At 59.5% G+C, this 49242-nt stretch carries 43 protein-coding genes (1 of these 43 only partly in view); 16 read left to right on the top strand and 27 right to left on the bottom strand.

Annotated elements, in window-relative coordinates; all coding sequences use genetic code 11:
* Nucleotides 1-434: 434 nt before the first annotated feature.
* On the top strand, nucleotides 435-1856 hold the full coding sequence (locus Q7W83_RS22720) for an amino acid permease (RefSeq protein WP_150631229.1): 1422 nt from the start codon (nucleotides 435-437) through the stop codon (nucleotides 1854-1856).
* 121 nt (nucleotides 1857-1977) lie between these two features.
* On the opposite strand, the gene Q7W83_RS22715 is transcribed toward Q7W83_RS22720, so the two are convergent.
* From Q7W83_RS22715 to Q7W83_RS22700, 4 genes are all read right to left on the bottom strand, one after another.
* Complete coding sequence (locus Q7W83_RS22715) at nucleotides 1978-3102, bottom strand: OpgC family protein (RefSeq protein WP_473657087.1); 1125 nt, start codon at nucleotides 3100-3102, stop codon at nucleotides 1978-1980.
* A 217-nt stretch (nucleotides 3103-3319) separates the two neighbouring features.
* A complete protein-coding gene (locus tag Q7W83_RS22710) occupies nucleotides 3320-3604 on the bottom strand; it encodes a putative quinol monooxygenase (RefSeq protein ID WP_150631227.1) in 285 nt (94 codons plus the stop codon).
* 57 nt (nucleotides 3605-3661) lie between these two features.
* Entirely contained in the window at nucleotides 3662-5281 is a 1620-nt protein-coding gene (locus Q7W83_RS22705) for an FMN-binding glutamate synthase family protein (protein ID WP_473657085.1), read from the bottom strand.
* Nucleotides 5282-5456: 175 nt separating this feature from the next.
* A complete protein-coding gene (locus Q7W83_RS22700; RefSeq protein WP_008032237.1) occupies nucleotides 5457-6257 on the bottom strand; it encodes a helix-turn-helix transcriptional regulator in 801 nt (266 codons plus the stop codon).
* Between the two features lie 126 nt (nucleotides 6258-6383).
* On the opposite strand from Q7W83_RS22700, the gene Q7W83_RS22695 reads away from it, so the two are divergent.
* Together Q7W83_RS22695 and Q7W83_RS22690 are read left to right on the top strand one after the other, a co-directional pair.
* The gene (locus tag Q7W83_RS22695; RefSeq protein WP_473657082.1) at nucleotides 6384-7208 is read left to right on the top strand and encodes a carbon-nitrogen hydrolase family protein; all 825 of its coding nucleotides are present in this window, start codon (nucleotides 6384-6386) and stop codon (nucleotides 7206-7208) included.
* Between the two features lie 238 nt (nucleotides 7209-7446).
* Nucleotides 7447-8772, top strand: coding sequence for an APC family permease (locus Q7W83_RS22690; protein WP_150654068.1), 1326 nt, complete (start codon nucleotides 7447-7449; stop codon nucleotides 8770-8772).
* Nucleotides 8773-8895: 123 nt separating this feature from the next.
* Here Q7W83_RS22690 and Q7W83_RS22685 read toward each other — a convergent pair whose 3' ends face one another.
* Genes Q7W83_RS22685 through Q7W83_RS22665 form a run of 5 tightly spaced genes read right to left on the bottom strand, consistent with a single transcriptional unit; the run spans nucleotide 8896 to nucleotide 17285 of the window.
* Nucleotides 8896-10302, bottom strand: coding sequence for an ATP-binding protein (locus Q7W83_RS22685; protein ID WP_150631223.1), 1407 nt, complete (start codon nucleotides 10300-10302; stop codon nucleotides 8896-8898).
* Entirely contained in the window at nucleotides 10299-12110 is a 1812-nt protein-coding gene (locus Q7W83_RS22680; protein ID WP_150631222.1) for a DAHL domain-containing protein, read from the bottom strand. The genes Q7W83_RS22685 and Q7W83_RS22680 overlap by 4 nt, the downstream gene beginning before the upstream one ends.
* Nucleotides 12107-13063, bottom strand: a complete 957-nt coding sequence (locus Q7W83_RS22675) for a cytochrome-c peroxidase (RefSeq protein ID WP_150631221.1) — start codon at nucleotides 13061-13063, stop codon at nucleotides 12107-12109. Before Q7W83_RS22675 ends, Q7W83_RS22680 begins: the two co-directional genes overlap by 4 nt.
* A gap of 44 nt (nucleotides 13064-13107) precedes the next feature.
* Nucleotides 13108-14982: a putative bifunctional diguanylate cyclase/phosphodiesterase gene (locus Q7W83_RS22670; RefSeq protein ID WP_150639682.1), complete on the bottom strand. Its 1875-nt coding sequence runs from the start codon at nucleotides 14980-14982 to the stop codon at nucleotides 13108-13110.
* Complete coding sequence (locus tag Q7W83_RS22665) at nucleotides 14979-17285, bottom strand: EAL domain-containing protein (RefSeq protein WP_473657074.1); 2307 nt, start codon at nucleotides 17283-17285, stop codon at nucleotides 14979-14981. The genes Q7W83_RS22670 and Q7W83_RS22665 overlap by 4 nt, the downstream gene beginning before the upstream one ends.
* A 258-nt stretch (nucleotides 17286-17543) precedes the next feature.
* On the opposite strand from Q7W83_RS22665, the gene nosR reads away from it, so the two are divergent.
* From nosR to Q7W83_RS22645, 4 genes are all read left to right on the top strand, one after another.
* On the top strand, nucleotides 17544-18923 hold the full coding sequence (gene nosR, locus Q7W83_RS22660; protein WP_150639684.1) for a response regulator c-di-GMP phosphodiesterase, NosR family: 1380 nt from the start codon (nucleotides 17544-17546) through the stop codon (nucleotides 18921-18923).
* A 183-nt stretch (nucleotides 18924-19106) separates the two neighbouring features.
* Nucleotides 19107-19541 (top strand): NUDIX hydrolase, encoded by a 435-nt coding sequence (locus tag Q7W83_RS22655; protein ID WP_150639689.1) that lies wholly within the window; start codon nucleotides 19107-19109, stop codon nucleotides 19539-19541.
* Between the two features lie 22 nt (nucleotides 19542-19563).
* Nucleotides 19564-20202: a LysE family translocator gene (locus tag Q7W83_RS22650; RefSeq protein WP_150631217.1), complete on the top strand. Its 639-nt coding sequence runs from the start codon at nucleotides 19564-19566 to the stop codon at nucleotides 20200-20202.
* Nucleotides 20203-20204: 2 nt separating this feature from the next.
* On the top strand, nucleotides 20205-20702 hold the full coding sequence (locus tag Q7W83_RS22645; protein WP_150631260.1) for a GNAT family N-acetyltransferase: 498 nt from the start codon (nucleotides 20205-20207) through the stop codon (nucleotides 20700-20702).
* 121 nt (nucleotides 20703-20823) lie between these two features.
* On the opposite strand, the gene metR is transcribed toward Q7W83_RS22645, so the two are convergent.
* Nucleotides 20824-21741: a transcriptional regulator MetR gene (gene metR / locus Q7W83_RS22640; protein ID WP_010457725.1), complete on the bottom strand. Its 918-nt coding sequence runs from the start codon at nucleotides 21739-21741 to the stop codon at nucleotides 20824-20826.
* A 108-nt stretch (nucleotides 21742-21849) separates the two neighbouring features.
* Here metR and metE point away from each other — a divergent pair, with 108 nt between their 5' ends.
* From metE to Q7W83_RS22625, 3 genes are all read left to right on the top strand, one after another.
* Nucleotides 21850-24162, top strand: a complete 2313-nt coding sequence (gene metE, locus Q7W83_RS22635) for a 5-methyltetrahydropteroyltriglutamate--homocysteine S-methyltransferase (RefSeq protein WP_473657069.1) — start codon at nucleotides 21850-21852, stop codon at nucleotides 24160-24162.
* A 253-nt stretch (nucleotides 24163-24415) separates the two neighbouring features.
* On the top strand, nucleotides 24416-25450 hold the full coding sequence (locus tag Q7W83_RS22630; RefSeq protein ID WP_150631215.1) for an alpha/beta fold hydrolase: 1035 nt from the start codon (nucleotides 24416-24418) through the stop codon (nucleotides 25448-25450).
* 91 nt (nucleotides 25451-25541) lie between these two features.
* On the top strand, nucleotides 25542-26207 hold the full coding sequence (locus tag Q7W83_RS22625; RefSeq protein ID WP_473657066.1) for a DsbA family oxidoreductase: 666 nt from the start codon (nucleotides 25542-25544) through the stop codon (nucleotides 26205-26207).
* Nucleotides 26208-26250: 43 nt separating this feature from the next.
* Here Q7W83_RS22625 and Q7W83_RS22620 read toward each other — a convergent pair whose 3' ends face one another.
* The 11 genes from Q7W83_RS22620 to Q7W83_RS22570 form a co-directional block, all read right to left on the bottom strand.
* Nucleotides 26251-26580 (bottom strand): GlpM family protein, encoded by a 330-nt coding sequence (locus Q7W83_RS22620; RefSeq protein ID WP_191623669.1) that lies wholly within the window; start codon nucleotides 26578-26580, stop codon nucleotides 26251-26253.
* A gap of 8 nt (nucleotides 26581-26588) precedes the next feature.
* Nucleotides 26589-27917 carry a two-component response regulator AauR gene (aauR, locus tag Q7W83_RS22615; protein ID WP_150640072.1) on the bottom strand — a complete coding sequence of 443 codons (1329 nt, stop codon included), beginning with the start codon at nucleotides 27915-27917 and terminating at the stop codon, nucleotides 26589-26591.
* Nucleotides 27914-29815: a two-component sensor histidine kinase AauS gene (gene aauS, locus Q7W83_RS22610; protein ID WP_150631211.1), complete on the bottom strand. Its 1902-nt coding sequence runs from the start codon at nucleotides 29813-29815 to the stop codon at nucleotides 27914-27916. The genes aauR and aauS overlap by 4 nt, the downstream gene beginning before the upstream one ends.
* A 178-nt stretch (nucleotides 29816-29993) precedes the next feature.
* On the bottom strand, nucleotides 29994-30728 hold the full coding sequence (locus Q7W83_RS22605; RefSeq protein ID WP_008032183.1) for an amino acid ABC transporter ATP-binding protein: 735 nt from the start codon (nucleotides 30726-30728) through the stop codon (nucleotides 29994-29996).
* Nucleotides 30725-31396, bottom strand: a complete 672-nt coding sequence (locus tag Q7W83_RS22600) for an amino acid ABC transporter permease (RefSeq protein ID WP_150631210.1) — start codon at nucleotides 31394-31396, stop codon at nucleotides 30725-30727. Before Q7W83_RS22600 ends, Q7W83_RS22605 begins: the two co-directional genes overlap by 4 nt.
* A complete protein-coding gene (locus tag Q7W83_RS22595) occupies nucleotides 31396-32142 on the bottom strand; it encodes an amino acid ABC transporter permease (RefSeq protein ID WP_150640070.1) in 747 nt (248 codons plus the stop codon). Before Q7W83_RS22595 ends, Q7W83_RS22600 begins: the two co-directional genes overlap by 1 nt.
* Before the next feature lie 192 nt (nucleotides 32143-32334).
* Nucleotides 32335-33249 carry a glutamate/aspartate ABC transporter substrate-binding protein gene (locus tag Q7W83_RS22590; protein WP_031319096.1) on the bottom strand — a complete coding sequence of 305 codons (915 nt, stop codon included), beginning with the start codon at nucleotides 33247-33249 and terminating at the stop codon, nucleotides 32335-32337.
* A gap of 347 nt (nucleotides 33250-33596) precedes the next feature.
* The gene (gene glpD, locus Q7W83_RS22585) at nucleotides 33597-35135 is read right to left on the bottom strand and encodes a glycerol-3-phosphate dehydrogenase (protein WP_150640068.1); all 1539 of its coding nucleotides are present in this window, start codon (nucleotides 35133-35135) and stop codon (nucleotides 33597-33599) included.
* A gap of 283 nt (nucleotides 35136-35418) precedes the next feature.
* Nucleotides 35419-36174 (bottom strand): DeoR/GlpR family transcriptional regulator, encoded by a 756-nt coding sequence (locus Q7W83_RS22580; protein ID WP_150631207.1) that lies wholly within the window; start codon nucleotides 36172-36174, stop codon nucleotides 35419-35421.
* A 95-nt stretch (nucleotides 36175-36269) separates the two neighbouring features.
* Nucleotides 36270-37775, bottom strand: coding sequence for a glycerol kinase GlpK (gene glpK / locus Q7W83_RS22575; RefSeq protein WP_150654075.1), 1506 nt, complete (start codon nucleotides 37773-37775; stop codon nucleotides 36270-36272).
* A gap of 75 nt (nucleotides 37776-37850) precedes the next feature.
* A complete protein-coding gene (locus Q7W83_RS22570; RefSeq protein ID WP_150631205.1) occupies nucleotides 37851-38702 on the bottom strand; it encodes an MIP/aquaporin family protein in 852 nt (283 codons plus the stop codon).
* A gap of 369 nt (nucleotides 38703-39071) precedes the next feature.
* On the opposite strand from Q7W83_RS22570, the gene ybaK reads away from it, so the two are divergent.
* Entirely contained in the window at nucleotides 39072-39542 is a 471-nt protein-coding gene (gene ybaK / locus Q7W83_RS22565; RefSeq protein WP_007971306.1) for a Cys-tRNA(Pro) deacylase, read from the top strand.
* Nucleotides 39543-39557: 15 nt separating this feature from the next.
* Entirely contained in the window at nucleotides 39558-40340 is a 783-nt protein-coding gene (locus Q7W83_RS22560) for a PhzF family phenazine biosynthesis protein (protein ID WP_150631204.1), read from the top strand.
* A 51-nt stretch (nucleotides 40341-40391) separates the two neighbouring features.
* Here Q7W83_RS22560 and Q7W83_RS22555 read toward each other — a convergent pair whose 3' ends face one another.
* Nucleotides 40392-41501, bottom strand: coding sequence for an ABC transporter ATP-binding protein (locus Q7W83_RS22555; RefSeq protein WP_150631203.1), 1110 nt, complete (start codon nucleotides 41499-41501; stop codon nucleotides 40392-40394).
* Nucleotides 41498-42418 carry an ornithine carbamoyltransferase gene (gene argF, locus Q7W83_RS22550; RefSeq protein WP_150639465.1) on the bottom strand — a complete coding sequence of 307 codons (921 nt, stop codon included), beginning with the start codon at nucleotides 42416-42418 and terminating at the stop codon, nucleotides 41498-41500. The genes Q7W83_RS22555 and argF overlap by 4 nt, the downstream gene beginning before the upstream one ends.
* Nucleotides 42419-42827: 409 nt before the next feature.
* Between argF and Q7W83_RS22545 the strand changes: the two genes are divergently transcribed.
* The 3 genes from Q7W83_RS22545 to grxD all read left to right on the top strand — a co-directional run bounded on the left by Q7W83_RS22545 (nucleotide 42828) and on the right by grxD (nucleotide 45797).
* A complete protein-coding gene (locus Q7W83_RS22545) occupies nucleotides 42828-43118 on the top strand; it encodes a hypothetical protein (RefSeq protein ID WP_150631201.1) in 291 nt (96 codons plus the stop codon).
* Between the two features lie 134 nt (nucleotides 43119-43252).
* Nucleotides 43253-45358, top strand: a complete 2106-nt coding sequence (locus tag Q7W83_RS22540; RefSeq protein ID WP_473657058.1) for a molybdopterin oxidoreductase family protein — start codon at nucleotides 43253-43255, stop codon at nucleotides 45356-45358.
* 97 nt (nucleotides 45359-45455) lie between these two features.
* Nucleotides 45456-45797, top strand: coding sequence for a Grx4 family monothiol glutaredoxin (grxD, locus tag Q7W83_RS22535; RefSeq protein WP_150639462.1), 342 nt, complete (start codon nucleotides 45456-45458; stop codon nucleotides 45795-45797).
* A gap of 98 nt (nucleotides 45798-45895) precedes the next feature.
* On the opposite strand, the gene bfr is transcribed toward grxD, so the two are convergent.
* Together bfr and Q7W83_RS22525 are read right to left on the bottom strand one after the other, a co-directional pair.
* Nucleotides 45896-46369, bottom strand: a complete 474-nt coding sequence (gene bfr, locus Q7W83_RS22530) for a bacterioferritin (RefSeq protein ID WP_150631198.1) — start codon at nucleotides 46367-46369, stop codon at nucleotides 45896-45898.
* 199 nt (nucleotides 46370-46568) lie between these two features.
* Nucleotides 46569-46787 carry a bacterioferritin-associated ferredoxin gene (locus tag Q7W83_RS22525; protein ID WP_008032160.1) on the bottom strand — a complete coding sequence of 73 codons (219 nt, stop codon included), beginning with the start codon at nucleotides 46785-46787 and terminating at the stop codon, nucleotides 46569-46571.
* A 314-nt stretch (nucleotides 46788-47101) separates the two neighbouring features.
* Between Q7W83_RS22525 and Q7W83_RS22520 the strand changes: the two genes are divergently transcribed.
* The gene (locus tag Q7W83_RS22520) at nucleotides 47102-47704 is read left to right on the top strand and encodes a peroxiredoxin (protein ID WP_064679479.1); all 603 of its coding nucleotides are present in this window, start codon (nucleotides 47102-47104) and stop codon (nucleotides 47702-47704) included.
* A gap of 167 nt (nucleotides 47705-47871) precedes the next feature.
* On the opposite strand, the gene rnt is transcribed toward Q7W83_RS22520, so the two are convergent.
* Both rnt and pyrC read right to left on the bottom strand, forming a co-directional pair.
* Nucleotides 47872-48549 (bottom strand): ribonuclease T, encoded by a 678-nt coding sequence (rnt, locus tag Q7W83_RS22515; RefSeq protein ID WP_007938919.1) that lies wholly within the window; start codon nucleotides 48547-48549, stop codon nucleotides 47872-47874.
* A protein-coding gene (gene pyrC / locus Q7W83_RS22510) for a dihydroorotase (RefSeq protein ID WP_150631197.1) crosses the window boundary here: on the bottom strand, nucleotides 48546-49242 show its 3' portion. Its footprint extends 350 nt past the window's final position; the window shows 697 of its 1047 coding nt (coding positions 351-1047); its start codon lies off the right edge, out of view; the stop codon is at nucleotides 48546-48548. Before pyrC ends, rnt begins: the two co-directional genes overlap by 4 nt.

Genomic DNA, 49242 nt, shown 5'->3' with positions numbered 1-49242 from the left:
CCCCCCCCGACCCGTAGGAGCTGGCTTGTCGGCGATGGCGATTTCATGGATGCCATCGCTGGCAAGCCAACGCCTGCAGGATGGCCGTACTAGAGCCTTCGCTACGTAAATGCTACCTAGGTGGGGGCATGACGATGCACCAATGCTGTGCAATACTTCGCGCCGTTTTAACGGTGGAAATTCCTGAAAAAGTCAGGTAATGCACCTCCGTAAACCGCGCTATAACCGAGATTTCTCGCTTAATTTTGTGGTTTATAGAGTGAAAACACCTGTTGGAAGCTTTTTATACTGCACGCCCCGCTGATCTTGCAGGTTTTGTCCTACAAGACGGTTCTGTCCACGAAGCAGGCCCGGTGTCAGGCAAGCAATGGCTTATCGGTCAGCGCTTCGACACTCGGTGGTCATATCCAATAACAAGACGAGGTTGTACCCCTATGCCAGTCGGCAATCACCTGCCCCACGGCGAGACCGCTCAGGGCGGCCCGCTTAAACGCGAACTCGGCGAACGGCATATTCGCTTGATGGCGCTCGGTGCCTGTATCGGCGTCGGTCTGTTTCTCGGTTCGGCCAAGGCCATTGAAATGGCCGGCCCGGCTATCATGCTGTCCTACATCATCGGCGGTCTGGCGATCCTGGTGATCATGCGCGCCCTCGGCGAAATGGCGGTGCACAACCCGGTCGCCGGCTCCTTCAGCCGCTACGCCCAAGACTACCTTGGCCCGTTGGCGGGGTTCCTGACAGGCTGGAATTACTGGTTCTTGTGGCTGGTGACCTGCGTCGCGGAAATCACCGCCGTGGCGGTGTACATGGGCGTCTGGTTTCCTGAGGTGCCGCGCTGGATCTGGGCACTCGCCGCGTTGATCAGCATGGGCTCGATCAACCTGATCGCCGTAAAAGCCTTCGGTGAATTCGAATTCTGGTTCGCCCTGATCAAGATCGTCACCATCATTGCGATGGTGATCGGCGGCGTCGGCGTGATCGCGTTCGGTTTCGGCAACGACGGCGTGGCGTTGGGGGTTTCCAATCTCTGGGCTCACGGCGGCTTCATGCCCAACGGCGTGCAAGGCGTGTTGATGTCCCTGCAAATGGTGATGTTCGCCTACCTCGGTGTCGAGATGATCGGCCTGACCGCCGGTGAAGCGAAGAACCCGCAGAAGACCATTCCCAATGCGATCGGCTCGGTGTTCTGGCGGATTCTGCTGTTTTACGTCGGCGCGTTGTTCGTGATTTTGTCGATCTACCCGTGGAATGAAATCGGCACCCAGGGCAGTCCATTCGTGATGACCTTCGAGCGTCTGGGCATCAAGACCGCCGCCGGCATCATCAACTTCGTGGTGATCACCGCCGCACTGTCGTCCTGCAACGGCGGCATCTTCAGCACCGGGCGCATGCTCTACAGCCTGGCGCAGAACGGTCAGGCGCCGGCTGGTTTTGCCAAAACGTCGAACAACGGGGTGCCGCGTCGGGCGCTGCTGCTGTCGATTTTCGCCTTGTTGCTGGGCGTGCTGCTCAACTACCTGGTGCCTGAAAAAGTCTTCGTCTGGGTGACGGCCATCGCTACGTTCGGCGCGATCTGGACCTGGGTGATGATCCTGCTGGCCCAGCTCAAGTTCCGCCAAGGCCTGAGCGCCAGCGAACGTGCCGGGCTGAAATACAAGATGTGGTTGTACCCGGTCAGCTCGTACCTGGCACTGGCGTTTCTGGTGTTGGTGGTCGGCTTGATGGCGTACTTTCCGGACACTCGCGTGGCACTTTATGTCGGCCCGGCGTTCCTGGTGCTGCTGACCGTGTTGTTCTACGTGTTCAAGCTGCAACCGACCAATGTGTCGCAAGGTGCGGTGCAATCGGCTTCGTAAGTCGTAACGCTTGAAATGAAAAAGCCCCGGTCAATTGGCCGGGGCTTTTTAATGGCTGATGAGATCTGCTGTGGTGAGGGGATTTAGCGAGTCGTCGCCACAAGGTTTTACACAGTCAATATCAGGCGGCGGCGACCTGTGCCGGCCGGGTCAATCGCTTATTGAAATCCAGCCAAGCCCCCAGCAACGCCATCAACCCCGCACCCACCAGGGCTGTGAATATCTGCATGGCAAACGCATCGTCGGTCATGGCATTGACCATGTCCGCCAGCGGCGCCAACAGAACGCCGAGGCAGAAGATCTCCAGCGAATAACGGCCCATGCGACAGCTTTGCTGCGCCAGCCAGTTTTGCGTCCAGCCTGTATCCGGCAACAGTTTCGCCGTGACATACGCCAGCGCCAGGAAGTGCAGCAACCGCACCGGCGACAGGTCGGTCTTGCTGATCGGGTACAACAGGTTGCTCAGCCACGCGGGCATCAGCGCGTCATGAATTTCGGGCCATCGCCACGAGACGGTCAGCACACCGGTAACCACCACATACACCGCGGCACTGACAAACAACGGCCGGCGCAGCAACGGGCGCGTGTCGGGTAATCGAGGTCTTAGTCCGTGAGTTGCTGCCGCGCCGCCTAGGACGAACAGCAGTTGCCAGACCACGGGGTTGAAGTACCACACGCCATCCTTGATGGCCGCCAGGTTCCAGCCGAACCACGGCGCCAACAAGTACACGGTCAACGACACGGCCACCACCGCCCATGGCTTGTGCACCAGCATCGGCAGCACCAGCGGCAAGCCGGCCAGCAGCACGATGTACAGCGGCAGCGGGTCCATGAGGTTCGGTTTGAAGCGCAGCAGCAGCTCATCCACCAACGCTTGCTGCGGGTTGGTGATGAAATGGTGCATGCCCATTTCTTCCACCAGATCCCTCGTTTCCACATGACTGTTGGCGAAGAAGACAATGCCCATCAGCATCGCCAGCAGGAAAATATGCACCACGTAGAGCACCCAGGCGCGGCGCAGAATCTTCACGCAGGCAATCAGATAACCATCGCGTCGGAAGATTTTCCCGTAAGCCAGAACGGCTGCATAACCGGCAAGAAACACGAAAATTTCCGCGGCGTCACTGAAACCGAAGTTACGCGGGGTGATTTGACCGAGGGGGTTGTGAGGCACGTGATCCCAGAAGATGAAGATCAGCGCCAGGCCTCGAAAAAAGTCGATCCGGTGATCGCGTTCAAACGTCATGACAGCAGGCTCGTGAACGGGTGTTGAATAAGGAGTGGCCAGCGCTGCAAAAGGTTGCGCGCCGCACATCGGCGGCGCGCAGGGTGGCGCGATTCGACGGCAATTGCAAAACACTCGCTATTACTGAATGTCTCAAATGTCCTGGCTGAATGAATACGCCCGCTGGGTCATCAAAGAGCCGGCCCCGATCAAGGCGCTTCGCGGGTGACGACGGGCGTCAGAACGCATCCATCAGCACGACAATGCAATCCCGGGCCTGGAAACGGTTGATCTGCGGCACCAACCGCCGAAAGTGTTCAGACTGGCAATGAGCATCCAGCGCCGCCTGGTTCGGCCATTGTTCGATGAAGATAAAGTGGCCGGGGTCTTTTTGATCGATGAACAGGTCGTAAGCGATGCAATCGGGCTCCAGTCGAGTCTTCTCGACCAGTTCGGCGTACCACGGGCGAACGGTTTCAATGTGTTCGGGTTTGATGAAATCCCGAGCGATGACTTTCAGCACGAAGTTCTTCCTTGGTGTAAAGCCAGCCTCCCTATGAGACTGGCGTTCAAACAGTGTTTATGCAGCCGCCAACTCATTGGGCTCAAAACTGTCCGCCCGCGCCATCTGCCACATCCGCGAATAAAACTCGCCGTTGACCTCGCCGGTGAGCAATTCCCCCGGTTTCAAGAACACATGTAACTGTGAGAACAATTTGATCTCGGTCGCCGACATGCGCCGCACCAGGTGCTTGGCCGACAACTGCGACGGATGATCGAGGCCGGCGGCGGCGAGCATTTCCGCCAGGGCCTTGAGGGTGTTGCGGTGGAAGTTGAACACCCGCTGGGCCTTGTCCGGGACGACGAGGGCACGCTGGCGCAGGGTGTCCTGCGTGGCGACGCCGGTCGGGCATTTGTTGGTGTGGCACGACTGCGACTGGATGCAGCCGATGGCGAACATGAAGCCGCGCGCCGAGTTGGCCCAGTCGGCGCCGATGGCCAGTACGCTGGCGATGTCGAAGGCGCTGACGATCTTGCCGCTGGCACCGAGCTTGATCTTGTCCCGCAGGTTCAGGCCCACCAGCGTGTTGTGCACGAACAGCAAACCTTCGCGCATCGGTACGCCGATGTGGTCGGTGAATTCCACAGGCGCCGCACCGGTGCCGCCTTCCTTGCCATCGACGACGATGAAGTCCGGGAGGATGCCGGTTTCCAGCATGGCCTTGGCGATGCCCATGAATTCCCACGGATGGCCGAGGCAGAACTTGAAGCCCACCGGTTTGCCGCCGGACAGTTCACGCAGTTGCTGGATGAAGTGCATCAGTTCGATCGGCGTGGAAAACGCACTGTGCCGCGACGGCGAGATGCAGTCTTCGCCCATCAGGATGCCGCGGGTTTCGGCGATTTCCTGGGTGACTTTGTGCTTGGGCAGAATCCCGCCGTGGCCAGGTTTGGCGCCCTGGGACATCTTGATTTCGATCATCCGCACTTGCGGGGTTTGCGCTTGGGCGGCGAAGCGTTCCGGGTCGAAGCGACCGTCTGCGGTGCGGCAACCGAAATAACCGCTGCCCAGCTCCCAGGTCAGGTCACCACCGTTTTCCCGGTGATAGGCGCTGATGCTGCCTTCGCCGGTGTCGTGAGCGAAGTTGCCGAGCTTGGCGCCCTGGTTCAAGGCGCGGATGGCGTTGGCGCTGAGCGAGCCGAAACTCATGGCCGAGATGTTGAACACTGACGCCGAATACGGCTGCGTGCACTGCGGGCCGCCGACGATCACTCGAAAACTGCCCGGATCACTCAACAGTGCCGGGCGCATGGAGTGGCCGATGAACTCGAAACCCGATTGGTACACGTCGATCAACGTGCCGAAGGGTTTGTCGGCGCTTTCGTTCTTGGCGCGCGAGTAGACCAGCGAACGCTGGGCCCGGGAGAAGGGCAGGGCGTCGCTGTCGGACTCGAGCAGGTATTGGCGGATTTCCGGGCGAATGCCCTCCACCAGATAGCGGATGTTGCCGAGGATCGGGTAGTTGCGGCGCACGGCGTGGGGGCTTTGCAGCAAATCGAACAGGCCCACGAGGCTCAGGACGCCGGTGACTGCGGTGATCGGCCAGAGCCAGTCGTGTTCCAGGAACGGCAGACTGGCGAGGGTAAAAATCACGCAAGCGGCAAAGAAGGCGTAGCGGCTCAGGAGTGACAGGCTCATACGGTTTCCTTGGGTTCGGACTCGGTTGTTATCAGGCCTGGGATTAACACTAAACCCTGTGGGAGCGGGCCTGCCCGCGATTGCGTCATGTCAGCTAACTGATATTTTTCTGAAAGGTCGCTATCGCGGGCAAGCCCGCTCCCACAGTGAAAGCGTCAAGCCCACCACCGGACAGTCAGGCATTTTGCGCCTGGAGAAAAATCGAAAACAGCTCGGACTGGGACTTGATCCCCAGCTTGCTGTACATGTGTTTCTTATGGACTTTCACGGTTTCGACAGAGATTTCCAGCTTACGGGCGATTTCTTTACTGGAGCAACCGCTGAGCATCAAACGCCCGACATCCAGCTCGCGAGCGGTCAGTTGCGCGCCTTTGAGTTGCTGCACCGAAGCTTCCAGTTGAACACGCCAGTCACCCTGGACAGGCGCCGGCGCGAGGGCCACGACTTCATTTATTTCGTACGGCAGGCGCTGGCGCAAAAGGCCAAGCACCCACGGCTGGATCAACGACAGCAAGGCAATCTGCTGACCGCTGAAGCGCTGTTTGCTGCCCAGTGACAGGCACAACGTGCGGTCGCCTTCGAGCTGACAATTGAACTGGATTTCATCGGCCACCACATTCAGACGAAAGTAGCGCTGGTAATACTCGGTCAGCTCGAAATGCTCCGGCGCCACTTCCGACAGGCGATACAGCCCGGTGCGCGATTGCTCGCGGCAGGCAATGTAGAACGGGTCGAGCAAGTACAAACCGCGCAGGTAATCCTGGAACAACTGATCGGGGCTGCCGTCTTCACCGGGACATTCGGCGAACACTTGCGGGTGCTGATCGGCGCTGAAAAGCAGCGCCACCCAGCTGTCGAAGGTCACGTATTGATCCAGTAACCGGACAAGCTGCGTCCAGAAATTGGGCTTGTCGAGGGCGTCGATCAGTTGCCCGACCGAACGGTGCCAGGCGATGTCGTCTAACGAGAGTGTCATGGGTCTACCCCTATCGGGTTACCCCGGCCGCGTGATTCCCTGGCCGGTTGCTTGCTGCGCATACTGGCGCACAGACAACGACCGGGCAATCTTTCTGCCGCCCGGCCACCAGAACAAGGACTACCCATGAAGGTCGAACTCGCCCAACTGGCGGGCCGTGACAACGACACGGCTTACAACCTCGAACGCGCGCTGGCGGCGATTGCTGCCTGTGCGGCCGACACGCAGTTGATCATGTTTCCGGAAAGCCACTTGATGGGCTTCCCGTCGGCCGAGACCGTCGCTGCGGTGGCCGAACCGCTGAACGGCCCGACCGTCAGCGCGATTGTCGCCGCTGCCCGCGAACGCAACATCGCCGTGGTGATTGGTACGGCCGAGAACGACAACGGTCGTTTTTTCAACACCACGCTGCTGATCACCCCTGAAGGCATCGCGCTGAAATATCGCAAAACGCACCTGTGGGCGTCGGACCGCGGCGTGTACAAACCGGGCGACCGCTACGCCACGTGCCTGTGGAACGGCGTGCGGGTGGGCCTGCTGATTTGCTACGACATCGAATTTCCGGAAACCGCCCGCGCCCTCGCACAACTGGGCGCCGAACTGCTGATCGTCACCAACGGCAATATGGACCCGTACGGCCCGACGCATCGCACCGCGATCATGGCCCGTGCCCAGGAAAACCAGGCGTTTGCGCTGATGGTCAACCGCGTGGAAGCGGGCGATGGCGGGTTGTTGTTGTTCGCCGGCGGCAGTGCGCTGGTGAATCCGCTGGGCACGCTGTTGTTCGAGGCCGGGCGGGAGCAGGGGCAGTTTTCGGTGGAGCTGGATCTGAATCAACTGACGGCGGCGCGGCAGGACTATCGGTATCTGGATGATCAGCGGCTGAAGTTGCCGGGGGAGCGAGTTGAGCATGCTTCGGGGTTGCGGGAGCTGCTGATTCCCAAGGGCTAATCCGGATTCTGTGTCGCTCGGGTTGGCCCCATCGCGGGCAAGCCCGCTCCCACAGGAATCTTCTGTGGATATCGATTTTATGTACAACGCAAATCCTGTGGGAGCTGGCTTGCCAGCGATGAGGCCCTGACGCTCAACACATCTATTTGATTTGAACAAAGAACAACAAACGCAACACCCGTAACTTGCGCCGAACTCGGCTCTGCCATAAATCCAATAAAATCCGGAGTAGTCGCTCATGGCTCGTTTGCAACGCACCCTCTCATTAGGGTCGGTGGTGCTGTTTGGCATCGCCTACATGACGCCGATCATTGTGCTCGGCACGTTCGGCATCCTCGCTCAATCCACCGCCGGCATGGTGCCGGCCGCGTACCTCGTGGCACTGGTGGCGATGTTTTTCACCGCCATGAGCTATGGTCGGATGGCCTCGGCATTTCCCGTGGCCGGCTCGGCTTACAGTTATGTGCGCAAGGCCATCAGCCCGAAACTCGGCTTCATCGCCGGTTGGGCGGTGCTGCTCGATTACCTGTTCCTGCCGATGGCGATCTGGCTGATCGGCGCGGCGTACCTCAACTCCGCGTTTCCGGCGGTGCCGCAATGGGTCTGGGTGCTGGCGTTCATCGGCATCACCAGCGCGATTAACATCGTCGGCCTGAAACTGGCCAATGGTATCAACGCCTTGCTGATGCTGGTGCAGTTTCTGGTGCTGATCGCCTTTGTGGCGCTGTGCGTGCATTACGTCGGCGGCGATGCGAGCACGCCGTTGTGGTCGGTGAAACCGTTCTTCAATGGTGATATGCAGATGCCATTGATCATGAGCGGTGCCGCCATCGCCTGTTACTCGTTCCTCGGTTTTGACGCGGTCAGCACCCTGACCGAAGAAACCCGCGACCCGCGCCGCACCATCCCGCGGGCGATCATGTTGATCACCCTGATCGGCGGGCTGATCTTCGTTGGCGTATCGTACTTCGTGCAGATCGCGCACCCGTCGTTCCAGTTCGACAGCGTCGATTCGGCGGCCTATGAAATTGCCCGCAACATCGGTGGCGACCTGTTCGTGTCGATCTTCCTGATCGGCTTGATCGTCGGCCAATTCGCCTCGGGGCTGTCGGCTCAGGCCAGCGGTTCGCGCCTGCTCTATGCCATGGGCCGGGACGGCGTGCTGCCGAAATCCTTCTTCGGTACGTTGCATGAACGTTTCGGGACGCCGATCAACAGCATCCTGCTGTGCGCAGTGGTGGCTTTGCTGGCGCTGAAACTGGACGTCACCACCTCGACTTCGTTCATCAACTTTGGCGCGTTCCTGGCGTTCAGTCTGGTGAACCTGTCGGTGATCTTTCACTACTGGATCGGCGGCGAGAAAAAAGGCCCGCGTGAATGGGTGCTGTTCCTGATCTTCCCGTTCATAGGCCTGGCGGCGGATTTGTGGCTGATGGTCAGCCTTGATCATCTGGCGATTTACCTGGGGCTGAGCTGGTTGGCGATTGGCGTGGTGTACCTGGCGGTGCTGACCGGCGGCTTCCGTCGCCAGCCACCGGAGATGGATTTCCAGGAAGCCACCTGACCTCTGAGTTGATGAGCAACCTGTGGGAGCGGGCTTGCCCGCGATAGCGGTGGATCAGCCAGCATGTCTGTTGGATGTGACTCCGTCATCGCAGGCAAGCCCGCTCCCACAGTTGACAGGTGTTCAGGCCGCTGAGTTTGTTTGGTGGATCGGCAATTCGACGCGGAAAGTGCTGCCAACGCCGACTTCACTGCGCACCAGGATATTCCCCCGGTGTTTTTTCACGATGCCATAGGACAGGGACAATCCCAGCCCCGTCCCCTGGCCCACCGGTTTGGTCGTGAAGAACGGGTCGAAGATTTTTTGCAGGCTGGCCGGCGGGATGCCGGTGCCGGTGTCGGCGACTTCGATCCACACCGTTTCACCGTCAATCCCCGTGCGCAGGGTGAGGGTGCCGCGCTCCGGGCCGATGGCCTGCGAGGCATTGACGATGAGGTTCATGATCACCTGGTTGATCTGCGATGGCAGGCATTCGATGTCGGGCAGCTCTTGATAGTCCTTCACCACATCGGCCTTGTACTTCAGTTCATTGGCCACGATGTTCAGCGTCGATTCGATGCCTTGCTGCAGATTCGCCCGCTGCCACTCCTGGTTGGAGTCCACCCGCGAGAAGTCCTTCAGGTCTTTGACGATCTGCCCGACGCGGCTGATGCCCTCCTTGGATTCCTTGATTAACAACGGTATGTCGTCGCGCAGGAACTCCAGTTCGACCCGGTCACGCAACTGCTGCAAGCGCTCGACCAGCTCGCTGGAACCGATGGCCTCTTCCGCCTCCCGATAAGCGTCGAGCATTTCCTGCAGCTGTTTGAAATAGCCATCGAGGGTGCCAAGGTTGGAAGAAATGAAACCGATGGGGTTGTTGATTTCATGGGCGACGCCGGCCGCCAGTTGTCCCAGTGACGCGAGTTTTTCCGACTGCACCAATTGCGATTCAAGCTGTTTGCGCTCGTCGATTTCCCGTTGCAATGCCTCACTGGCCTGTTTGAACTGCGTGGTTCTCCGGTCCACCAGATGCTCCAGATGGCTCATCTGCACAGAGGCCCGTGCGGTCATGTCCCATTTGGTCAGCAGGGTGTTGGCCATCTGCTGGACTTCAATGTTGTCGAACGGTTTTTTCAGAATCAGCAGGTGGTCATGCGCCTGCAAACGGTCCAGCAGTTCATCCCAGGAATAGTCGGAATAGGCGGTACACACCACCACTTGCAGGCGTGGGTCTTCCTGCCACAGATGCTCGATGGTTTGTGCGCCGTCCCAGCCTTCGGGCATGCGCATGTCGACGAAGGCCAGCGCGTAGGGCTGGTTTTGCTGCAAGGCCTGCTTGAGTTTGCCCAGTCCCTCTTGCCCGCCATACGCCGAATCGAGCTCGAACAGCGCGCGGCTGGATTTCACTTCGCTGCCGAACAACGCAGCCTCCATCTCGTCCAGTTCGAGAGTCTGCACGGGCGTCGGCGTGAGGATCTTGCGGAAATCCACATGGATGGACGGCGTGTCATCGATCAGCAAAATGCGTCGGTTCGGCAGCTCGTTCATGCCTCCTCCGTTACGGTTTTCAGCGGGATCTGCAGGGTGAACTGTGCGCCCTTGCCCGGCCCGTCGCTTTGGGCGGTGAGGTGGCCGTTCATCTCGATAGCCGCCAGTGCGCAACTGTGCAGGCCGAAGCCGTGACCTTCCTTGCGGGTGGTAAAACCGTGGGCAAAGATGCGCGTCATGTTTTCCGGGGCGATGCCTTCGCCGTCATCCTTGACGCTGACTTGCAGCATGGCGTCGTCGACGATTTTTACCCCAAGGGTCATTTGCCGCGGGCGGTTGCTGAGGTCGGACATTGCGTACTTGGCATTGCTGATCAGGTTGATCAGGATCAGCAGCAACCGGTGTTTGTCGCCCATGACCTGCGGCACCTCGCCGTACTCCTTGACCACCGTGACGTGATGCCGGGTCAGCGCACCGGAGTTCATGCGCAAGGCATCTTCCAGCAATTCGCTGATGTGCAGCGGCTCCATCAGGCTGTTGGCGCCCGCGTAGGATTGCTGGGTGGCAACGATGTCCTTGATGTGGTCGACACTTTTGCTCAGCTGGGCAAGTTCATCGGTCATGCCTTGCTGTTCGAGGGCGATGGCCTCGACCAGTTGGTTGAGGTAGCCGGGCAGCAACTTGCCTTTCTCGTCCTGGGTCAGGAAGGCGCCAAGGTCGCCGGGGTGTTCGTTGATCAGTTGCATGGCTTTGCCCAGCCCCTGGGCCTTGCTGGCGCGCAGTTTGCGCGAAACCAGGTCGGCCGAGATATTGACGCTGTTGAGCACGTTGCCTACGTTGTGCAACACGTTGGTGGCGATCTCGGCCATGCCGGCCTGGCGCGCGGTGTCGAGCAGCTCGCTCTGGGTATCCTTGAGTTCACGGGTGCGTTCTTCTACCCGCAGTTCCAGGTCGTCGTTGGCGGTTTTCAACGCTCTGTTGACGCGATTGATGATGGTGAAACTGCGCATCAGGTGAATGGCCAGGTACACCAGCAGCAGGACCAGCAGCACAGAGAACACCAGCATGTAAAAGTGATAGCGCTGCTCGACAGCGTCGGCCTGTTGCTGGTCCTTGTTCAACAGGCTGGTGATGTCGTCCAGACGCTCGGCGACGGGAACTGCTTCGATATTTTCCAGCAAGCGGTTGACCACTGGTTGTTCGCGCAGGATCAGTGAGATGTGGTTGCTCAAAATCTCGATCGGGCTGTGAAACTGCTCGGGCAGTCGCAGTTTGTTCACCCCCAGTTTGTTCAGCCCGACCAGAATGTCAGCAGCCTTGTCGTCGGAAGTGACCTGGGCGTATTCCATGCTGCTGAGCAGCAAATCGTAAGTGTCGGTAGCGATGTTCTGCAGTTGCAGTTTGTCGCCATCGACCAACCGGGCCAGTTGCTCCTGAATGTCGTCCTCGGCGGCGGGCAGGAACGCCAGTGAGTTGCGCAGCACCGCGTTGTGGGACTTGAACTGCTCCACCAGCCGGGTCTTTTCCTGGATGGCGGCCAGGTACGCATCATGGCTGGCGCGCCAGATCGGCGAGTCGTTGCGGCCGTGGTTCGACTCCATGGTGTCGAACCGCTCCCACAGTTGGGCCATCTCGATCAGCGGCGTGACCAGCGGATCGTAGTTGTGGTTGGTGGCGATCCTGGCCTTGAGAATCTCGGTTTCCCATTGCGCATTCAGCTGTTTGATCCGGCCGATCAGGTCCCGGGATTCGGCGTAGGTCGAGGTCTGGTTCGAATTCGATTTGAGGTACAGGAACAACAGCGTCGAGGCCAGCAACAAAGCGACGGCGCCCAGCAATGTGAGGCTGCGGCGGCGGGACATTTTCATAAGGGTTTGCCTCCCCATTCACCGGTCAGGGTCTTGAGGAATTTGATGATCAGGGTTTTGTCTTCGGCGGACGGAATGCGCCCGAGCTGGAACGTGAACATCACGTCCACTGCCTCTTCCAGCGTGTTGGCCGAACCGTCGTGAAAATACGGTGCGGTCACCGCGACATTGCGCAGGCTCGGGACCTTGAACACATTGCGGTCCTCTTCATCCTGGGTGACCAGATAGCGACCCAGGTCGGCGTCGGTCGGGTTGCCGCGAACCTTGAAATAATCGCCCATGACACCGAACTTCTGGTACATGTTGCCGCCGATGTTCACGCCTTGATGGCACGCGATGCAGCCATATTCCTTGAAGCGTTGATAACCGTACTTTTCCTCGGTCGTGAGAATGTCGGTGTCACCCAGCAGGTATTGATCAAACCGCGAGTTGCTGCTGAGCAGCGTACGTTCGTAAGTGGCCAGGGCGTTTTGCACATTGTTCATGGTCACCCCGTCCGGGTAGGCGTTGCCAAATGCGCTGCGGTAGCCCGGGTCGGCGGCCAGCACTTGCACCACGTGCTCCCAGTTGCTGCCCATTTCACTGGGGCTCTTCACCACTTCATGGATCTGGGATTCCAGGGTGTCGGCGCGCCCGTTCCAGAACTGTCGGAAGTTCAGGGTGGCGTTGAACACGCTGGGGGTATTGATCGTCACAGGCTGACCGGCGAAGCCGATGGAAAACGCCCGGGTATCGGCACCACCGCTTTCCAGTCGATGGCAACTGGCGCAGGACAGCGTGTTGTTGACCGACAGGCGCGGTTCATTGAACAACTGTCGACCGAGTTCGACCCGCAGCGGATTTTGCTGTGGCGCCGGGGGCAGCGGTTTTAGCGGTTCGTCCAGCGGCGCGGCGCCCGCGCTCAGGCAGAATCCGAACAGCGACAGCAGCAGGTGGTGAATGGATGGCGACATCTGATAATTCCTCGGCTGATAGCCCATGTGTCGTTGCGCATCGTTCACGTGGCGGTAAATGGAGCAGGCTTCGCGGACCACAGATAACGGACGAAACTGTCCGGCTCCACGGCTTCGCTGAAGTAGTAACCCTGGCCCTCCTCGCATTGATGGGCCCTGAGGAAATTCAGTTGTTCGAGGGTTTCCACGCCTTCGGCGATGATGGTCAGCTTGAGGCTGCGCCCCAGGCTGATGATCGCGCTGACCAGGGCGGCGTCGTTGCTGTCATTGCTCAAACCGCGAATGAACGACTGGTCGATTTTCAGCACATCGATCGGAAAGCGCTGCAAGTAACTCAGGCTGGAGTAGCCGGTGCCGAAGTCATCGATGGCCAGACGCACACCCAGCGCCTTGAGCCGGTTCAGGGAATTGACGGTGGTCTCGATGTTTTGCATCAACACGCCTTCGGTGATCTCCAGCTCCAGCAAGGACGGCTCCAGGCCCGTCTGTTCGAGGATCCGTTTGATACCATCGACAAAGTCGGGCTGACGGAAATCGATGGCTGACATGTTCACCGACATGCAGATTTTTGGCAGCCCAAGGGCCTGCCAGGCACAGGATTGTCGGCAGGCCTCGGCCAGCACCCATCTGCTTAGCGGGACGATCAGACCACTGTCTTCAGCCACCGCGATGAAATCCGACGGATAGACCAGGCCGTGCCCCGGTTTCTGCCAGCGGATCAACGCTTCGGCGCCGACCACCTGGCCGCTGCCCAGATCCAGTTTTGGCTGGTAATGCAGGACAAACTCATTGCGCTCCAGCCCCAGGCGAATGCCGGTCTCGATGCTTTGCTGATCCCGTGCACGCTGGTTCATTTCATCGATGAAAAAGCTGAATTCGTTCGGGCCGCTTTCCTTGATGTTGCGCATCGCGGTTTCGGCTTTCTTGATCAGCTCGATGGCGTCGAAGCCGTCGTCGGGATAAATGCTGATGCCCAGGCTCGCCGTCACGCTCAGGTCGTGACCGGCGATGTGCAGGGGGGTACGGATAGCGTTCAAGAGTTTGTCGGCGATGCCCTTTGTCTGCTGGGGGTGGTGGATATCGGCAAGGATCACCACGAATTCGTCGGAGCCATAGCGAAACACCGAATCTGACTCGCGCACGGTGGCCACCAGATTGCGGCTGACCTGTTTCAACATCTCGTCACCAGCCGGATGGCCGAGGGCATTGTTGATGCGCTTGAAGCGATCAAGCCCCAGAAACATCACTGCCAATTGCTTGTCATGACGGCGGGACAACGCCAGCGACTGATTCAGCCGGTCACCCAGCAACGTACTGTTGGGTAACTCGGTCAACACGTCGTACTGCAGCAGATGCGATACCTTGAGCAACTCGTGAACCCGCGCCTCGATGGTTTGCTCCAGGCTCAGCACTTTCATCGCCGCGTCCTGCGCCATCTGCCATTTCCAGGTCAGGGCACTGGCCATCTGGCGGATTTCCAGGCTGTCGAAGGGTTTTTTCAGCACCAGCATCTGGTCGCCAAACTCCAGCCGTTCGGCCATGGCTTCCCAGGTGTAATCCGAATACGCCGTGCACAACGCGATTTGCAGGTGCGGGTCGGCCTGCCACAGTTGCTCGATGGTTTCCAGACCATCCCAGCCGGGCGGCATGCGCATGTCGGTGAACACCAGGGCATAGGGGCGTCCTTCGGCCAATGCGTGTTTGACCAGTTCGAGGGCTTCCTGCCCCTGATACGCCGAGTCGAGGTGAAACGTCAGGCGATCCGTCTGCGGCGTACCGAACAGTGCCGCTTCCGTACCGGCCAGGGTCTGCTCATCGTCGGTTTCGGGGCCGAGGATCTTGCGGAAATCATCATGAATCGAAGGCGTGTCGTCGACGATCAGGATGCGCCGGTTGGTCCGCACGAAAGGCACTTTCATCCTTTGTCCTCCGTGGACCGTTGCGGATTGTCCCGGATCGGTCCGATGTCGTGCCTTGTCGGCACGATGCTTCCTGCTTTCAGCAACTCGGCGGCTTGCTGGCTGCTGACCGCTTTGCTGAAGAAGTAACCCTGGGCATTCATCGGCGACCCGGTGGCCATCAATGAACTGCGCTGTTCCTGGGTTTCGACACCTTCGGCGATGATGCCGATCCCTACGTCCCGAGCGAAATTGATAATCGCGCGCAGGGTGTTGGCACTGGCCGGGTCGCGGGCGGCGGTATCGATGAAGGCCTGCGCGAGCTTCAGGTGATTGACCTGGTAGGTCTTGAGGTAATCGAACGACGAATACTCGGTGCCGAAGTCGTCGATGGCAATCTTCACCCCCAGCTCACGCAGGCGCGGCAGTACATCGTTGTGGGTCCATTTGGTCTGGGCCAGCGTCGCCTCGGTGACGTCGAAACGCAGGTCCCAGGCGCAGAGCTCCCAGCGCGCGGTGGTGCGCAGCACGTCATAAATCAGCTCCGGGCCACTCTTGAGCTGGGCCAGGGACAGCTTGATCGCGATCACCGGCGGTGCGACGCCTTCATCCCGCCACTGGCGCATTTGCTGGCAGGCACGATCCAGCACCCAGTGACCGAGGGCAATGATGGTGCCGGTTTTTTCCGCGGCCGGCAGGAACGCGGAGCTTTCCAGTAAACCGCGTTCGGGGTGATTCCAGGTGACCACCGCTTCCATGCCGAGGATCTTGCCCGTGCTCAGGTCCACTTCCGGCCAGTAATGCAGCTCCAGTTCTTCATGTTCGATGGCCTCCCTCAATTCGCTGGCGATGGTCATGCGTTCGACCACTTCCTGATTGATCTCCTCGGAATGGAAGTGGTACTGGTTGCGGCCCTTTTCCTTGGAGCGATAGAGCGCCATGTCGGCCTGGGTCAGCAAGCCGTCGGCGTTGGTGCTGGCCGGGCTGTAACTGCTGATGCCAATGCTGACCGACACTCGGACCTCGTTGCCGGCCAGGGAGTAGGGGAGCACCAGCGCGTCGCGGACCTTGGTGGCCAGGGCCGCGGAGTGGGTCGGGTCGCTGACGTCCAGTTGCAGGATCGAGAACTCGTCGCCGCCCAGCCGCGCAACGATATCGTTCTCACGCACGCAAGCCTTGATCCGGCGGGCGACTTCTTGCAGCAACAGATCGCCGACCGGATGCCCGAGGGTATCGTTGATGCGTTTGAAGTGATCCAGGTCCAGATAAAAGATGGCAAACGGGGTCGCGCCCCGACGCGCAGCGGCGAAGGCCTGGTGCAGGCGCTCGATCAGCGTCGCGCGGTTGGCCAGCCCGGTCAGTCCGTCAGTGCGCGCCAGCAGGAAAATTTTCTCCTCGGCCAGTTTGCGCTCGGTGATGTCGATGATGATGCCTTCGACTTCCAGCAGACGGCCCTCACCGTCGCGCACCGGGATGTAACGGTTTTCCACCCAGCGCCAGGCACCTTCGCCAGTGCGCATCCGAAACTCGATGGAAGCCCCGGCGGCATGGCGGTCCAGCACTCGCGCCATCGCCGTGTCGACCTTCGCTTGATCGTCGGGATGAATCAGCTCCTGGGCCCAATTGGCCGAAGCGACCAGTTTCGCCGCGACATGCCCGTACGTGGTGATGTTGTGCGAGATGTACATCAGCGGAAACGACGGCTCGCCCCGCAGCCGATACAGAATGGTCGGGCTGTTCTGCACGATGATGTTGGCATCGGACAGCTCCCTGGTGCGCTCCTCGACCGCTTGTTCGAGCAGCGACATCTTCAGCGCCGCATCTTCGGTCATTTGCCACTTGGCGGTCAGGGCGCTGGCCATTTGACGGATTTCGATGGCGTCGAAGGGCTTCTTCAGAATCAGCAGGCGATCACCCAGTACCAGGCGCTCGTCGATGTCCTCCCAGGAATAATCGGAGTAGGCCGTGCAAAGCGCCACTTGCAGCTTCGGATCGACCTGCCACAGGCGTTCGATGGTTTCCAGGCCGTCCCAGCCCGGTGGCATGCGCATGTCGATGAAGGCCATCGCATAAGGCATGTCGTTGGCCAGGGCCGTCTCGACCTTGTCCAGTGCTTCGAGGCCCTGGAACGCCGAGTCGAGGACGAAACTCTGCAGCGTGACGGCCGCCGTCGTGCCGAACAGGGCGTTTTCAGCGCTGGTCAGGCTGTCGTTGTCAAACGAAGGCGGGCTGAGGATCTTGATGAAGTCCTCGTGGATCGAAGCCGTGTCGTCGACGATAAGAATCCGACGATTGGTCCGCGGCAGAAGCGTATTCATCGCCATTTGCCGGGACAGGCAGTGTTTGGGTTCACAGTGTTCATAAGGGGCATCCTTTCCCTGACCACCTGGCCGAACGTACAGATTATGGATCCGAGTGAAGTGAGCATAGTCGCCGGGATCAGACTTTGCGCAGCTGACTGAAACGAATCATTGCGGTGGCGGGTTGAAAATCATCTAACCTGTAGGTCAGGATCCGGCAATTGGGGATGTTTGCCCGATTGCCGACATATCGCCGTAGCCGTTCTCGCTTGAGGTAATGCCATGGAAGCGCAACTCCCCACGACGTATGCCGATAAACCCAAGGTGCTTCTGGTTGATGATGAGGAGTCCATCCTCAACAGCCTGCGTCGACTGTTGCGCAGCCAGCCTTACGAGGTGCTGCTGGCCACCAGCGGCGCCCAGGCGTTGGAAATCATGGCGCAACAACCCATCCATCTGGTGATGAGTGACGCGCGCATGCCCAACATGGACGGCGCCACGCTGCTGGCCCAGGTCCACCAGCATTACCCCGAAACCGTGCGGATCATGCTGACCGGTTATGCCGATCCGTCAGCCATTATCAAAGCCATCAATGAGGGTCAGATCCACCGTTACATCAGCAAGCCCTGGCACGATGAGGAAATGCTGCTGACATTGCGCCAATCACTCGCCTATCAGCACTCCGAGCGTGAACGGTTGCGTCTGGTCCAGGAAACGCGGGAACAGAACGAGAAATTGAAGCTGCTCAACATCACCCTGGACAAACGCGTCGCCTCCCGCACCGCTGAACTGCAGCAGACCGCCGACATGCTCGACCTGGCCTACGAAGAGCTCAAGCACAGCTACGTCACCGGCACCGAAATGTTCTCGCTGCTGGCCAACCTGCGCATGCCGCCGGCCAAACAGACCAACCGCCAGATCATCGAGCTGGTGCGGGTGTACTGCAAGCTTCATGGCCTGGATGAGGGCACCAGTCGCGACCTGACCATGGCGGCGGCGCTCTACAACATCGGCAAGCTGAGCTGGACCGACAGCATGATGACCGCTCCCGTGGACCTGTTGCACCACAATGATCGCGAGCGTTATCGCAATTACCCGAAGCAGAGCGAATCACTGTTGATGACGCTCGATCCGATGAAGGACGCCGCCCGTCTGATTCTTCACCATCAGGAGCATTGGGACGGCAGTGGCTTTCCTGATCGGCTCAAGGGCGAGGCGATACCGGTCGGTTCCCGGCTGTTGAAACTGGCCGTGGATTTCATCGAGTTGCAGCGCGGGTTGATCCTGGAGCGGCAGATGAACAGTGATGAGGCGCTGGTGTATATCCGCAACTATGCCGGAAAACTCTACGACCCCGAGATGGTGGAGGATTTCATTCAGGTGTGCGCCGCGTACCTGACTGATGTTTCTCTGGCCGATCCGACGGTCAAGGTCATGACCACCCGGGAATTGACCGCGGGGATGATCCTGGCGCGCAACCTCAACGCCGATAACGGCATGTTGCTGCTCAACGCCGGCAAGGTGCTGAACGGGCCGCTGGTAGAAAAGCTGATCGCCTTCGAAGCCATGGAGGGTGCGAAATACAGCATTTTCGTCAGGGTGCCGGAAGAAGTGAATGGCGCGATTCTCGAGGAGGGGGAGACTTCCCAGGCCTTGCACTGATTTCTGTGGGAGCGAGCTTGCTCGCGATGGCGGCGTCTCAGTCAATGTAGATGTTGAATGTTAAACCGCTATCGCGAGCAGGCCCGCTCCCACAGGGGCTGTGTATCGCAGAAATTTTTCGGCGTGACGACTCCCCGCGCTCATGTGATCCTTGCGCCTTTTAGCCAAGGCCAATCCTTGTTCATGACTCCTTCATCCGCCACATCACCGAGCATCATCCGCATTGCCGCCGCCCTGTTGATCGGTCCCGACGGTCGTACCCTCCTGGTTCGCAAGCGCGGCACCGAGGCTTTCATGCAACCGGGCGGCAAGATCGAGGCCCATGAACAACCGGTCCACGCCCTGGCGCGCGAGCTGGAAGAAGAGTTGGGATTGGCCATCAATCCGGCGCACGCCACCTATCTGGGGCAGTTCTCGGCTCCGGCCGCCAACGAGCCGGGATTTGTCGTACAGGCCGAACTCTTTCAGCTGACCATCGATTCAGATGTATCGCCTGCAGCGGAGATCGAAGAGGTGCGCTGGATCGACCCCGGCACCGATGGCGATGTCACGCTGGCGCCATTGACACGCGACCTGATCCTGCCGTTTTATCGAGCCTCGCTCAACGCAATCGCCTGATCATTCACGCCAAGGAACCGCCATGATCCCGCTTCAAGACTTGCTGATCTTCGCTGCTGCCGCGTTGCTGATGGTACTGACGCCGGGGCCGAACATGATCTACCTGATCTCCCGTTCGATCTGCCAGGGGCGCAAGGCCGGGGTCACTTCATTGCTCGGTGTGGTGGCGGGCTTCTTTGTGCACCTGTTCGCCGCAGCGGCGGGATTGACCGCGGTGTTCCTCGCGGTGCCGATGGCCTATGAAGTGTTGAAGTGGGCCGGCGCGCTGTACCTGGTGTGGTTGGCGTGGCAAGCGGTCAGACCGGGCGCGCGTTCACCGTTCGAGGCGCAGCAATTGCCACCGGACTCCTCGCGCAAACTGATCACCATGGGCTTTTTGACCAGCGCCCTGAACCCGAAGATCGCCGTGTTTTACCTGTCGGTGTTTCCGCAGTTCATCACGCCTGAGCACGGCTCGGTGTTCACCCAGAGCATCATCCTCGGCTTGACGCAGATCAGCGTCAGTTTCTGCGTCAACCTGCTGATTGCGCTGTTCGCCGCCGGAATCGCGTCGTGGTTCGTCAACAACCCGACCTGGCTGGCGGTGCAGCGTTACTTCATGGGGTTTGTGTTGGCGGCGCTGGCCGTGCGGCTGATGCTTGAGCAACGACGTACGGCATGAATATGTGGATTGAACGGCTTGATGCCAGCCATGCCCTGGACTATCGGGCGTTGATGCTCGAAGCCTACGACCTGCATCCCCAGGCGTTTACCTCCAGCGTGCGCGAACGTGCCACGATGCCGCTGAGCTGGTGGGAATCGCGCCTGACCGGCAAGCTCGATGTGGTGTTCGGGGCGTTTGAGGAAGGGACGTTGGCGGGCATCGTCGGCCTTGCCTTCGAACCTCGGGAAAAGGCTCGGCACAAGGCGACGTTGTTTGGCATGTACGTGTCCGGCAAGGTCCGTCAGCGCGGGCTCGGTTATCAACTGGTGCAAGCGGCCTTGACCGAAGCGCAAACCCGACCGGGCCTGAGGCTGATCCAGCTGACCGTCACCGCCGGCAATGAGGCCGCGTTCAACCTGTACCGGCGATGCGGCTTCATCCAGTTCGGCCTCGAACCGCTGGCGGTGCGGGTGGGCGAGGACTACTTCGACAAGATCCATATGTGGCGAGAAATCTGAATCCACCACGATTCCCCTGTGGGAGCGAGCCTGCTCGCGATAGCGGCGTGTCAGCCAACATAGATGGCGAATGTTAGTTCGCTATCGCGAGCAGGCTCGCTCCCACAGGAGACAGGTGTTGTTATCGGACAGCGCTGACGCCATCGAGTGTTGAAAACGACGTGTCCTTGGCCGTCAGCAGGAAGTCGCGCATATACGGCGCATCCAGCATGTCTGCACGAATCCCCGCGTACAACGTCGCAAACAATCCCTTCTCGCCCAGCCGCTTGGCTTTCACGTAACCCCGTGAACTGTATTCATGCAGCGCCCAATGCGGCATACCACACACGCCGCGACCGCTGGCCACCAACTGCATCATCATCACCGTCAGTTCCGAGGTGCGGACCTGGGCCGGTTCGATGTCGGCCGGCTCCAGGAAGCGGGTGAAGATGTCCAGCCGATCACGCTCCACCGGATAAGTGATCAGGGTTTCCGTGAGCAAATCCTCCGGAACGATGTAGGCCTTGTTCGCCAGACGGTGCTGGTTGGCGACCGCGAGCATGGCTTCATAGGTGAACAACGGCACATAGGTGATCCCGGCCAGTTCCAGTGGATCGGAGGTCACCACCAGATCCAGATCACCACGGGCCAACGCCGGCAGCGGCGCGAAAGAGAAGCCCGAGGCCAGGTCCAGCTCGACTTCCGGCCAGGCATCGCGGAATTGGTCGATGGTCGGCATCAGCCACTGAAAGCAACTGTGGCACTCGATCGCCATGTGCAAGCGCCCGGCGGTGCCACCGGCCAGCCGCGCGATATCACGCTCGGCGCCGCGCAGCAGCGGCAACGTGGCGTCGGCCAGTTGCAGCAGGCGCAAACCGGCACTGGTGAAACGCACCGGTTTGGTCTTGCGCACGAACAGCGGCATGCCCATACGCTCTTCCAGCTCCTTGAACTGGTGGGACAGCGCCGACTGCGTCAGGTGCAGGCGGTCGGCGGCATCGACCAGGCTATCGGCTTCGCGCAAGGCGTGCAGGGTCTTCAGGTGGCGGATTTCAAGCACCGGGCGGCTCCATGAGTAAAACTTGTGATCAACACGAAAAGGTTGAGTTTGTCTCATGTTGGGTTGGCTGTCGACAATGGCGCCATCTTTTACAGGGAGAAACACACCATGGCTCTGGCCCACACACTTGGTTTTCCGCGCATCGGCGCTGACCGCGAACTGAAAAAAGCCCTCGAATCCTACTGGAAGGGCGATCTCGATCAGGACGCGCTGAAAAGCGTCGGCCGCCAGTTGCGCGCCACCCACTGGCAATTGCAGAAAGACGCCGGGATCGACCTGCTGCCGGTCGGCGACTTCGCCTGGTATGACCAGGTCCTGACGCACTCCCTGACCTTCGGTGTGATCCCGGAGCGTTTCGACAGTGCCAAGGATGCCCGAGGCCTGCCGACCCTCGACACCCTGTTCGCCATGGCTCGCGGCGCTACCGCAGCCTGCTGCGGCGGCGAACATGCCAAGGCGCAATACGCCCAGGAGCTGACCAAGTGGTTCGACACCAACTACCACTACCTGGTCCCGGAATTCAGCGCTGATCAACAATTCAAGCTGAGCTGGGAACAGCTGTTCGACGAAGTCGACGAAGCCAGGGCGCTGGGCCACAACGTCAAACCGGTGATCATCGGCCCGCTGACTTACCTGTGGCTGGGCAAGGCCAAAGGCAACGACTTCGACAAACTCGACCTGCTGGAACGCCTGCTGCCGATCTACGGTGAAATCCTCGGTCGCCTTGCGGCACAAGGCGTGGAGTGGGTGCAGATCGATGAACCGATCCTGACCCTCGACCTGCCGCAAGAATGGAAAAACGCCTTCGAGCGCGCCTACCACATCCTCCAGTATTCGCCGCTGAAAAAACTGTTGGCGACCTACTTCAGCGGCCTGCAGGACAACCTCGGTCTGGCCGTCGGTTTGCCCGTACAAGGCTTGCACATCGATGCGGTGCGCGCGCCCGACCAACTGCTCCACGTGCTCGATCGTCTGCCGACCTACAAGATTCTCTCGGTGGGCCTGGTCAACGGTCGCAACGTCTGGCGTTGCGAGCTGGAACCGGTGCTCGCACAACTGCAATTCGCCCAGGAACGCTTCGGCGACAACCTGTGGGTCAGCAGTTCCTGCTCGCTGCTGCACAGCCCGGTGGACCTGGAGCGCGAAGACAAACTCGACCCTGAATTGAAAAGCTGGCTGGCGTTTGCGGTGCAGAAGTGTGGCGAAATCGCCGTGTTGCGCGATGCCCTCAACGATCCGCAATCGCCCAAGGTGCAAACCGCGCTGGCCGACAGCCGGGCGACTCAGGCCAGCCGTGCCGAATCCCCGCGTATCCACAAAGCTGAAGTGCAAGCCCGCCTCAACGCCATCGGTGCCGCCGACAGCCAACGCCATTCGCCGTTTGCCAAGCGCATCGAGCAACAGCGCGCACGGTTGCAACTGCCTGTGTTCCCGACCACCACCATCGGTTCGTTCCCGCAGACCGGTTCGATCCGCCTGGCGCGTCAGGCGTTCAAGCAAGGCAAACTGTCGGCCAACGACTACACCGACGCCATGCACAGCGAGATCCGCCACGCGGTGGAAGTCCAGGAACGCCTGGGCCTGGACGTGCTGGTGCACGGTGAAGCCGAACGCAACGACATGGTCGAGTACTTCGCCGAGCAACTGGACGGCTACCTGTTCACCCGCTTTGGCTGGGTCCAGAGCTACGGTTCGCGCTGCGTCAAACCGGCGGTCATCTACGGTGACCTGAGCCGTCCGAAGGCCATGACCGTCGACTGGATCACCTATGCACAGAGCCTGACCGACAAGGTCATGAAAGGCATGCTTACCGGACCCGTGACCATGTTGATGTGGTCGTTCCCGCGTGAAGACGTTTCACGCAAAGTCCAGGCGCAGCAGTTGGCATTGGCCCTGCGTGACGAGGTGGTCGACCTGGAAAACGCCGGCATCAAGATCGTGCAGATCGACGAAGCCGCGTTCCGCGAAGGCTTGCCGTTGCGCCGGGCGCAATGGCAGGAATACCTCGATTGGGCGGTGGAAGCGTTCCGCTTGAGCGCCTCCGGCGTGCGCGATGAAACCCAGATCCACACGCACATGTGCTACAGCGAATTCAACGACGTGATCGAATCCATCGCGGCCATGGACGCTGACGTGATCACCATCGAAACCTCGCGTTCGGACATGGAGTTGCTGGAAGCCTTCGAAGCGTTCGATTACCCGAATGACATCGGTCCGGGTGTGTATGACATTCACTCGCCACGGGTGCCGGACACGGCCGAGATGGTCAAGTTGATGAGCAAAGCGGTGAAGCGCATTCCGGCGCAGCGGTTGTGGGTGAATCCGGATTGCGGGTTGAAGACCCGGGCGTGGCCGGAGACTGAAGCGGCGCTGGTGAACATGGTGGCGGCGGCGCGGCAGTTGCGGAGTCAGTTGGCTTAAACTCTGCGGCGTCTGCCCGGACGCCATCGTGGGAACGCCGCCCGGAGCAAGCCCCACAGGTTCGATGTCGATCACAGGTTTTGTGTACGAAATCGAACCTGTGGGAGCGAGCTTGCTCGCGATGAACGATAACGCGGTCTTGAATACGACCGCTCGGCGATCTTCATCAAACTGTCACGCAACTGTGGCAGCGCGCTTGAACAAACTTCATCAGACTCGCGCTCTACTGGGGTTCTGCGTTTCGGTGTTTTTCATGCGTGCACGATTTTTCTCAACGGCGGCCTTCCTGGCCGCGTTGTTGTTTGGCCTGCCGTCCTTTGCGGCGTCTCGATGCGATGTCAATGTTCCGACCGAACGGGTGGATCTGGCACAGGTGAGCCTGGCGTACCAGAGCATCGGCCGTGCCGCCGACCCGGCATTGCTGCTGGTGATGGGCCTGGGCGGGCAGTTGATTCACTGGCCGGACGAGGTGGTGGTCGCGCTGTGCCAGCAGGGCTTTCGGGTGATTCGGTATGACAATCGCGATGTCGGCCTGTCCACCTGGCGGCAATCGCCGGTCGACGCCAACCTGACCTTCGAAGTGCTGCGCTACAAACTCGGCTTGCCGGTATCGGCGCCGTACTCCCTGACGGACATGGCCGACGATGCGCTGGGCTTGATGGATGCCTTGCACGTCGAGCAGTTCCACGTGCTGGGCGCGAGCATGGGCGGGATGATCGCCCAGCACATGGCTGCGATGGCGCCGCAGCGGGTCGAGAGCCTGACGCTGATCATGACCAGTTCCGGCGCCGAAGGCTTGCCGGCGCCAAACGCGGCGCTGGTGCAGCTGCTTTCGCGCCGTGGCGCGCCGAATCGTGAAGTGGCGCTGGAGCAGCAAGCCGACTTGCTGGCGGCGTTGGGCAGTCCGACGGTGAGCGATGACCGGCAGGTGTTGCTGCATCAGGCGGCGCTGTCCTATGACCGGGCGTTCAACCCCGAGGGCGTGAAGCGCCAGATCATGGCGATCCTCGCCGAGCCGAGCCGGGTGGCACTGCTCAATCAACTGCGCGTGCCGACGCTGGTGGTCCACGGCACTGCCGATCCGCTGTTGCCGGTGATGCATGGCGTGCACCTGGCGGCGCATATTCGGGGCAGTCAGTTGAAGCTGATTCCGGGGCTGGCGCATCGTTTTCAGGAGGCCTTCAAAGCGCCATTGCTCGCGGCGGTGTTGCCTTATTTGCAGGCTCACCGGGAAGACACCTCGCACTGGGCGCAGATCGATCCGGTGGTTGAACACAACCTTCTGTAACTGACAGACGCCCGACTTCTTGCAGATGTACCCGGTTCTTCAGGTGTATCGTTCAACCTTTGCGGCCCGTATCCAGCCTTCGAGGTGAGTGATGAGTACCCCCCTGAAAATCGATTTCGTCAGCGACGTGTCCTGCCCCTGGTGCGTCGTCGGTCTGTACGGCCTGACCCGGGCGCTGGATCTTCTGGGCGATGAAGTCCAGGCCGAGATCCGCTTCCAGCCGTTCGAGCTGAACCCGAAGATGGGCCCGGAAGGTCAGAACATCACCGAACACATCACCGAGAAATACGGCTCGACCCCCGAGCAGTCGCAGAAGAACCGCGAAATGATCCGTGCGCGTGGCGCCGAAGTCGGTTTCGCCTTTCGCACCGACGGCAACAGCCGCATCTACAACACCTTCGATGCTCATCGCTTGCTGTACTGGGCGGGGCTGGAGGGGTTGCAGTTCAATCTGAAAGAAGCGTTATTCAAGGCGTATTTCACGGAGGGCGGCAATCCTTCCGATCCCGCTCAGTTGGCGCAGATCGCGCAAAGCGTTGGCCTGGACCGCCAGCGGGCCGAGGCGATCCTGGGGTCGGACGCGTTCGCCAAAGAAGTCCGCGAGGAAGAGCAGTTGTGGCTGTCGCGTGGGGTGAGTTCGGTGCCGACCGTGGTGTTCAATGGGCAATACGCGGTCAGTGGCGGGCAGCCGGTTGAGACCTTTGTCGGAGCGATACGGCAGATCATGAGCGAATCAAAGGGCGGGATCGTTAGCTGATCGTATGGCGAGCGGAATAACTGTGGGAGCAAGGGGAATGTGTTCAGGCCTGGAAGCGGAGCCAAACGCTGACGAGTACGGTCGCTGCCATCAACCACGCCACCGCAGCCACCGCGAGCGAAGCCTCCAGTCGCATCCGGTCCACCATCAGGTACAACGTCGCCAGGTAGATGAAGTACGGAATGATCGACCACATGCCGAACACGATGGTGGTCTTCAAATCGTCCAGCGAGCGCCCTTTGCCGACGATGTAGTGCGCAATCAGCGCGAAGGTCGGAAACAGCGGCACCAGGCCGGCGATGTAATAGTTTTTGGTCTTGGCCAGCGCAGCGAGGATCAGCACCACCGCCGCGCCCAGGGTTGCCTTGAGCATCAGGTCCATCAGTGGCTCAGCCCGTACTTTTTCACTTTGTCGAACAGCGTGGTTTTTGCCATGCCCAGTTCCAGGCTGGCCTGGGTCAGGTTGCCGCCGCTGCGTTGCAAGGCGTCGCTGAGCAGGTTGCGTTCGAAGGCTTCCACCGCTTCGGCGAAGGCCAAGCCCTGGTTGCTGCCGATGGCGCCGGACTTCTTGAAGGCCGGCAGGCCGAGGGCAAAGCGTTCGGCGACGTTGCGCAGTTCGCGCACGTTACCCGGCCAGTCGTGACTCATCAGGTTCGACAGGGTCTGGTTGTCCAGCTCCGGCACGGCGCGGTCGAAGCGCAAGGACGATTGCTGCAGGAAGTGTTCGAACAGTTGCAGGATGTCTTCGCGGCGTTCGCGCAGCGGCGGCAGTTCCAGGGTCACCACGTTCAGCCGGTAATACAAGTCGCTACGGAATTCGCCGGCCTTGCTCGACTCGTCGAGATCGGACTTGGTCGCCGCGATCACCCGGCAATCCACCGCCACACTCTGGTTCGAGCCGAGGCGTTCCAAGGTGCGTTCCTGCAACACCCGCAGCAGTTTGATCTGCAACGGCAACGGCATGCTTTCCACTTCGTCGAGGAACAGCGTGCCGCCGTCGGCGTGTTCGATCTTGCCGATCCGCCGCTTGCCGGCGCCGGTGAAGGCGTTGGCTTCGTGGCCGAAGATTTCACTTTCGAACAGGTTCTCCGGCAGGCCGCCGCAGTTCAGCGCGACGAACTGCTTGGTGTGCCGACGGCTGAAGTCGTGCAGGCAGCGCGCAACCAATTCTTTACCGGTACCGGTCTCGCCTTCGATCAGCACGTTGGCCGAGGTATCGGCGACGTTGGCGATCAGTTCTCGCAGGTTCTGCATGGCCGGCGAGCGCCCGATGATCCGGCCTTCGAGGGAGTCGCGCTCGAACAGCTGTCGACGTAACGACGACACTTCTCGCGCCAGGCTGCGTTGCTCCAGCGCACGGCGGGCGACGTCCACCAGACGTTCCGGGGAGAAGGGTTTCTCCATGAAGTCGTAGGCGCCTTTCTGCATCGCGCCGACGGCCATCGAGATGTCGCCATGGCCGGTAATCAGCACCACAGGCAGGCTGCGATCGCGGGCCTTGAGGCGGGTCAGCAATTCCAGGCCATCGATGCCCGGCAGGCGGATGTCGCTGATGACGATCCCGGCAAAGTTGTCACCGACCCGCTCCAGCGCTTCTTCGGCACTGCCCACGCCGACGCAGGGAATGTCTTCCAGGGTCAGCGCCTGTTGGCAGCCGAGCAGCACATGGGGGTCGTCTTCGACGATCAGCACACTAAGGTCGTTGTTCATATTGGCTCGGCAGGAGTAGGGCTTACCAACGGTAAACTGAGGACGAAGGTGGTACCACCGCTGGCCGGGTGCTCGACACCCAGATGTCCGCCCGTCGCGGCGGCCAGGCTGGCGGAAAGGGTCAGGCCGAGGCCCAGGCCTTGCTCACCGGGTTTGGTGGTGAAGAATGGTTCGAACAGATGCTTGCGCGCTTCGGCATCGATGCCATGACCGTTGTCGCGTACCCGCAGGCGATACTTGCCGTCGAACGCTTCGCCTTCGAGCCACAACTCCGGTTGGGGCTGCAACTGCATGGCGTCGAGGGCGTTGCCGATCAGGTTGACCAGAATCTGCTCCAGGCGGGTCTGGTCAATCTGCACCTGTACGTCGGCGAATTCGCGATGCAATTGCAGCGGGACACTTTCCACGCGTCCGCCGAGCAGTTGCAGCGCGGCGTCCACCGCTTTGCCGAGGCAGGCCTGGCCTTTGTCGTCGCCGCGCCGGGCAAAGGAGCGCAGGCTCGCGGTGATCCGGCCCATGCGATCGATCAGTTCGTTGATGGTCTTGAGGTTGGTGCTGGCCACATCCAGTTGCCCGCGCTCGAGAAAGCGTACGGTGTTGCCGGACAAGGTGCGCAGCGCCGCCAGCGGTTGATTCAATTCGTGGGCGATGCTGGTGGACATCTGGCCTATGGCTGCGAGTTTTCCGGCCTGCACCAGTTCATCCTGGGCGCGGCGCAAGGTCTCTTCGGCCTGACGGCGTTCGCGGATCTGACCCTTGAGTCGCTCGTTGCTGGCGCGCAGGTCGGTGGTGCGTTCGGTAATCCGACGCTCCAGTTGATTGTTGGCTTCCTGCAAGGCTTCCCGGGCGGCGAGGCGGGTGGCGATCACCTTGCGGCGCTCGTTCCAGGCAATCAGCAGGAACGCCACCAGGGCAAACGCCACGGCCACCAGAATCCCCTGATTGATCGCTTCGCGACGCAAATCCTGCAGCGGCGTGAGCAGGGTGAAATTCCACGGGGTGTCGCTCAAGGGGCGGGTTTGCGAGAGGTAACTGATGTCCTCTTCGTCGGACTCCACTTCGCTGTTGGCCGGGAAGGTCAGTTTTTCCTCGCCTTCGGCCAGTTTTTCCCGGGCCAGCGGTTGCAGTTCGTTCAGTGGGAACCAGTAGTACTGAAGGCTGCGGGCGAGTTTTTCCTTGGTCTCGTCGCTCAGTGGCACAACTGATTTCAGCCGGCGCGCCGGATCGCTGGAGAGAATGATGATGCCGTTTTCGTCGCTGACAAAGGCTTCGAGGCGCGCGCGCTGCCAGCGTTCTTCCATGGCTTCGAGGCGGACTTTGACCACCGCGACACCGATGATCTTGCCGTGTTCTTCCAGGCCATGGGCCAGGTAATAACCGGGTTCGCCATTGGTGCTGCCGATGCCATAGAAGCGGCCCGGCTGACCGCGCACGGCGTTCTGGAAGTAGGCGCGAAAGGACAGGTCTTCACCCAGGTAACTGTCGACGTCGCGCCAGTTGCTGGTGGCCATGACGCGACCGGTGGTGTCCATCACGTAGATGGCCCGACTGCGGCTGCGCCGGTTCAGGCCTTCGAGGTATTCATTGACCGTTTGCCGGTGTTCCGGCGATGGGTCGGCCAGTAGCTTCGAAACGCTGGTTTCGAGTTCCAGCAGGCTGGGCAGGTAGGTGTACTTGCTGATCTCGCTCTCGACGGCGCGGGCGTGCAGTTCGAGCTGACGCTGGCCGTTCTCGCTGAGGCTGCGGATCCCGTAATGCTCGCTGACCCAGAAGCCGAGGAAACCCAATCCGATCATCAGGGCGATGACCAGCGGCGGCAGGAACAAATGGCGGATCAGACGGGGTTTCACGACGAGTGATGGCGGCGCTGCGCGATAAAGAGTGGTGTCGCATTTCATCACAGATGCCTTGGGTCAACCACAACACTTGATCGTGAGCCGATGCCGTCCCCTGTGGGAGCGAGCTTGCTCGCGATGAGGCCATACCAGTCAACATGGATGTTGAATGTCAGTCCGCTATCGCGAGCAAGCTCGCCCCCACAAGGGATTGGTGTGGCTTCGAGCAAGCGCCCGGTGCTTAGTGCTGCAGAATCTTGTTGAGGAAGTGCTGCGTACGCTCGGCGCGGTGGCTGATGTCGCCGAAGAACTCTTCTTTCTTGCAGTCTTCGATGATTTTGCCGGCGTCCATGAAGATCACCCGGTCCGCCACTTTACGGGCGAAGCCCATTTCGTGGGTCACGCACATCATGGTCATGCCTTCGTGGGCCAGTTGCACCATCACGTCGAGCACTTCGTTGACCATTTCAGGGTCGAGTGCCGAGGTCGGTTCGTCGAACAGCATGACGATCGGGTCCATCGCCAGCGCACGGGCAATCGCCACACGCTGTTGCTGACCACCGGAGAGCTGACCCGGATGCTTGTGAGCGTGCGCCGAGAGACCGACGCGCTCCAGCAATTGCAGGCCTTTCTTGGTGGCCTCTTCCTTGCTGCGACCCAACACCTTGATCTGCGCGATGGTCAGGTTTTCGGTGATGGTCAGGTGCGGGAACAGCTCGAAATGCTGGAACACCATGCCCACGCGAGAGCGCAGTTTCGGCAGGTTGGTCTTCGGGTCGGCGATGGACGTGCCGTCGACCACGATGTCGCCTTTCTGGAACGGTTCCAGCGCGTTGACGCATTTGATCAAGGTGGATTTGCCGGAGCCGGACGGGCCGCAAACCACGATCACTTCGCCTTTTTTGACCTCGGTGCTGCAGTCAGTCAGTACCTGGAAGTCGCCATACCACTTGTTGACATTCTTGATAGAGATCATACGGCAAACCTTTTTTGCAGACGCTTGACCAGCAGCGAGGCGGCAAAGCTGATTGTGAAGTACACGAGACCTGCGAAGATCAGGAACTCATTCGAGCGGCCGATGATGTCGCCACTGGCACGCGAGGCATTGAGGAAGTCCACCAGACCGACCGCATACACCAGAGAGGTGTCCTGAAACAGGATGATGCTCTGTTGCAGCAGCAGCGGGGTCATCTTGCGGAACGCTTGCGGCAGGATGATCAGACGCATCATCTGGCCGTACGTCATGCCCAGGGCTTGGGCAGCGCCCATCTGGCCTTTGGGAATCGACTGCACACCGGCGCGGACGATTTCGCAGAAGTACGCCGCTTCGAACATCATGAAGGCCACGATGCACGAGGCGAATGCGCCGATCGGTGTGTCTTCGCCGGTGATCCAGCGCAGCACGAACGGCACCGCCAGGTAGAACCAGGTGATGACCAGCAGCAGTGGAATCGAACGGAAGTAGTTAACGTAGGCGCCGGCGATGTTCGACAGCAGTTTGCTGTGAGACAGGCGCATCAGCGCGAGGATTGTGCCGAGGATGATCCCGCCGACGACGCCCAGCGCCATCAGTTGCAGGGTCATGACCATGCCGTTCCACAGACCCGGCAGGGACGGGATGATGCCCGAGAAGTCGAATTCCATCATTTACCCCCTACGGAGATCAGGCCCGGTACGGCGACTTTCTTCTCGACCAGGCGCATGAGCAGCATCAGGCTCATGTTCAGGGTGAAGTAGATCAGCGTTGCCAGGGTGAAAGCTTCGAACAGGTTCGCGGAAAACTCGGCAGTCTGTTTGGTCTGCGCGAGCAACTCCATCAGGCCGATCAGCGAGGCGACGGAGGTGTTCTTGAACACGTTCAAGAATTCCGAGGTGAGCGGCGGAATGATGATCCGGTAAGCCTGGGGCAGCAGCACGTTCCAGTAGATCTGTGGCAGCTTGAAGCCCATGGCGCGAGCAGCGGCTTCCTGGCCTTTCGGCAACGCCTGAATGCCGGTGCGTACTTGTTCGCAAACGCGAGCGGTGGTGAACAGGCCCAGGCAGACAACAACGCTGAGGAACGCCGAGGTGGTCGGGTTCAGGTCCTGTTTGTACCAGTCCTGCAGGTTTTGCGGCAGCAGATCGGGCACCAGGAAGTACCAGATGAACAGCTGCACCAGCAATGGCACGTTACGAAACAGTTCGACGTAGCAGGTCGCGATGCCCGACACGATGCGATTCGGTACGGTGCGCATGACGCCCAGGATCGAGCCCAGCGTCAGGGCAATGATCCAGGCCACGATGGCGATGGCGATGGTCCAGCCCAAACCGGTGAGGTACCAGTCGAGATAGATCTCACTGCCCACGCCGGTGGACTTGAAGAACACGCCCCAGTCCCAGTTGTAATTCATTAGGGTCTCCCCTCGGATTCGATCGATGTACTAGTGCCCGCCTGGGGAAGCTCCGTTCCCGCCCGACTTGAGAGTCAGGCACACGCGATCGGCTCGACAGCCACCGGTTCGAGTGTTTCCAGAAATGCCAGCAGGGAGTGACAACCTCCTGAGAGAGTAGTAGCCCTCTCAGGAGGTAAGGTTAGTCAGAAATCAGGATTTCTTGTCGTCAGCCGCTTTATCAGTCGGATTGGCGATCAGCGCCTTGAGCTCGTCGCTCATCGGGAACATCAGGTTCAGGCCTTTAGGCGGGATAGGTTGCATGAACCATTTTTCGTAGATCTTGTTGATCTCGCCGGATTTGTAGGTCGCCACAATGGCGTCGTCTACAGCCTTCTTGAACGGCTCGTCGCCCTTGCGGACCATGCAGCCGTAAATTTCGTAGGATTGTGCAGTGCCCGTCACAGCCCAGTCAGTCGGCTTCTTGGCCTTGGCCATTTCACCGGCCAGCAGTGCGTCGTCCATCATGAACGCAACGGCACGACCCGATTCCAGCATCTGGAAGGATTCGCCGTGGTCCTTGGCGGAGATGACGTTCATGCCCATCTGCTTGTCGGCGTTCATCGACTTGAGAATACGCTCGGACGTGGTGCCCGCTGTGGTCACTACGTTCTTGCCTTTCAGGTCGGCGAAATCTTTGTACGGTGAATCCTTCTTGGCCAGCAGCTTGGTGCCGATTTCGAAGATGCCGACGGAGAAGTCAACTTGCTGCTGACGCTCGACGTTGTTGGTGGTGGAACCGCATTCCAGATCCACGGTGCCGTTCTGCACCAGAGGGATACGGGTTTGCGAGGTCACCAGGTTGTATTTGACCTGAAGGTTAGGCAGGTCCAGGTCTTTCTTGATCGCTTCAACAATTTTCAGCTGGATATCGTGGGAGTAGCCAACCGGTTTGCCGGAAGCGTCCGCGATATAGGAAAACGGAATGGAAGCGTCACGATGCCCGAGGGTGATGGTGCCGGACTCTTTGATCTTCTTCAGTGTGCCGGTGAGTTCGGCAGCGAAAACTGGAGTGGTAATCAGAGCGGCAGCAATGGCTGCGCCCAGGATATGGGGAACGATGCGCATCAAATTTTCCTCGACATTGTTTTTTTTATGGAGCCAGTTCATCGGCCCTTTTGTGCTTCGAATGTCCGTCGGCTACTTAAGGTCCGCGCAACAAGCATTCGTCCAAGAGTGTAGAGCATGACTCGTGCCAGACCAGGCGAATTAGATCAAATCATTGATTTATAAGGATATTAAATATTTATGGCGTGTTTTTTGGTGTTAGAGAATCCGGTTAACCGAATAGACCGACAGGTCATGTTCGGAAAACCGAATGCAAGGATCGCCGCTACAGCGGATTGATGTTTCCCGAATACAAAAAAGCCCCTGAGTCGTGAGATTCAGGGGCTTTCGTTTGAGCGGAGGTGAGATCAGGCCGCTTCGATCTTGCTGCGGTTTTGCTCGACCTTGCTCAGGTAATCCGCGAGCCTCTGCTGCTCGTCCGGGGTGGTGAACAAGCCCAGCTTGCTGCGACGCCATAGAATGTCATGCGCCGTGGTTGCCCACTCTTCACTGCACAGGTAATCGACTTCGCGGGTGTAGAGACCGCCGCCGATGTGCTCGCCGAGGTCACTGAGGCTTTGCACGCCTTCGAGCATGCGCCAGGTGCGGCTGCCGTAAGTGGTGGCCCAGCGGCGCGCGATTTCGGTCGGCACCCAGTCGAATTGGTCGCGAATCCGCGAGCTCAACGCCTGCGGGGTGGTCATGTCTTCGCCGCCCGGCAGGGTCGCCGTGGCGGTCCAGCTCGGTTTGATGTGCGTGAAGTAAGGAGCCAGTTGCGCCAGCGCCGACTCGGCCAGTTTACGGTAGGTGGTCAGCTTGCCGCCGAACACCGACAGCAACGGCGCTTCTTCGCCCGAGCCCGACAGCGCGAGGGTGTAGTCGCGGGTGACGGCCGACGGATTGTCGGATTCGTCGTTGCACAGCGGACGAACACCGGAATAGCTGTGCAGGATGTCGTCGCGGCTGATCTGTTTCTTGAAGTGGGCGTTGACCACTTTCAACAGGTAATCGGTTTCGCCTTCAGTGATCGCCACTTTGGCAGGGTCGCCGGTGTACTCGCGGTCGGTGGTGCCGATCAGGGTGAAATGGTTCAGGTACGGAATGGTGAAGACGATGCGCTGATCTTCGTTTTGCAGAATGTGCGCGTGTTCGCCCTCGTACAGCTTCGGCACGATCAAATGACTGCCCTGGATCAGACGGATGCCGTACGGCGACTCCATCTTCAAATCATCACGAATGAACTTGGCCACCCAGGGGCCGGCCGCATTCACCAGCGCCTTGGCGCGGATCGAAAACAGGCTGCCGTCGGCGCGTTCCAGGTGCAGATGCCACAAGCCCTTGGTGCGACGAGCGCTGACGCAGCGGGTCTGAGTGTGGACATGGGCGCCGTTTTCGCGGGCGGCCATGGCGTTCAGGACCACCAGGCGCGCATCGTCGACCCAGCAATCGGAGTATTCGAAGCCTTTGGTGATTTCGCTTTTCAACGGGCTGTCCGGGCCGAACTTCAGGCTTTTCGAGCCTTCGAGTTTTTCCCGTTTGCCAAGGTTGTCATAAAGGAACAACCCGGCGCGAATCATCCATGCCGGACGCAGGTGCGGACGGTGCGGCAAGACGAAGCGCATTTGTTTGACGATGTGCGGCGCCTTGGCCAGCAACACTTCGCGCTCGGCGAGGGCTTCGCGGACCAGGCGGAATTCGTAATGTTCGAGGTAGCGCAGGCCACCGTGGATCAGTTTGCTGCTGGCCGACGAGGTGTGGCTGGCCAGATCATCCTTTTCGCAAAGGAACACCGAAAGACCGCGACCGGCGGCGTCCGCTGCGATTCCCACGCCATTGATCCCGCCACCGATGACGGCGATATCGTAGACCTCGGCGAGTGGGGGCGTAGGCAAGGTAGAAGTGGGCATCGGATGGCCTCGGTTTTTTTGATTTTCGGTATTGGATTTCGAACATTAATGTTCATTTGCGAAAATGGTAGCCCATAAAGCCGCGCACAGCCAGTCAACTTCGATTGAAAATACTGATCGAAGGGCGGGTAAAGGAAAATTTACGAACATTTAAGCGCGCGATTAAGTCGCTAGAGGTGTGTTGCATGGGCAATCGTCATCGCGGGCAAGCCCGCCCCCACAGGTCATGTACAAATCCTGTGGGGGCGGGCTTGCCCGCGATGGCGTCGGTACAGCCTAGGGGTTAGACCACTTCCAACCGAATCTTGTGCTGACTCAACAATTGCGCCAGCGCCGGCACAGGCTGCTGATCGGTCACCAGGCAGTCGATCAAGCTGATCGGCCCCAGGCGAATCATGGCGTTGCGCCCGAATTTGCTGGAGTCCGCCGCCAGAATCACCTTCCGCGCATTGGCGATGATCGCCTGCGACACCCGCACTTCCTGATAATCGAAGTCCAGCAGGCTGCCGTCTTCATCAATACCGCTGATGCCGACGAGGGCGAAGTCGACCTTGAACTGGTTAATGAAGTCGACACTGGCCTGACCGACTACGCCACCGTCGCGCCGCACATTGCCGCCCGTCAGCAGAACGTCGAAGTCGTCCTTGGCGCTGAGCATCGAAGCCACATGCAGGTTGTTGGTGATGATCTTCAGGTGGTTGTGGTTGAGCAGCGCCCGGGCGATCGATTCGGTGGTCGTGCCAATGTTGATGAACAGCGAGGCGTGATCAGGGATCTGTGCGGCAATGGCTTCGCCGATACGCTGCTTTTCATCGCGCATCTGATCGGCGCGCATCGCGTAGGCAGTGTTTTCAACGCTGGAATCGTAAGCAGCGCCGCCATGGTAACGACGCAGTAAATTGGACTCCGCGAGCTGATTGATGTCGCGGCGAATAGTCTGCGGTGTAACAACGAACAGCGTGGCCATTTCCTCGATGCTGACATAGCCGCGTTCGCGAACCAGTTCGAGGATTTGCTGCTGACGGGGAGGCAGATTCATGGGGCTTCCTTTGGGCTGCCGTGCAAAATTTGCCCATGATGCCGCAGGAATCTGCTCCCTACCAGTTACATACAGATACGAGTGCTTACGTGGGCTTATTCAGCGCCTTCATGAGGTTCCCAGTCACGCGTGCGGCTGACCGCTTTTTTCCAGCCGGCGTAGAGTTTTTCCTTGGCGGTTTCGTCCAGTGTCGGCTCGAATTCGCGCTCGATCACCGCCTTGCCGCGCAGTTCTTCCAGGCTGCCCCAGAAGCCACACGCCAGACCGGCCAGGTACGCCGCACCGAGTGCGGTGGTTTCGCGCATTTGCGGGCGCTCGACCTGCGTGCCGAGGATGTCGGCCTGGAACTGCATCAGGAAATTGTTCGCCACTGCACCGCCATCCACGCGCAGTGCTTTGAGGCGTTCGCCGGAATCCTGTTGCATGGCGTCGAGCACGTCGCGCGTCTGGTAGGCAATCGACTCCAGCGCTGCACGGATAATGTGATCCACGCGTACGCCGCGAGTCAGGCCGAACAATGCGCCACGGGCATACGGGTCCCAGTACGGAGCACCGAGGCCAGTGAACGCTGGCACCAGGTATACGCCGTTGCTGTCCTTGACCTTGTTGGCGAAGTATTCGGTGTCGTGGGCGTCATTGATGATTTTCAGCTCGTCACGCAGCCACTGAACGGTGGAGCCGCCGTTGAATACCGCACCTTCCAGCGCGTAGGCCACTTCGCCGCGCGGGCCGCAGGCGATGGTGGTCAGCATGCCGTGCTTGGACTTCACCGCTTTGTCGCCGGTGTTCATCAGCAGGAAGCAGCCGGTGCCGTAGGTGTTTTTCGCCTGGCCTGGCTCGACGCACATCTGGCCGAACAGGGCAGCCTGCTGATCTCCGGCGATACCGCCAATGGCGATGCCGCTTTTGGTGTGGCCGTAGATTTCCGACGAGGATTTAACTTCCGGCAGCATCTCGCGCGGAATATCCAGCACCTCCAGCATCTTCGCGTCCCACTCCAGGGTGTGGATGTTGAAGAGCATGGTGCGCGAGGCGTTGGTGTAATCGGTGACGTGAACTTTACCGCCGGTAAATTTCCAGATCAGCCAGCTGTCGACGGTGCCGAACAACAGTTCGCCTTTGCGCGCTCGCTCACGGCTGCCTTCGACGTTGTCGAGGATCCACTTGAGCTTGGTGCCGGAGAAGTACGGGTCGGTGACCAGGCCGGTGGTTTCGCTGATGTATTGCTCGTGGCCGTCGCGCTTGAGCTGCTGGCAGATCTCGGTGCTGCGGCGGCACTGCCAGACGATCGCGTTGTAGATCGGGCGGCCGGTGGTCTTGTCCCAGACCACGGTGGTTTCGCGCTGGTTGGTAATGCCGATCGCCGCCACTTGGTCGTGATGCAGGCCGGCTTGCGCCAGGGCCTCGACCATCACGGCGCTTTGGGTGGCGAAGATTTCCATCGGGTCGTGTTCGACCCAGCCGGCTTGAGGGTAATGCTGGGCGAATTCGCGTTGGGCGGTGCAAACCACGTTCGCGTCGCGGTCGAAAATGATCGCGCGGGAGCTGGTCGTACCCTGATCGAGGGCAATGATGTAGTTCTTATTCTGAATGTCGGTCATGTCGATTGCCTTGGACGAAATAAGGGAGTGAGGTCAGGCGCGCGATCAAATGGGCAGGATCGTGCGCCAACGGTATCAAGAAGTTCTTGGTTTGCCGTCAATGGCCGGTGTTGCGTCCTTTGTAGCAGGTATGGCGCTGGGCAGATGACGGGCAATCAGCCCGCGATACGCTGCAGCACCGAGGCAGGCACCGACAATCGGTGCAAAAATCGGAATCAGGAAATACGGGATATCGCGCCCGCCGGTGAAGGAAATTTCACCCCAGCCGGCGAAGAAAGTCATCAGCTTCGGTCCGAAGTCACGCGCCGGGTTCATCGCAAAACCGGTCAGCGGCCCCATCGAGCTGCCAATCACGGCAATCAGCAGGCCGATCAGCAGTGGCGCCATTGGCCCGTTGGGCAGGCCGTTGTTGTCGTCGGTCAGGGACATGATCACGCCCATCAGGATCGCGGTGATGATCACTTCAACCAGGAAAGCCTGGGCAGTGGACAAAGCCGGGTTGGGGAAGGTGGAAAACACCGACGCCAGTTCGAGGCTGGCTTGAGTGCCACGCACCATATGGTGAGTTTGTTCGTAATCGAAGAAAAGATTGCTGTACAGCGTGTAAACCAACAACGCGCCGCAGAACGCACCAGCCACCTGGGCAAGAATGTAAAACGGAAGTTTGCGTTTTTCGAAGTCGGCGAAAATGCTCAGCGCGATGCTGACGGCAGGGTTGAGGTGAGCGCCGGAAACTCCGGCGGTCAGGTAGATCGCCATACTGACGCCGACGCCCCAGATAATGCTGATTTCCCACAAGCCAAAGCTGGCACCCGCGACCTTGAGCGCGGCAACGCAACCGGTACCAAAAAAGATCAACAGTGCAGTGCCCAGAAATTCGGCCATGCATTGGCTTGAAAGTGACGGTTGTTGTAAAGCAGTTGTCATCGAAAACCTCTTTGTTTTTGTTGTCTGGCGCTTTTTTCGTCATGGTCAAAGCGCGATTTTCACCGGGACAGGATCCCCATCCTGTTCCTGGCTTACTGCTGAGTGTTGCGTTGTCACGTTGTACGGTATTCAGTTTCGAAAAAATATAGACAAGAAACACTGCTGTCAAAGGTCGAAAGTGAACTATCGGTCACAATGCAACTATTAGTCACATGAATGATCGTTTTGTTTTGTGAACAGGACGAACTCTGACGAACGGTAAAAAACCGCGCCAAGCACTGGAAACGCTGCCGTGATAGAGCCTTTTATGGAGCAATGTCCTAGAATCCAGCGCAGTATTTTTTCTCTGCCGCCCAGTCTGGAGCTGTCATGACCCCCGCATTGGATTTGTTGAAAAAAGTTCGTGCCGAACATCGCGTGCACAGTTACGAACATGATCCGAAGGCCGCGTCTTATGGGCTGGAGGCCGCGGAGAAACTGGGGCTGGACCCGGCGCAGGTATTCAAGACTTTGTTGGCGGCCAGCGAGAAAGGGGAATTACTGGTGGCGGTGGTGCCGGTCGTCGGAAGTCTGGACTTGAAGGGCCTGGCGCATGCAGCCGGTGTGAAAAAAGTCGAAATGGCCGACCCGGCCGCTGCGCAACGTTCCACCGGTTATCTGTTGGGCGGCATCAGCCCGCTGGGACAGAAAAAGCGCCTGCGCACCTTTATCGATAATTCGGCGCAGCCCTTCGCCAGCATTTTTGTCAGTGCCGGTCGACGTGGTCTGGAAGTGGAACTCGCCCCCGCAGTATTGGCCGAACACACACAGGCCAAGTTCGCCGATATCGGCCGCGCCTGAATCAGGGAGAAAGTTATGCAGCTTGAGTTTCATCAGGTCGATGCGTTCAGTGACAGGCCGTTCAGTGGTAACCCGGCGATGGTCTATCGGCTCGATGCCTGGCTCGCCGATGAGTTGATGCAGAAAATTGCCGCTGAACATAACCTCGCCGAAACCGCTTTTGTGGTGCGTGAAGGGCAGGGCTGGCACATCCGCTGGTTCACTCCCACCACCGAGGTACCTTTGTGTGGGCATGCCACCCTGGCCAGCGCGTACGTGTTGTTCGAGATCTATAAAGAACCGGTCGAACGCCTGGACTTCATTTGTAAATCCGGCCCGCTGAGCGTGAGTCGTGAGGGCGGTCGCTTATGGCTGGATTTTCCGGCAATCGTGCCGTCTGAAGTCGGCGTGACACTGGATGTCGAACGCGCCTTGGGCGTCGAAGTGGTCGATGTGTTGGGTTCGAATGAATTATTCGTGGTGCTGGAGTCGGAGCAGGCGGTGCTCGATTGTCAGCCGGACATGGTGGCTTTGGCCAAACTGCCGTGGCCGGGCGCCATCGTCACCGCCAAGGGCAGCAAGCATGATTTTGTGTCGCGGTACTTCGCGCCGGCGATCGGTATCAATGAAGACCCGGTGACCGGTTCCACCCATTGCAGCCTGATTCCGTACTGGTCGAAACGTTTGGGCAAGTCGAGTCTGACGGCATATCAGTGTTCGAAACGCGGCGGGGAGTTGTTCTGTCGGTTGGAAGGCGATCGGGTCAAGATCGGCGGAAATGCAACGCTGGTGGCCAGTGGAACATTGATGTTGGGTTGACGCTACCCTCTGTGGGAGCGAGCAAGCTCGCTCCCACAGAGATTGTGTTGGTCAGTTGGCGGTGCTGTGCCGCCGGACACCGGAGTCCATCGCAGGAATCTGCGCCGCTGTGCTGCCGGACGCCTGGAACAACACCAGATGTTCGGCCGCCACGCGAATGCCAACTTCTGCACCGACCAGATGATCAGCATGGCTCGGGAAAATCGATTCCAGCTGCGCACCTGTTGGCAACTGCAACCGATACAACGTCGACGCACCCTGGAACGACTTGCCGACAATCCGTGCCTTCAAGGCGCTGTCCGGTGCATAAACGATATCGTCCGGACGGAGCAGCACATCCACCGCGCCACCAATCGGCCAGGTGTAAGCCCGATTGCCGCGTAACTCACCCAGCTCGGTCTGCACCGATTCCGGGCTGCTCAACTGGCCGCGAATGAAGTAGCCCTGACCAATGAAACTGGCCACATAGGGCGTCAGCGGTTCGTGATACAGGTTGTAGGGCGTGTCCCACTGTTCCAGGCGACCTTCCTTGAAAACCCCGACATGATCGCTCACCGCGAAGGCTTCTTCCTGGTCGTGGGTCACCAGAATCGCGCTGGTGCCACGGGCCTTGAGGATGTCTCGCACTTCGTGGCTGAGCTTGCGCCGCAACTCGCCGTCGAGGTTGGAGAACGGTTCGTCGAGCAGGAGCAGTTGCGGCTCCGGCGCCAGGGCGCGGGCCAGGGCGACACGCTGCTGCTGACCCCCCGAGAGCTCGTGCGGAAAGCGTTTGCCGAGGTTTTTCAGGTTGACCAGTTCCAGCAGCTCTTCGGTCACGCGATCCTTTTGCGGGTGCTTGCGGATCCCGAACCCGATGTTCTCGGCCACGCTCAAATGTGGAAACAGGGCGTAATCCTGAAACACCATACCGATCCGGCGTTTCTCCGGGGCGAGGGTGAACCCGGCGCTTGAGATTGTCTCGCCCGCCAGGGTGATTTCACCTTCGTGCACCGGTTCAAAACCGGCAATCGCCCGCAGGGTGGTGGTTTTGCCGCAGCCCGAGGAGCCAAGCAGGCAACCGATGTCGCCGGCATTCAAATGCAGGTTGAGGTTCTGCACGACGCGCTGGTCTTGATAGCCGCAAGCGAGGTTGCGCAGATTAAGCAGTAATGGCTGGCTCATGCGTGGTGATACGCCGGTTCGACGAGAAACTCGAGCAGGGCCTTTTGTGCGTGGAGGCGGTTTTCCGCTTGATCCCAGGCGACGGAGCGGCTGTCGTCCAGCAGGTCGACGCTGATTTCCTCGCCACGGTGCGCCGGCAGGCAATGCATGAACAGCACGTCCGAAGCGGCCAGATCGAGCAGGGCGCGGTTGACCTGGAAGGGTGCGAACAGCTTCAGGCGCTTGGCGGTTTCCTCTTCCTGGCCCATGGAGGTCCAGACATCGGTGCTCACCAGATGAGCGCCCCGTACGGCATCCTTCGGATCCCGGACGATGGTCACCCGATCACCGGCCTTGGCCACGAATTCAGGGTTGGGTTCATAGCCCTCAGGGCAAGCGATGCGCAATTGGAAGTCGAACTGGATCGCCGCTTCTATATAGCTGTTGCACATGTTGTTGCCGTCGCCGATCCAGGCCACGGTTTTGCCCTGGATCGAGCCGCGATGTTCGAGGAAGGTTTGCATGTCGGCCAGCAACTGGCACGGGTGCAAATCGTCGGACAGGCCGTTGATCAGCGGGACGCGCGAATTGGCGGCGAATTCGGTCAATGTGCTGTGGGAAAACGTACGAATCATCACCGCATCGAGCATGCTCGACATGACAATGGCGGCGTCGCCGATCGGTTCGCCACGGCCCAGTTGCGTGTCGCGCGGCGACAGGAAGATCGCCTGGCCGCCGAGCTGGATCATGCCGGCCTCGAACGAGATACGGGTGCGCGTGGAGGACTTCTCGAAAATCATCCCGAGCACGCGGTTTTTCAGAGGCTCGAACAGTACGCCGCGGTTACGCAGGTCTTTGAGCTCAACGCCTCGACGGATCACGCTGACCAGCTCTTCGGGCGTGCAATCCATCAGGGAGAGAAAGTGCCTTGCGCTCATCATTGACTACCTTTTTGCTACAAACCGCAGATGCTCAAAGCCTTGTTTAACGGAACAACGGGCGAGACCTGCGGCGTAAGCCGCACGGGGCGACGAAATAGGGGAAGGCGCGATCTTATAATTAAATGTCGCGTCTTACCAATAGGGCTACGGTTTTTAGGGGATTTCAGAGGGGCTATGGGTGTGGACCACAGTAGCGCTTTTGAAGCCTGTTTCCTGACAGCAGCCGTTCATTTGTACACTGGGGCTGTGGGGCTTTGCAATCAAACAGGGCGGCCATGGTGCGCTGATGGTCGGTTTCTGACCCGGTATTCGAGTCTTCTGGTGGCAATGTGCCTCGTCTGAAACACTTGCTAATGCAATGTGCTGGGTTATAACTAAGTTACGAGCGACGCAGGAAGCCTTCGGAATGGAATCGAAAGAACAGCAATTGATGGAATTACTTGGTCTCACGGCCCGCTCACTGACGCATCTCACCGCTTCGATGACCTCAATGTCCTTTGAGCTTTTGCGAAGTAATGACGAGGTGACCAAGGCCGCGGGCCGACGGATGATCGACCGCATGGCCACCATCAGCGCCGGGCTCGACGAGCACTGGCGACTGATCGGCGAACTCACTGGCGTGCATGTCGCTCACGAACAGATAGAAACCATCCAGGAGATTCAGTTGCAGACGCCGCCGAGGCTGCCGTCGAACTGATCCCGAGCGGTCATCGGCTGGCCTGATGGCCGCCGATTCACAAGACGAACGTCGCTGGCGCAGTGACGGGTCACGCGCCATAGTTTTGTTCCCGCGGCCGCTATTGCCCGCCCAGAACAAGACAGAGACTGGCCATGACCAAGACTCTCCATCACCGTGCCTGCCACCTGTGTGAAGCCATCTGCGGCCTGACCATCGAGACCACCGAGCTCGATGGTGCTGTGCAGATCACCTCGATCAAGGGCGATGCCCAGGATACGTTCAGTCGCGGGCACATCTGCCCCAAGGCCGTTGCCCTGCAAGACATTCAGAACGATCCTGATCGTCTGCGTCAGCCGATGCTGCGCGTCGGCAGCGAATGGCAACCCATCGAGTGGGAAGACGCCTTCAACCTTGTAGGCGAACGCCTGGCGGCGATACAGGAGCGCCACGGGCAGAACTCGGTGGCGGTTTATCAAGGCAATCCCAGTGTGCACAACTACGGGCTGATGACCCACAGCAATTACTTTCTTGGTCTGCTGAAAACCCGCAACCGGTTTTCCGCGACGTCGGTCGATCAATTGCCTCATCACCTGACCAGCCATTTGATGTACGGCCACGGTTTGCTGTTGCCGATTCCCGACATCGATCACACCGACTTCATGCTGATCCTTGGCGGCAATCCGCTGGCCTCCAACGGCAGTATCATGACCGTGCCGGATGTGGAAAAGCGTCTGAAGGCGATTCAGTCTCGGGGCGGCAAAGTGGTGGTGGTCGATCCGCGCCGCAGCGAAACGGCCGCGATTGCCGATCAGCATCTGTTCGTGCGTCCGGGGGGTGACGCGGCACTGCTGTTCGGGCTGCTCAACACGTTGTTTGCGGAAGGTCTGACCCGCGACAGCCATTTGCCGGTCGACGGCCTGGATGACGTGCGCGAGGCCGTCACGGGTTTCACCGCCGAAGCCATGAGCCCGCTGTGTGCCGTGCCCGCCGAGCAGATCCGTCAATTGGCGCGGGACTTCGCAGCAGCGCCGACCGCGGTCTGTTACGGGCGCATGGGCGTTTCCACTCAGGCATTTGGCACGTTGTGCCATTGGCTGGTGCAGTTGATCAACCTGGTCACCGGCAATCTCGATCGCGTCGGGGGGGCGTTGTGCACCGAACCAGCGGTGGACCTGGTGGCGTCTACTTCGGGCGGACATTTCAATCTGTGGCAGAGCCGCGTGTCCGGGCGTCCGGAATACGGCGGCGAGCTGCCGGTGTCGGCGCTGGCCGAAGAAATGCTCACCGAGGGGGAGGGGCAGGTCCGCGCGCTGATTACCGTAGCCGGCAATCCGGTGCTGTCCACGCCCAATGGCCGGCAACTGGAGCAGGCCCTGGACGGGTTGGAGTTCATGGTCAGTATTGACTTGTACATCAACGAAACCACGCGCTATGCCGACCTGATCCTGCCGTCCACTTCAGCCCTGGAAAACGATCACTACGACACCACGTTCAACATGTTTGCAGTGCGTAACGTCAGCCGGTTCAACCGCGCGATCCTGGCCAAACCGGAAGGCGCGTTGCACGACTGGGAGATTTTCGTCGGGTTGGCCAAGGCGTTTGCCGCGAAGACCGGCAAGGAGCTGAAACCGACGATTCCCCCTGCGCAGATGATCGACCGTGGCTTGCGAATGGGGTTGTACGGCGACGCTTCGCCGCACAAGTTGTCCTTGGCGACGCTGTTTGATCAGCCCCATGGCGTTGATCTTGGCGCACTGAAATCCAACCTGGCGCCACGCCTGAAAACCGCCAATCAGCGCATTCAGGCAGCGCCGGCGGCGATCCTCGCCGATCTCGCGCGTTTTGCGGCGCTGCAAGCCCCGGCTGCTGATGAACTGCTGATGATTGGCCGTCGTCACGTGCGCAGCAATAACTCGTGGATGCACAACTACCACCGTCTGGTGAAAGGCAAGCCGCGTCATCAATTGCTGATGCATCCGGACGACCTCGCCAGTCGCGGGCTCAGCGATGGGCAGCGGGTACGGGTCAGTTCCCGGGTCGGCATGATCGAAGTGGAAGTGCTGGGCAGTCTGGATATGATGAAAGGAGTGGTCAGCCTGCCGCACGGTTGGGGCCATGCGCGACCCGGTGTGCAGATGACGATTGCCAGCGGCCAGCCGGGTTCCAGCGCCAATGACCTGACCGACGAGTGTCAACTCGATGAGTTGTCGGGGAATGCGGCATTGAACGGTGTGCCGGTGACCGTGGTAGCGGCTTGATTGAGTCTGTCGGGGAGACCGAGCATGGCGCTCGGGTTTCCGTTACAATGCGCCACCGTGCCGACCCCTGAGTCGGAAAGTTCAGCCGAGGTGCTCCATGGATATCATCGAAACGATTAAAGAGCAGATTGCCAACAACACCATTCTGCTTTACATGAAAGGTTCGCCGAATGCCCCGCAGTGTGGCTTCTCCGCGAAAGCCGCGCAGGCCGTGATGGCGTGTGGTGAAAAGTTTGCGTACGTGGACATCCTGCAGAACCCGGAAATCCGCGCCAACCTGCCAAAATACGCCAACTGGCCAACTTTCCCGCAACTGTGGGTGGGTGGTGAACTGGTCGGCGGTAGCGACATCATGACCGAGATGGCTGCAGACGGTTCGCTGCAAAGCACCATCAAAGCGGCTGTTGAAGCGGCTGCTGCGACCAAGACCGAAGCCTGATCCTACAGGTTTGCCCTGCGAATCTCGGGCATTAAAAAGCCCCGCCTCTTCAAAAGAGCGCGGGGCTTTTTATTGTCTCGAGTTTAACGAGCGCTAACTTACTCTTCGCCCATCTGCGATTGCAGATAGTTCTCAAGACCGATTTTATCGATCAGGCCCAGTTGGGTTTCCAGCCAGTCGATGTGTTCTTCTTCGGATTCAAGAATATCTTCGAGCAGTTCGCGGCTACCGAAGTCGCCAACGGTCTCGCAATGAGCGATCGCGACTTTCAGGTCTGCATGGCCGGTTCGTTCGATACGCAGGTCGCACTCAAGCATTTCCTGGGTGTGCTCGCCGATCTGCAGCTTACCCAGGTCCTGCACGTTCGGCAGGCCTTCCAGGAACAGGATGCGCTTGATCAGCTTGTCCGCGTGTTTCATCTCATCGATGGATTCGTGGTACTCGTGCTTGCCGAGCTTGTTCAGACCCCAATCTTCATACATGCGCGCATGCAGAAAATATTGATTGATCGCGACCAGCTCATTGGCAAGGATCTTGTTGAGATGCTGGATGACTGTAACGTCGCCTTTCATGATGGGGTCCTGCCCTATATTAGCTGTCTATAAAGCAGAGTTTGATCCGCACAATTAAGAGTGTCAAACCTAAGTTATTGAAACTTAAGTGAAAATTAATCGGAATAAGAATGTTTGTGTTCCGCGTCTGGTGCGTAACCAATTGATTTTCAGGCATAAAAAAACCGGACATGAGTCCGGTTCTTTGAAATAGGGGATTTCACGCGGCAGTAAATTCTACCGGGAAAGGAATCGCAGCCTGGGCTGTTTGCAATTTGGTCAGGGTTTCGCGCACCACTTCCTTGGCAAGGCAGGCGCATTTGCCGCATTGGCTGGCTACGCCGGTAGCCTGGCGGACTTCCTTGTAACTGCAGCATCCTTCATAGATCGCTTCGCGGATTTGTCCGTCGGTGACGCCAGTGCAGAGGCAGACATACATAAGCTAAGAACCGTCGCTGGTGGTGACTCAGTTGCGATGGATCTTAATGTTAACGAGAATGATTGTCAAAGTGGTTTCTGACAGCTTTGCGTTATAAGCGTGCGGGACTGACGAACGGTTTTCTTTGGGCAATCTGCCAGTAAGCGCAACGTCGGCAATTTAACCTGTCGGTGAAAAACCGTTGAAGACAGCTCAAAAACGCAGTGTATGATGACCGGTCCTTATGAAGCGGGTGGGTGTCACAGGGCTGTCGCCTGAGGGTGGCAGGCTGGCGCAAACCCGGAACTTCACGTTTTTACACCAGGAGATATTCAATGAGCGTACTCGTAGGCAAGCAAGCCCCTGACTTCACCGTACCGGCCGTACTCGGCAATGGCGAAATCGTCGACAGCTTCACCCTGTCGTCGGCCATCAAAGGCAAATACGGCCTGGTGTTCTTCTACCCACTGGACTTCACTTTCGTTTGCCCATCCGAGCTGATCGCTCTGGACAACCGCATGTCCGACTTCAAGGCCCGCAATGTTGAAGTGATCGCTGTTTCGATCGACTCGCACTTCACCCACAACGCGTGGCGCAACACCCCGGTCAACAATGGTGGCATCGGCGAAGTTCGCTACACCATGGCGGCCGACCTGAAGCACGAAATCGCCAAGGCTTACGACGTTGAATCCGAAGGCGGCGTGGCTTTCCGTGGCGCGTTCCTGATCGACGACAAAGGCGTTGTCCGTTCGCAGATCATCAACGACCTGCCGCTGGGCCGTAACATCGAAGAGCTGATCCGTCTGGTCGACGCTCTGCAATTCCACGAAGAGCACGGCGAAGTTTGCCCTGCCAACTGGAAGAAAGGCGACAAAGGCATGACCGCTTCGACCGAAGGCGTCGCGGCTTACCTGACCGAGAATGCTGCTGCCCTGTAAGGCGCATTCGAGGCATAAAAAAACCGGCCGTTGAGGCCGGTTTTTTTATGGGCGGGATTTGTAGGAGAGAGCTTGCTCGCGAGGGTCGTCAACGATAACGCTGGCGGCCTGACACACCGGGGTGCGCTCAGGCTCATCGCGAGCAGGCTCGCTCCTACAGGAATCATTCAGTCGTTGTAGTCTTCCCAGCCGCCCATTTGTTTCCAGCGATTGACGATGCCGCAGAACAGCTCGGCCGTCTTCTCGGTGTCATAGCGAGCCGAGTGAGCCTCGCGACCGTCGAAGTCGATGTCGGCTGCCTGGCAGGCTTTCGCCAGGACCGTCTGACCGTAGGCCAGACCGGCCAGGGTTGCCGTGTCGAAGCTGGAGAACGGATGAAACGGGTTGCGCTTCATGTCCAGGCGCGCAACCGCTGCGTTCAGGAAGCCCAGATCGAAACTGCTGTTGTGCCCGACCAGGATCGCCCGCTTGCAGCCGTTGGCTTTCAATGCCTTGCGGATGCCACGGAAGATATCGGTCAGCGCCGCTTCTTCACTCACCGCCATGCGCAGCGGGTGATCGAGTTTGATCCCGGTGAACTCCAGCGCGGCTGCTTCGATGTTGGCGCCTTCAAAAGGCTCGACGCGGAAGAAGTAGGTGTGATCAGGGTATACAAAACCCTTCTCGTCCATGGCGATGGTGGTAGCGGCTATTTCCAGCAAGGCGTCAGTGGCAGAGTTGAAACCACCGGTTTCAACGTCGACAACGACTGGCAGGTAACCACGGAATCGAGCTGCCATCGGGTGGCGTGGACCACCTCCGCCGCCTTGACCGTCCTGTTCGTCGTCGAAATGGTCTTCACTCACGCGTGTTCCTCCAGCAGGCGCCAGCGCAGTTTTTCACCGGCGCGCAGCGGGATAACGGTCAGCTCGCCAAATGGCAGGCTGGTTGGGGCGGTCCACTCGTCGCGGACCAGGGTAATGCGATCGGTGTTCACCGGCAGGCCATAGAAGCGCGGACCGTTGAGGCTGGCGAAGGCTTCGAGCTTGTCCAGCGCGTTACGTTGTTCGAACGCTTCGGCGTACATCTCGATCGCCGCATAAGCGGTGTAGCAACCGGCACAGCCGCATGCGGCTTCCTTGGCATGCTGGGCGTGCGGCGCCGAGTCGGTGCCGAGGAAGAACTTTTCGCTGCCGCTGGTGGCGGCGTCGAGCAGGGCTTCCTGGTGGGTATTGCGCTTGAGGATCGGCAGGCAGTAGAAGTGCGGCCGAATCCCGCCCACCAGCATGTGGTTGCGGTTGTACAGCAAGTGATGTGCGGTGATGGTTGCGCCGACGTTGGCCGGAGCCGCGTTGACGAACTGCACGGCGTCTGCGGTGGTGATGTGTTCGAACACCACTTTGAGCGTCGGGAAACGCTCGACTACGCGACGCATGTGCTCATCGATGAAGATTTTTTCGCGGTCGAACACATCGACATCGCCACGGGTGACTTCACCGTGAATCAACAAAGGCATTCCGACTTCGGCCATGGCCTCGATCGCCGGGAAAATCTTGTCG

Source organism: Pseudomonas sp. 300, assembly GCF_055803035.1.
The sequence above is the reverse complement of the archived record's forward strand: the minus strand, read 5'-3'. Positions and strand labels throughout refer to the sequence as shown.

Excerpts from the sequence above, each read along its gene's own strand:
- Q7W83_RS22595 (WP_150640070.1), bottom strand. The coding sequence starts at position 32,142 with ATGAATTACAACTGGGACTGGGGCGTGTTCTTCAAGTCCACCGGCGTG.
- Q7W83_RS22630 (WP_150631215.1), top strand. The coding sequence starts at position 24,416 with ATGCGTGCACGATTTTTCTCAACGGCGGCCTTCCTGGCCGCGTTGTTG.
- Q7W83_RS22675 (WP_150631221.1), bottom strand. The coding sequence starts at position 13,063 with ATGTCGCCATCCATTCACCACCTGCTGCTGTCGCTGTTCGGATTCTGC.
- Q7W83_RS22620 (WP_191623669.1), bottom strand. The coding sequence starts at position 26,580 with ATGCTCAAGGCAACCCTGGGCGCGGCGGTGGTGCTGATCCTCGCTGCG.
- Q7W83_RS22680 (WP_150631222.1), bottom strand. The coding sequence starts at position 12,110 with ATGAAAATGTCCCGCCGCCGCAGCCTCACATTGCTGGGCGCCGTCGCT.
- Q7W83_RS22525 (WP_008032160.1), bottom strand. The coding sequence starts at position 46,787 with ATGTATGTCTGCCTCTGCACTGGCGTCACCGACGGACAAATCCGCGAA.
- Q7W83_RS22700 (WP_008032237.1), bottom strand. The coding sequence starts at position 6,257 with ATGACACTCTCGTTAGACGACATCGCCTGGCACCGTTCGGTCGGGCAA.
- Q7W83_RS22600 (WP_150631210.1), bottom strand. The coding sequence starts at position 31,396 with ATGGAATTCGACTTCTCGGGCATCATCCCGTCCCTGCCGGGTCTGTGG.
- Q7W83_RS22695 (WP_473657082.1), top strand. The coding sequence starts at position 6,384 with ATGAAGGTCGAACTCGCCCAACTGGCGGGCCGTGACAACGACACGGCT.
- Q7W83_RS22705 (WP_473657085.1), bottom strand. The coding sequence starts at position 5,281 with ATGAGCCTGTCACTCCTGAGCCGCTACGCCTTCTTTGCCGCTTGCGTG.
- Q7W83_RS22555 (WP_150631203.1), bottom strand. The coding sequence starts at position 41,501 with ATGAGCCAGCCATTACTGCTTAATCTGCGCAACCTCGCTTGCGGCTAT.
- Q7W83_RS22690 (WP_150654068.1), top strand. The coding sequence starts at position 7,447 with ATGGCTCGTTTGCAACGCACCCTCTCATTAGGGTCGGTGGTGCTGTTT.
- Q7W83_RS22650 (WP_150631217.1), top strand. The coding sequence starts at position 19,564 with ATGATCCCGCTTCAAGACTTGCTGATCTTCGCTGCTGCCGCGTTGCTG.
- Q7W83_RS22665 (WP_473657074.1), bottom strand. The coding sequence starts at position 17,285 with ATGGCGATGAATACGCTTCTGCCGCGGACCAATCGTCGGATTCTTATC.
- Q7W83_RS22580 (WP_150631207.1), bottom strand. The coding sequence starts at position 36,174 with ATGAATCTGCCTCCCCGTCAGCAGCAAATCCTCGAACTGGTTCGCGAA.
- Q7W83_RS22570 (WP_150631205.1), bottom strand. The coding sequence starts at position 38,702 with ATGACAACTGCTTTACAACAACCGTCACTTTCAAGCCAATGCATGGCC.
- glpD (WP_150640068.1), bottom strand. The coding sequence starts at position 35,135 with ATGCCCACTTCTACCTTGCCTACGCCCCCACTCGCCGAGGTCTACGAT.
- Q7W83_RS22540 (WP_473657058.1), top strand. The coding sequence starts at position 43,253 with ATGACCAAGACTCTCCATCACCGTGCCTGCCACCTGTGTGAAGCCATC.
- Q7W83_RS22670 (WP_150639682.1), bottom strand. The coding sequence starts at position 14,982 with ATGAAAGTGCCTTTCGTGCGGACCAACCGGCGCATCCTGATCGTCGAC.
- ybaK (WP_007971306.1), top strand. The coding sequence starts at position 39,072 with ATGACCCCCGCATTGGATTTGTTGAAAAAAGTTCGTGCCGAACATCGC.
- bfr (WP_150631198.1), bottom strand. The coding sequence starts at position 46,369 with ATGAAAGGCGACGTTACAGTCATCCAGCATCTCAACAAGATCCTTGCC.
- Q7W83_RS22625 (WP_473657066.1), top strand. The coding sequence starts at position 25,542 with ATGAGTACCCCCCTGAAAATCGATTTCGTCAGCGACGTGTCCTGCCCC.
- Q7W83_RS22645 (WP_150631260.1), top strand. The coding sequence starts at position 20,205 with ATGTGGATTGAACGGCTTGATGCCAGCCATGCCCTGGACTATCGGGCG.
- aauS (WP_150631211.1), bottom strand. The coding sequence starts at position 29,815 with ATGAAATGCGACACCACTCTTTATCGCGCAGCGCCGCCATCACTCGTC.
- Q7W83_RS22545 (WP_150631201.1), top strand. The coding sequence starts at position 42,828 with ATGGAATCGAAAGAACAGCAATTGATGGAATTACTTGGTCTCACGGCC.
- Q7W83_RS22560 (WP_150631204.1), top strand. The coding sequence starts at position 39,558 with ATGCAGCTTGAGTTTCATCAGGTCGATGCGTTCAGTGACAGGCCGTTC.
- metE (WP_473657069.1), top strand. The coding sequence starts at position 21,850 with ATGGCTCTGGCCCACACACTTGGTTTTCCGCGCATCGGCGCTGACCGC.
- Q7W83_RS22605 (WP_008032183.1), bottom strand. The coding sequence starts at position 30,728 with ATGATCTCTATCAAGAATGTCAACAAGTGGTATGGCGACTTCCAGGTA.
- Q7W83_RS22590 (WP_031319096.1), bottom strand. The coding sequence starts at position 33,249 with ATGCGCATCGTTCCCCATATCCTGGGCGCAGCCATTGCTGCCGCTCTG.
- grxD (WP_150639462.1), top strand. The coding sequence starts at position 45,456 with ATGGATATCATCGAAACGATTAAAGAGCAGATTGCCAACAACACCATT.
- Q7W83_RS22520 (WP_064679479.1), top strand. The coding sequence starts at position 47,102 with ATGAGCGTACTCGTAGGCAAGCAAGCCCCTGACTTCACCGTACCGGCC.
- argF (WP_150639465.1), bottom strand. The coding sequence starts at position 42,418 with ATGAGCGCAAGGCACTTTCTCTCCCTGATGGATTGCACGCCCGAAGAG.
- Q7W83_RS22720 (WP_150631229.1), top strand. The coding sequence starts at position 435 with ATGCCAGTCGGCAATCACCTGCCCCACGGCGAGACCGCTCAGGGCGGC.
- Q7W83_RS22655 (WP_150639689.1), top strand. The coding sequence starts at position 19,107 with ATGACTCCTTCATCCGCCACATCACCGAGCATCATCCGCATTGCCGCC.
- Q7W83_RS22715 (WP_473657087.1), bottom strand. The coding sequence starts at position 3,102 with ATGACGTTTGAACGCGATCACCGGATCGACTTTTTTCGAGGCCTGGCG.
- aauR (WP_150640072.1), bottom strand. The coding sequence starts at position 27,917 with ATGAACAACGACCTTAGTGTGCTGATCGTCGAAGACGACCCCCATGTG.
- Q7W83_RS22685 (WP_150631223.1), bottom strand. The coding sequence starts at position 10,302 with ATGAACGAGCTGCCGAACCGACGCATTTTGCTGATCGATGACACGCCG.
- nosR (WP_150639684.1), top strand. The coding sequence starts at position 17,544 with ATGGAAGCGCAACTCCCCACGACGTATGCCGATAAACCCAAGGTGCTT.
- glpK (WP_150654075.1), bottom strand. The coding sequence starts at position 37,775 with ATGACCGACATTCAGAATAAGAACTACATCATTGCCCTCGATCAGGGT.